Here is a 56,764-nt window from a genome sequence, read left to right as displayed (position 1 = left end):
CCGTAGGTCGGCCAGTTTTCGTTCTTGTTGCTGTCGCCGTTGCTTTGCTGCGAGTTGGCGTCCAGCTTGATCCAGTCGATCGCGAAGCGCTGGCCCACGTAAAAATTGCCGTTCACGGGAATGCCGGCGCGACGGTGCGGGGCTTGCTTGCAGCAGCCGTTGAAAGCCACCCAGCCCGGGCCTTCCAGCGGCGGGCCTATGAGCAGCGCGGGCCGCGTGCTGAGCGCCACGTTGCCGCCGGTTTGGGTGGTCTGCACAATGCCTTCGTTCGCGGATTTGACAGCGGCCGTGAGCTTGACTTCCGCGCCGGCGGTCACCACGCGGTGCGACAGGGTTTTGGGCAGCGGCTTGCCGGGCTCGAGCACCACGTCGATCCAGAAAAAGCCGGTTTGCGATGCGTCCACGCTGTCGGTGGCGGCACCGCCCAGCAGGGAGAACGTGCGGGCGACTTCATCGCCGGACACTGTCGCCAGCACCTTGCCGGAGGCGGCGTCCAGCACTTCGAGCGAGACCAGCTTGACGGGCACGGCCCGCGCGTTGGTCACCTGCAGTTCATAGTCGATGTGCACGCGGCCGTCGGCGCCGCGAAACGGCACAGGGCGCGAGGCGGCGCTGAGCAGGACGGGAGTGTGCTGGTCGTGCGCGCCGGCGAATTCCAGCTTGTCCAGGCCGGCCTTGGGGCCGGCCGCAAGGGCTTGAGCGCCGCCGGCAAGCATGAGCGGGGCCAGCAGGACCAGAAGAAAGTGCCGCATGCGATCCTCCTTGTGATTGGGCCGGGTCATCATAGCGCCAAGCCTGCGGGATGGCATCGGCCCGTGACGGCCTTGCGCAAAGCAAAAACCCCGCAAGGCCGGGGCGGCATTGCGGGGTTTTGGGTCGGGTGAAGGCCGGCTGCTCAGCGGCCGCCGTAATAAGGGGAAGGCTCGGGCTGGGCCGCGACGGGCGCAGGCGGCGGCTTGGGCCCGTAGGTGGCGCCGTCGTTGGTGCGCAGCACATTGCCCTCGACCGTCACGCGGCTGCCCACGCTGGGGGCACGCGCCACTTCCACGAGGCGCTGCGAGCCGTCTTCCATGCGCACGCCGACCTGGTAAACCGTTTCCTTGCGCACATGGCCTTCAATCGCGTTGCCGGCGAAACCGCCGCCCACCGCGCCCAGGATGGTGGCCGCGGTGCGGCCGCCGCCATGGCCGACCTGGTTGCCGAGCACCGCGCCCAGCACGCCACCGGCCACGGTGCCGATACCGACACCGGCGGGCTTGGTGGAGCGCTCAATGGGCGTGACCGACTCGATGGAGCCGCACACGTGGCAGACCGAGACCACGGGGACCGGCGCCGGGTAGGCGGGTGCGGGATAAGCGCCGGGCGCGGGCGAAACGCCGGCATAGCTTGGTGCGGGCGCAGGCTTGGGCGTGGGCTTGGCGACTTTTTTGGCGGGCACGGGCGCCGGTTTGGCGGGGGCAGCGGCGGGCTTTTCAGCCAGATCGTCGGCCGCGGTGGCGGCTGCGGGCGGCGTCACCGCGGGCACGGCCGGCTGCGGCGCCACCAGCGCCACGGGCGTGGCGGCGGCGGGCGGGTTGCGCATCTGGTAAATCATGGTGCCGCCCATGGCCAGGACGGCGACGCCCAGGATGCCGACGGCGGCCCACAAGGGCTTGCTGGCCGACGAAGCCTGCTGGCCGGGCTGGAGTGTTTCGGTGGATGTGTTCATGTCAATTCCCCTCTGGTGAAATCAAATCGCTGGCTTAACGTTGCCCAGTGCCTGTTCAACGTTCCGCATGCCGTGAAGGTAAACACGCTTTTGCAGGCAACGGTGTATTTATGTAAACGCGGCTTGTTTTCCGGCAAAGCTGCGGTAAACACGATTGAAAACGGCCGCCGCGCAGCCTAGAGATTGGGCGCGAGCAGGCGTTGCAACTCATCGGCCTTCAGCCCGCGCCGCTGCGCCAGGTCCTGCAGCTGGTCGTCGCCTATCTTGCCGACGTTGAAGTAAGTGCTTTGCGGGTGGCTCAGGTAAAAGCCGCTGACGCTGGCGGCCGGCGTCATGGCCAGGCTTTCGGTCAGCGCCATGCCGATGTCTTCGGCCTTGAGCAGCTCGAACATCTCTTTCTTCACGCTGTGGTCCGGGCAGGCCGGGTAGCCCGGCGCGGGGCGTATGCCCTGGTATTTTTCGGCGATCAGCGCTTCGCTGTCCAGCGATTCGGCGGGCACGTAGCCCCACAAGTCCTTGCGCACGCGCTGGTGCAGGCTTTCGGCGAAGGCCTCGGCCAGGCGGTCGGCCAGGGCCTTGAGCATGATGGACGAGTAGTCGTCGTGGTCGTCGAGGAAATACTTTTCCTTCTTCTCGGCGCCTATGCCGGCCGTCACGGCGAAAACGCCGATGTAGTCGGCAATGCCCTTGGGCGCGACGAAGTCTGCGAGGCACCGGCTGGGCCGCATCACGCCGTCGATCGCGGTTTTTTCGGTCTGCTGGCGCAGGCCGTACCAGGTCATGGCGACTTCGCTGCGCGTCTCGTCGGTGTAGATTTCGATGTCGTCGCCCACGCTGTTGGCGGGGTACAGCGCCATCACGCCGTTGGCGGTAAGCCAGCGGCCTTCCACCAGGCGCTTGAGCATGCGCTGCGCGTCGGCATACACACGCACGGCCTCGGTGCCCACGACCTCGTCTTTCAGGATGGCCGGGAAGGGGCCGGCCAGGTCCCAGGTCTGGAAGAAGGGGCCCCAGTCGATGTACTGCGCGAGTTCGGACAGATCGAAGTTCTTGAAGACACGACGGCCGATAAATTTGGGCACGGGCGGCGTGTAGCCGGCCCAGTCCATGGGCGTGGCATTGGCGCGCGCCTTGGCCAGCGGCCACATCGGCACCTGTTTTTTGTTGGCGTGCTGGGTGCGCACCTTGTCGTAGTCGGTGTACAGGTCTTCGATGTATTTGGCGGCCTGGTCGGACAGCAGGCTTTGCGCCACGCTGACGCTGCGCGACGCGTCCGGCACATAGACCACCGGGCCTTCGTAGTGCGGCGAAATCTTGACGGCCGTGTGCACGCGGCTGGTGGTGGCGCCGCCTATCAGCAGCGGGATTTTTTTGATGCGGAAGTGCTCGTCCTTCTGCATCTCGGCGGCGACGTATTGCATTTCTTCCAGGCTGGGCGTGATCAGGCCGGACAGCCCGACGATGTCGGCGCCCTCGACCTTGGCCCGCGCCAGGATTTCATGGCAGGGCACCATCACGCCCATGTTGACGACCTCGAAGTTGTTGCACTGCAGGACCACCGTGACGATGTTCTTGCCGATGTCGTGCACGTCGCCCTTGACGGTGGCGATGATGATCTTGCCCTTGGTCTTGACGTCGCCGCCGGCGGCTTCAAGCAGCAGTTTTTCCGCCTCGATGTAGGGCAGCAGGTGGGCCACGGCCTGCTTCATCACGCGCGCGCTCTTGACCACCTGGGGCAGGAACATCTTGCCCTGGCCGAACAGGTCGCCGACGATGTTCATGCCGTCCATCAGCGGGCCTTCGATGACGTGCAGCGGCCGGCCGCCTTCGGCCACGATCTGCTGGTAGACCTCTTCGGTGTCGGGCACGATGTGCTCGTTCATGCCGTGGACCAGCGCATGCGACAGGCGCTGGCGCACCGGCAGGGCGCGCCATTCGTTGCGCTTGCTGTCGTCCTTGGCGCCGCTCTTGGCGGTCTCGGCCACTTCAATCAGGCGTTCGCTGGGCGTGAGTTCGGCCTCACCGGGCTTGTAGACCGGCTCGCGGTTCAGCACCACGTCTTCCACGCGCTCGCGCAGCACCGGGTCCAGGTCGTCATAGACGCCGACCATGCCGGCGTTGACGATGCCCATGTCCATGCCGGCCTGGATCGCGTGGTAGAGGAACACAGTGTGGATGGCTTCGCGCACCGGGTCGTTGCCACGAAAGCTGAAGGACACGTTGGACACGCCGCCCGAGACCTTGGCGCCCGGCAGGTTCTGCTTGATCCAGCGCGTGGCGTTGATGAAGTCGACCGCGTAGTTGTTGTGCTCCTCGATGCCAGTGGCGATCGCGAAGATGTTGGGGTCGAAGATGATGTCTTCGGGCGGGAAGCCGAGCTCGTCGACCAGCACGCGGTAGGCGCGCTCGCAGATCTCGACCTTGCGCTCGTAGGTGTCGGCCTGGCCTTTTTCGTCGAAGGCCATGACCACGGCCGCCGCGCCGTAGCGCTTGAGCAGCTTGGCCTGCTGCTTGAAGGGCTCCAGGCCCTCCTTCATCGAGATCGAGTTGACGATGCCCTTGCCCTGGATGCAGCGCAGGCCGGCCTCGATGACGCTCCACTTGGAGCTGTCGATCATGATGGGCACGCGGGCGATGTCGGGTTCGCTGGCGATCAGGTTCAGGAAACGCACCATGGCGGCCTGGCTGTCCAGCATGGCCTCGTCCATGTTGATGTCGATGATCTGCGCGCCGTTTTCCACCTGCTGGCGGGCGACCGCCAGGGCCTGCTCGTATTCGCCGTTCAGGATCATGCGGGCGAAGGCCTTGGAGCCGGTGACGTTGGTGCGCTCGCCGATGTTGACGAACAGGGTGCCCGCGCCTATGGCCACCGGCTCCAGGCCGGACAGCTTCATGGGGGGGACGGAGACGGAATTTTCGGTTTCAGACACGGACTCACCTTGGGGCTAAGGTGAGCGTCGTTGCCGCAGGTAGCGCCTGTTGGGCTGCCCGTAACCCAAGCCTGACGGACGCTGGGGTCCGCTGCAACGCTCCTTGGGTTGCCGGTATTTTACCGGCTGAACGTGCGCTTGCGCCATTCCCGGCGCGAATGCCCCGGGAATGGCGTGTTTGCTTAATCCAGTTTGATCTTGGCCACTTTGATCAAACGGCCGTAATCAGCATGTTCTTTCATGACCATATAAGCAAAATCCGCCGAAGTCATGGGGCTGGGCGTGGCGCTCATGCGCGCGAATTTTTCGGCCGTGTCGGGCGTGTTGAGCGCGGCGGCAAACGCTTTTTGCAGCTGGTCCGTCGTGGCCTTGGGCAGGTTGGCAGGGCCGAAGATGCCGAACCAGGTGCTGATGTGGAAGCCCGGGAGCACGTCGTTGATGGTCGGGATTTCCGTGAAGCTGCTGGAGCGGTTGATGGTGGTGACACCGAAGGCCACCAGCTTGCCGGACTTGATGTTGGCGCTGGCCGAGGCCAGGTTGTCGAACATCAAATCGGTCTGCCCGGTCAGCAGGCCTGACTGCGCCAGGGCGGCGCCGCTGGAAGGCAGGTGCACCACGCTGATCCTGGCCAGGCTTTTGAACAGCTCGCCGGCGAGGTGGCCGGCGCTGCCGTTGCCGCCGGAGGCGTAGGTCAGGCGCCCGGGGTTCTTGCGCGCGTAGGCGATCAGGTCCTTGGTGTCCTTGATGCCCAGGCGCTTGGCGGTTTCGGCGTTCATGACCAGCACGTTGGGCACGCGCGCGACCAGCGTGATGGGCGTGAAGTCCTTCAGCGCGTCATAGGGCATGTTGGGGTAGAGCCAGGGATTGATGGCATGGGTGGCGACCGCGCCCATCACCAGCGTATGGCCGTCGGCCGGGGCCTTGGCGACCAGTGCCGCGCCCACGTTGCCGCCCGAGCCGGGCCGGTTGTCGACAATGACTTCGGTCTTGAGCAGGGGCCGCAGCTGGGCGGCCAGGATGTGGGCGGCGTTGTCCAGCGGGCCGCCGGCCGGGTAGGGAACGATGAGGGTGACGGGTTTTTGCGGCACCAGTTGTGCCTGGGCTGCCAGCGCAGCGGTGGCTACGGCAACTACCGCGGCGAGCTTGATGAATGAACGCACGTTCATGATTTCCTTTGTTATTGATGTTGATGTTCGGCCACAAGGCGGCCGCGGGACGCGGTGCCGGATGATGGAAAAACGGGCCTGACTATAGCCGCTAAACGTGACGCGGCGACGGGCACCTCATCGGTGCACGGCGTGCTTGAACACTTAGCGCTTAAGCGCTTTGCGCGGCCCACCTCACGGTTAAGCCGCTTGGCTTAACGGGAGTTCAAGCGGCTTCTTTGTAGAAACCGCCCTGGCGCGTGCGCGCGGCGACCGGCGCCACGGCATGGGCGATGGCGCCTATGTGGTCGGGTGTGGTGCCGCAGCAGCCGCCCACGATGTTGACAAGGCCTTCGTCGGCGAACTCGCGCAGCAGGCGCGAGGTGACGTCGGGCGTCTCGTCAAAGCCGGTGTCGCTCATGGGGTTGGGCAGGCCGGCATTCGGGTAGCAGCTGATGAAGGTGTCGCCGGCCACGCGGGCCAGTTCCTGGATGTAGGGGCGCATCAGGGTGGCGCCCAGCGCGCAGTTGAGGCCGATGGCCAGCGGCGCGGCATGGCGCACGCTGTGCCAGAAGGCGGTCACGGTCTGCCCGCTCAGGATGCGGCCCGAGGCGTCGGTCACGGTGCCGCTGATGATCAGGGGCAGGCGCTCGCCGGAATTGTCGAAGTACTCGTCGATGGCGAACAGCGCGGCCTTGGCATTGAGCGTGTCAAAAATCGTCTCGACCAGCAGCACGTCGCTGCCGCCCTTGACCAGGGCCTCGGTCTGTTCGTAATACGCTTTGCGTAGCTCTTCAAAGCTGGTGTTGCGCGCGCCGGGGTCGTTCACGTCGGGGCTGATGCTGGCCGTCTTGGGCGTGGGGCCGAGCGCGCCGACCACGAAGCGCGGCTTGTCGGGCGTGGAGAACTTGTCGCAGGCGGCGCGCGCGATGCGGGCCGACTCGTAATTCATCTCGACGGCCAGCTCGGCCATGTCGTAATCGGCCTGCGCCACCGTGGTCGCGCCGAAGGTGTTGGTTTCAATCATGTCGGCGCCGGCGGCCAGGTAGCCTTCATGGATGTCCTGGATCACGTCGGGGCGCGTGAGGCTCAGCAACTCGTTGTTGCCCTTGACGTCCTTGTGGAAGTCCTTGAAGCGTTCGCCGCGGTACTGGGCCTCGTTCAATTTGAAGCGCTGAATCATGGTGCCCATGGCGCCGTCGAGGATGGCGATGCGTTGTTCCAGGATGGCCGGCAGTTGCTGTCCGCGGGTGTAGATGATTGGCTTCATGCCCCGATTTTAAGATGGGCTACGTTTTGCGGCGGACTTTCCTCGACAATAGGGCTATTGCACTGAACATGAAAAATTTTCAACCCCAAGAAGCCTGGTCCTGGCTGCAGGCACATCCCGACGCCCTGTTCGTGGACGTGCGCATGGAAATCGAGTCGCTGTACGTCGGCCGCCCGCCGGGCGTGGTCAACGTGCCGTGGTACGAATACCCCGACCTGCAGCCCGACGCGCAGAAGTTCGCCGACGCCGTGGCGCGCGAGGCCGCCGGCAAGGCGCAGCCGGTGCTGCTGATCTGCCGCTCCGGCAAGCGCACGCTGGACGCCGGCAAGGCGCTGGAAGCGGCCGGCTTCAGCGACGTGCAGCATGTGGTGCACGGCTTCGAGGGCGAACTCGACGAGCAGTTCCAGCGCTCCACGCTCTCGGGCTGGCGCTTTGACGGCCTGCCCTGGGAGCAGATGTAGGCTTCGCCATCCCCGCGTCCGCGCAACAGGCTTCACCGCATCTTTCCTATTCCGACCTTGTCCTCACTCCCCGTCACTCCCCCTTCCTCCGCCTCCACCCCGCTGCACGTGCTGGCCGAGGTCTTCGGCTACGACAGCTTCCGGGGCCCGCAGGAAGCCATCGTGGACCACGTGGTGCGCGGCGGCGACGCGCTGGTGCTGATGCCCACGGGCGGCGGCAAGTCGCTGTGCTACCAGATCCCGGCCATCGTGCGGCAGCAGGCCGGCCGCGGCGTGACCATCGTGATCTCGCCGCTGATCGCGCTGATGCACGACCAGGTCGGCGCGCTGCACGAGGCCGGCGTGTCGGCGGCCTTCCTCAATTCAACGCAGAGCTTCGACGAAAGCAGCCAGCTCGAAAAGCAGCTGCTGCGCAACGAGCTGACGCTCCTCTACGCCGCGCCCGAACGCATCAACACGCCGCGCATGAAGGGCCTGCTGGCCTCGCTGCACGAGCGCGGGCTGCTGAGCCTGTTCGCCATCGACGAGGCGCATTGCGTGAGCCAGTGGGGCCACGACTTCCGGCCCGAATACCGCTCGCTGAGCCTGCTGCACGAGACTTTCCCCGACGTGCCGCGCATGGCGCTGACGGCCACGGCCGACGCGCTGACGCGCCAGGACATGATCGAGCGCCTCAAGCTGGAGGACGCGCGCCAGTTCGTCAGCAGCTTTGACCGCCCCAACATCCGCTACACCATCGTCGAAAAAACCGACCCGACGCGCCAGCTGCTGCGTTTCATTGAAACCGAGCACGAGGGCGAGGCCGGCATCGTCTACTGCCAGTCGCGCAAGCGCGTGGAAGAAATCGCCGGCATGCTGCAGGACGGGGGCCTGAAGGCGCTGGCCTACCACGCGGGGCTTGATTCCAGCCTGCGCCAGCAGCGCCAGGACCGCTTCCTGCGCGAGGACGGCATCGTCATGGTGGCGACCATCGCTTTCGGCATGGGCATCGACAAACCCGACGTGCGTTTCGTCGCCCACCTGGACATGCCCAAGAACATCGAGGGCTACTACCAGGAGACGGGCCGCGCCGGCCGCGACGGCCAGAGTGCCGACGCCTGGATGGTCTACGGCCTGCAGGACGTGGTGAACCAGCGCCGCATGATTGACACCAGCGAAGCCGCCAGCGAGGACTTCAAGCAGGTGATGCGCGGCAAGCTCGACGCGCTGCTGACGCTGGCCGAGGACACGCGCTGCCGCCGCGTCAGCCTGCTGGGCTACTTCGGCGAAGACAGCCAGCCCTGCGGCAACTGCGACAACTGCCTGAACCCTCCCGCCGTCTGGGACGCGACGGAGGCCGCGCGCAAGATGCTCAGCTGCATCTACCGCGTGCAGCAGGCCAGCGGCATCAGCTTCGGCGCCGGCCACATCATGGACATCCTGCGCGGCAAGGCCACCGAAAAAACGACGCAGTACGGGCATGACAAGCTCAGCACCTTCGGCATAGGCGCGGACCTGGCCGAGGCGCAGTGGCGCGGCGTGCTGCGCCAGCTGATCGCGCGCAACATGGTGCGCGTGGACGCCGAAGCCTTCAGCACGCTGCAGCTGATGCCCGACGCGCGCCAGGTGCTCAAGGGCGAAGTCAGCGTTGTGCTGCGCGAGCAGGCCGCGGCCGGCGCCAAGGCCGGCGGCCGCGGCAAGCGCGTGACCAAGACCTCGGTCAAGGGCCTGGCCGAAGCCGCGCTCAACGCCGGCGCGCTGGAACGCCTGGCGCGCCTGAAAGCCTGGCGCGCCGAAGTCGCTCGCGAGCACAACCTGCCGGCCTTCGTGATCTTTCACGACGCCACGCTGCGCGCCATCGCCGAACGGGCGCCGCAAAGCCTGAACGACCTGGACGGCATCAGCGGCATAGGCGTCAAGAAGCGCGAAGCCTACGGCGCCGAAGTCCTCAGGGTCTGCGCGGCGACGAGCTAGCAAGCTGCCTGCGGACGGCATCAGGGTTATCCCTTGCCCTTGCGTGACGGCCGCCTGAGTTTGGCGCATGTGTCTGTTCCAGGGGCATGAAGCGCCCGGTTTTGGGGCGACCAAATCCGCGCCCTTCGCGCAACCGGCAGCGCGATTTTTCTGATCAAGCGCCGAATCCATGCACAGCCGGCATACCTACTGATCCTTAAGCTCATGACGCATTTCTCGCAAGGGTTTATCCCGAGCGAATAGGCCTTTGCACCCCCTTGGGGCGCGCAACGCCTGGGTTAGCATTTCGACGCTGGCACGCATCGTGCTGCACCTCAAAAGTTTCACTGACTGGAGAATCCCGTGATCAAAATCGCAAAAAAACATGGACTTGCCACGCTGGCAGCCGCCGGCCTCACCCTTGCTGTGATGGCGCCCGCCCACGCCGGCAAGACACTGGACGCCATCAAGGCGCGAGGACAGGTCATTTGCGGCGTCAACGTCGGCCTGGCGGGGTTTTCCTCCGCTGACAGCAACGGCGCCTGGACCGGCCTTGACGTCGACGTCTGCAAGGCGGTCGCCGCCAGCGTGCTGGGCGACGGCAACAAGGTCAAGTGGGTTCCCCTGAACGCCCAGCAGCGCTTCACCGCCCTGCAGTCCGGCGAAGTCGACGTGCTCTCGCGCAACACCACTTTCTCGCTGACCCGCGACGCGTCGCTGGGCCTGCACATGACCGCCGTGACCTACTACGACGGCCAGGGTTTCATGGTTCCCGTGAAGAGCAAGGTCAAAAGCGCCAAGTCGCTGAAGAACGCCACGGTCTGCGTGCAGTCCGGCACCACGACCGAGAAGAACCTGACCGACTTCTCCAAGGCCAACAACCTGAACATGAAGCCCGTGGTGTTTGAAAAGCAGGAGGCCGTCAACGCCGCCTACTTCTCGGGCCGCTGCCAGGCTTACACGACCGACGCCTCGGGTCTGGCCTCGGTGCGCAACAAGGAAGCCAAGGTTCCCGCCGACCACCTGATCCTGCCCGAGCTGATCTCCAAGGAGCCGCTGGGCCCCATGGTGCGCCGCGGTGACGACGAGTGGTTCGCCATCGTCAAGTGGGTGGTCTACGGCCTCATCGAAGCCGAAGAGTACGGCGTGACCCAGGCCAACGTCGATGCCATGACCAAGGACAGCAAGGACCCCGTGGTCATGCGCCTGACCGGCAGCGGCGAAGACACCGGCAAGCTGCTGGGCCTGGAAAAGGATTGGCTGGTGCGCGCCGTCAAGTCCGTCGGCAACTACGGCGAGATCTTTGAGCGCAACGTCGGCCCCAAGACGCCTCTGGCGTTGCCGCGCGGCCAGAACAACCAGTGGAACAAGGGCGGCCAGATGTACGCCATGCCGGTGCGCTGACCTGAACGCCTGATTCCGATGCGCTAACGCAACGGGCCGCTCGCAACCAACCGTGGTCGAGCGGCCCGCTTTTTTTGGGTACCGCCTGTATGTCCGAGCACTCCCTGATTCCCCCGCGCCCGGCACCCGCCCTGCGCCGCAAGCATTTTTCCTGGCGCAGCAAGCAGGCGCGCGCCATCGTCTACCAGGTTGCCGCCGTCAGCCTGATCGTTTTCCTGATCTGGCTGCTGGTGAGCAACACCATGTCCAACATGAAGACCCGCGGCATCCAGAGCGGCTTCGATTTCCTGCTGCAGCCCGCCGGCTTCGACATCGGCGAAGGCTGGCTCAATTACGACTCCATTGACCCCTACTGGAAGGCTTTCCTGGTCGGGCTGGTCAACACGCTGCGCGTGGCGGTGGTCGGCATCGTGCTGACCTCCATCCTGGGCACCCTGCTGGGCGTGGGCCGCTTCTCCCGCAACGCCCTGGTGCGGGCGCTGTGCTACGGCTATGTGGAGACCTTCCGCAACATCCCGGTGCTGCTGCAGCTGCTGATGTGGTACCTGCTGTTCACCGAATACCTGCCCGCCGTGGACGCGGCCCTGCACATCGGCAAATGGGTTTACGTTAGCAAGAACGGCATCTCCTACCCCTCACCCGTATGGGGGCTGGGCCAGACGCTGGCGCTGGTGGGCGCCCTGGCCGGCGTTGCGGCCAGCGTGCTGTATGCACGCGTCGCGCGCAAGCAGTTCGACCTGACCGGCAAACCGCGACCGGTGTTCTGGTTGTCGCTGGCGCTGGTCGTGGGCGGCGCGCTCATCGGCTGGCTGGCCGGCGGCGCGCCCAACGAATGGAACATGCCGCTGCTGACCGAATCGCAGGTGGAAGGCGGCGGCGCGCTGTCGCCGGAATACCTCGCGGTGCTGCTGGGCCTGGTGCTGTACACCTCCGCCTTCGTGGCCGAGGTGGTGCGCGCCGGCATCGCCTCGGTGTCGCTGGGCCAGCATGAGGCCAGCGCCTCGCTGGGCCTGTCGCGCGGCCACTCGATGCGGCTGGTGGTGCTGCCGCAGGCGCTGCGGGTCATCATCCCCCCGCTGACCAACCAGTACCTCAACCTCACGAAGAACTCCTCACTGGCCGTGGCCGTGGGTTACCCGGACCTGGTCTCCATCGCCAACACCTCGCTGAACCAGACCGGCCGGGCCGTGGAGTGCATCGCCATCATCATGCTGATCTACCTGAGCACCTCGCTGGCGACGTCCAGCCTGATGAACTGGTTCAACAGCCGTGCCGCCATCAAGGAGCGTTGAGCGATGAGCAATAACAACAATACTTTTGTGCCGATCGCGGCGCGCCCGGCCCCCGTCAAGATGGAGGGTTTCTTGCCCTGGCTGCGCAACAACCTGTTTTCCAGCATCGGCAATACGGTGATTTCCCTCCTCGTGCTTGCCGTGCTGGTGTGGGCGGCCACGAATATCGCGCAGTGGGGCATCATCCACGCCGTCACCGCGGCGGACCCGGACGCCTGCCAGGCCGCGCGCGGCGTGGGCGCCTGCTGGGGCGTGATCCGCGAAAAAGGCCGCATCATCCTGCTGGGCCGCTACCCGCAAGCCGAGCACTGGCGCGCGGAACTGGCGACCGTGCTGCTGCTGGGCCTGGTGGTGGCCAGCTGCGTGCGCTGGTTCTGGAAACCCTGGCTGGTGCTGCTGTGGGCGGCCGTGCTGGCCGCCTTCTTCACGCTGATGAGCGGCGGCGTCTTCGGCCTGACCAAGGTGACGACCGACCAGTGGGGCGGCCTGCCGCTGACGGTGATGCTCACGGTGATCTCGATGACGATCGCCTTCCCGATCGCGGTGATGGTGGCGCTGGGACGCCGCGCCAACATGCCGGCCATACGCACGCTGTGTGTCATCTACGTCGAGCTGATACGCGGCGTGCCGCTGATCTCGGTGCTGTTCATGGCCAGTTTCATGTTCCCGCTGTTCATGCCCATCGGCAAGTCGCCCGACGTGCTGGTGCGCGTGATCGTCGGCATCACGCTGTTCGCCGCGGCCTACATGGCCGAGATCGTGCGCGGCGGCCTGCAGTCTCTCTCCAAGGGCCAGACGGAGGCGGCGGCCAGCCTGGGCCTGGGCTACTGGCAGACGCAGATCAAGATCGTGCTGCCGCAGGCGCTGGGAACCGTGGTGCCCAGCATCATGAACAACTTCATCTCGCTCTTCAAGGACACCTCGCTGGTGACCATCGTGTCGCTGTACGAGCTCACGGGCGCGCTGTCGCTGGCGGTGGGTTCGGACCCGAACTGGCGGCCCTTCAAGATCGAAGCCTATATCTTCATTGCCGCAATTTATTTCACCTGCTGCTTCGCGATGTCGCGCTACAGCCTGTGGATTGAACGCCGTCTCGCCGTGGGCAAAGCCCGTTGAACAGGAACAAGAACATGAGTGATCCCTCCATCCGCTTTGACAAGGTCAACAAATGGTATGGCAACAATTTCCACGTGCTGCGCGACATCGACCTTGAAGTGAAACAAGGCGAGCGCCTGGTGATCTGCGGGCCCTCGGGCTCGGGCAAGTCCACCCTGATCCGCTGCATCAACGCGCTGGAGGACTACCAGGAGGGCAAGCTCACCGTCGCGGGCTCATTGCTGGGCGACGACATCAAGGCCATCGATGCGGTGCGCCGCCAGGTCGGCATGGTGTTCCAGCAGTTCAACCTGTTTCCCCACCTCACGGTGCTGGAAAACCTGACACTCTCGCCGACCTGGGTGGCGGGCCTGTCGAAGAAGGACGCGATCGAGCGCGCCATGCACCAGCTCGAACGCGTGCGTATCGCCGAGCAGGCGCAAAAATACCCGCTGCAACTGTCGGGCGGCCAGCAGCAGCGCGTGGCGATTGCGCGCGCGCTGTGCCTCACGCCCAAGATCATGCTTTTCGACGAGCCCACCTCGGCGCTGGACCCGGAGATGATCAAGGAAGTGCTGGACGTGATGATGGAGCTGGCCAACCAGGGCATGACCATGCTGTGCGTGACGCACGAGATGGGCTTTGCCAAAGCGGTGGCCGACCGCGTGATCTTCATGGACCAGGGGCAGATCGTGGAAGAGAACGCGCCCGCCGAGTTCTTCAACCATCCGCAGACCGACCGGGCGCAGGATTTCCTGTCCAAGATTCTGGGGCACTAAACTCAAGCCATGTGCCAGCTTTTGGGAATGAATTCGGCCAAACCGGCGGACCTTCGGTTCTCGCTCACCGGGTTCGCCGCGCGCGGCGGCCTGACCGACCACCATGCCGACGGCTTCGGCATCGGCTTTTTTGAAGACAAGGCCTGCCGGCTGTTCGTCGACGCGCAACCGGCATCGAGTTCACCAGTCGCCGAGATGCTCAAGCACTACGCGATCAAGTCGCGCAACGTGGTCTCGCACATCCGCAAGGCCACGCAGGGCGACCCGATGCGGCTGGAAAACTGCCACCCCTTCACGCGTGAACTCTGGGGCCGCCACTGGCTGTTCGCCCACAACGGCGACCTGATCGATTACCAGCCCGAATCCGCCGGCAACTACCAGCCGGTGGGTACCACCGACAGCGAGCGGGCCTTCTGCGCGCTGATGGAAGAACTCAAGCGCATCAGCCCGCGCGAGCCGTGTTCGGCCGACATCGTGTTCGACACCTTGTGTTCCATGAGCGAGCGCACCGCAGAATTCGGCGTCTTCAACTATTTGCTGTCCAACGGCCAGTCGCTGTTTGCGCATTGCTCCACAAAGCTGTGGTACCTGGTGCGCGAATGGCCGTTTTCGAATGCCAGCCTGGTGGACGCCGACCTCAGCATGGACTTTGCGCAGACCAACAACCCGGAAGACCGCCTCTGCGTGGTTGCCACCCAGCCGCTGACGCGCAATGAGAACTGGCAGCAGATGCAGCCGGGGCAGTTGCTGTGGATGGAAGACGGCCGCATCGTGCGGCAGGCGCAGCTGGAAGTGAGCGAGGCGATCCGCAAAAAACACGAGGCCAGTCTGGCCTGCGTGTAACCCACCAAGAGACTACTGCAGGAAGCCCATGTTGCGCCCCTCGCGCACCTCGGGCTTGATGCGGTGCTCGGCTTCCAGTTGCGCGAGGAATTCCTCTGCGGAGAACTCGGCCGCCAGGATGTCGACCTGGCGCTTGACCGCCGCGAAATCCCCGGGGCACAACTGCGTGAGCTTGCCCAGGCGCTCGTGCAGGGTAGCGGTCAGCAGTGAAGCATCGCCGGCCAGTGCCTCAGCCACAAACATGCTTTCGCGCTGCTCGCGGGTCAGCGGCATGAATTTGATCTTGAAGGTGAAGCGGCGCAACGCCGCCTGGTCCAGGCTGTCGAACAGGTTGGTGGTGCAGATGAAGATGCCGTTGTGGCGCTCCATGCCCTGCAGCATTTCGTTGACCTCGGTCACCTCGTAGGTGCGCTGGGCGCCGCGCCTGTCCTGCAGGAAGCTGTCGGCTTCGTCGAGCAGCAGCACGGCTTTTTCGGCCTCGGCCTCGCGGAACATCGCGGCCATGTTCTGCTCGGTCTCGCCGACGTATTTGCTCATGAGGTCGCTGGCCTGCTTGATGATGAGCGGCAGGTCCAGCGCCTTGGCGATGTGTTCGGCCAGCGCCGTCTTGCCGGTTCCGGGCGGGCCGTAAAAACACAGGCTGCCGTGGCCGCGGCTTTTGAGCGCCTCGACGATGCGCGGCACTTCAAAACGCGACTCGACGTTGAGCATGGACAGGTCGTAGGTGGTGACGCTGCGCCGGCCCGCCGTCTCGGATTTGTTGCCCAGCGCGACGTCGGCGTTCTTGAGCTGCCGCTCTATCAGCGACTCCATCAGCAGCGGCCGGCCGCCGGCGAGGATGGCGTTCATGCCTTCGGCGTCCACCTGCACGTCGATGCTGTCTTCGGGCGCGCTGGCCAGCCGCGCAAAACGGACGGCCGTGCGTATCTGCGCGGGCGTGAGGCCCTTGCGCGCCGTGAGCTTGGCGACGAAGGCGTCGCTGACCTGCACGCCTTCCAGCGTCTTGCGCACCACGCCCTCGCGCGCACCGGGCGGCGGCGAACGTAACTCAAGGTGGTAGGCGAAGCGGCGGCGAAAAGCCGGGTCGATCTGCTCGATCCGGTTGGTGACCCACAGCGTGGGCACGGTATTGGATTCGAGGATCTGGTTGACCCAGGCCTTGCCGCTGACCGATCCGCTGGCCGGCACCGGCAACTGCTCGGAGCGCGCCATCAGCTGCGCGGCTTCGCTCGATATCGGCGGGAACACGTCTTCGACTTCATCGAACAGCAGGGCCGAGTGCGTGCTGCCCTTGAGGAAAACCTGCGCGATCTGCAGCGAGCGGTAACGGTCGCGCCCGCTCAGGGAGTTGCCGTCACGGTCGGCGTATTCGACTTCAAAGAGGTCCAGCCCGGCGGCCTGCGACACCACCTTGGCCAGCTCGGTCTTGCCGGTGCCGGGCGGGCCGTAAAGCAGCACATTGACGCCCTGCTCCTTGGTGGCCACGGCATTACGCAGCAGGGACACCAGCACCTGCGCGTCTTCCTGCACGAAGGCGAAGTCGGCCAGGCCCAGGCTGCTGTGCGCGGCGGGCCGGGTGAAGACGGCCATCAGCTCGTTCTGGTCGCGGTATTCGCGCATCAGCACGGGCGGCAGTTTTTCGCTGACCTTCATGAGGTCGGCAAGGTCGGTGATGTTGTGCTCGGAGATCAGGTTCTCGACCATGCCTATGCGTTCGAGCCGCGAGCCGGCGCGCAGCGCCTCGGCAACCTCGGGCGCCTTGACGCCGGCCACGTCGGCGATGGCGGCATAGGCTTCGGGCGCGTTGCTGACCTTGAACTCGACCAGCAGCGAGCGCAGGTCGCGCTGGTAGCGCGCCAGCGTGCCGTAGAGCAGCAGCGCGCGCTCGGCGCGGTTGAGCTGCAGCAGGTTGGCCAGCGCGTCGATGTTTTTCTCGACCAGTGTGGATTGTTTCTTGAGCGCCTGCGTGAGCCATTCGCCGGTGGCGGCCAGCACCGAGAGCAAATCCTTGGGCTGGTCCTTGGCGTGTTCGTCGAGGTAGAAGAACAGCGTGCCTTCTTCATACGGGCCGCGCCAGGCGCCGTGGCGCGCCATGAATTCGGCGTCGGTGAGGCCTTCATGGCCGCGCCAGAATTCGTTGTCCTTGCAGCGGCGCACCAGGAATTCGCGCAGGCGCTGCAATGCGGGCAGCGGCCAGACCAGGTGCCGGCCCGAGAGCGAAAGCAGGCTGTTGAGGTCGCGCCGCACGTTGAACTTGGCGCCTTGCCGGGCCGCCAGCGTGAGCACGAAATGCGAGCACATCATATCCAGCACCGGCGCTTCTTTGAGCCCGGGCGACAGCAGCCACTGCTGCTCGCTGACGGAACGCTTGCTCATGGACAAACCTCCCTGTTGCACGGGGGTGCAACGACACCGCTGGTTGACATGCTGGAACCTTGCTTCATCACATTGCTATGAGCGCCGGGGCGCCGAGGGGTTCAATGAGACTCCACCATAACGCAGCTTGAAGCATCATGGAAGACACTACTTGAAAGCGGCCGTTTGTAATGCGCCACAGGACCGGCCCCGAACGCGTGGAAAATGTCCCGGCACAATCTCATTCATCTCCCCCATCTCATCTATTGCCCCAGAGGAATTTCATGCTCAGCCTTACCGACATCGAACAGGCCGCCCAGCGCCTGCAGGGCCACTTGCTGGACACGCCTTGCGTGGAATCCAGGACACTGTCGCAGCTGACGGGCGCGCAAATCTTCCTGAAGTTCGAAAACCTCCAGTACACCGCTTCGTTCAAGGAGCGTGGCGCTTGTAACAAGCTTGCGCAACTGTCCGCCGACGAACGGCGCCGCGGGGTGATCGCGATGAGCGCGGGTAACCATGCCCAGGGTGTGGCTTACCACGCGCAGCGCCTGGGCCTGCGGGCGGTGATCGTGATGCCGCGCTTCACGCCGGGCGTGAAGATCGAACGCACGCGCGGTTTCGGCGCCGAGGTGGTGCTGCACGGCGACTCGCTGGACGAGTCGCGCGCCCACGCCCTGCTGCTGGCCGAGCGTGAAGGGCTGGTGTTTGTGCACCCCTACGACGACGAAGCCATCGTCGCGGGCCAGGGCACCGTGGGGCTGGAGATGCTGCACGCCGTGCCGGACCTGGACACCCTGGTGATTGCCGTGGGCGGCGGCGGCCTGATCGCGGGCACGGCCACGGCGGCCAAGGCCATCAAGCCCGGCATCGAGATCATCGGCGTGCAGACCTCGCGCTTCCCCGGCATGGTCAACGCCATCAAGGGCACCAAGCACCCGCAGGGCACGAGCACGATTGCCGAAGGCATCGCCGTCGGCACGCCGGGCCTGATCCCGCAGGCCATCATCGCCAAATTGGTGGACGACCTGGTGCTGGTGGACGAAGGCGACATCGAGCAGGCCATGGTCATGCTGCTCGAGATTGAAAAAACCCTGGTCGAAGGAGCCGGCGCGGCCGGGCTGGCGGCGCTGCTCAAGTACCCGGAGCGTTTTGCCGGCAAAAAGGTGGGCCTGATCCTCTGCGGCGGCAACATCGACCCGCTGCTGCTGGCCGCCATCATCGAGCGCGGCATGGTGCGCGCCGGCCGCCTGGCGCGCATCAAGGTCAGCGTGCGCGACATTCCCGGCTCACTGGCGAAAATCACCGCCACCGTGGCCGACGCCGGCGCCAACATCGACGAAGTGCATCACCAGCGCGCCTTCACCATGCTTTCGGTGCAGAACGTGGAAATCGAGCTGGTGATCCAGACGCGCGGGCGCGACCATATCCAGCAGGTGCTGGCCGCCGTCAATGCTGCCGGCTTCGAGGCCTCGGAACAGCACTGAGCGCGGCAACGGTGGCTTGGCGGCGGATCAGTTCCAGCCGATCACCTCAAAGCCTCGTTCGCTGAGGCAGCGCTGCACAAAGCTGCGGTAAGTGCTGTTGGGCTTGTCGTTGTGGAAGGCGCCCGACACGGCGCCGGCCGAGCCGCCCACGGCCGCCCCTCCCACGCCGGCGCGCAGCACACCTTCGCCGCCCCGCCCGGTGATCAGCGCCCCCACGGCCGAGGCCACGCCCCCGACGGCCGCACCTTCACCGGCGCGGCGGCCGACTTCGTTGCCGCTTTGCGTCGGGCTGAGCCCGGCGGCCGAGGCCCGCGACATGCAGGCATTGGCCTCGGCTTTTCCCTGGGCGTCGCCCACGCGGTTGAGCGTGGCGTTGGGGTACAGCACCGGCATGGCCGAGGCGCTGTTGGGCCCGCCGGTGGCGCAGGCCGACAGCAGCAGCAGTGCCGGCACGGCGGCCGATAGAAGTCGAAATGAGGCAGGGGATTTCATGCGTTCCTTTCACAAACAGGCATGGGGTAAAGGGTAACGCAACCGCCCACCGCGGCATGCGGGTAAAATCCGGCCAGACTTTCAAGCAATTCAGGAACCCCCCATGTCCAGTCCAGCCGACCACACCACCAATGCCGCCCATGACAGCGCCACGCCCGCCCAGGAGCAGGAAGCCGTTGACGCCATCGTTCCGATGATCCCCATTGTTTTGCCGGTCGTTGGCGGCGTGCTGATGTTCCTGCTGGCCTTTATCGCCATCTACATGGCCTGAGGCTTCCCGCCTCCACCCCGAAAGTCCGCACCTTGCGGACTTTTTTGTTTCCTGGCCCCATCTCCAGCTTCCGGCCCGTCCACCGCGTAATCGCCTGTGAACTGCGGCCAAAACGCCCTTCGCGGCATTCCCCATCTCCTTGTCACGGCTGCCGGAACCCCTGCATAGCCTATGCATAACCTCATGCAGGTTATGCATAACTTTTGGCGGTAACTGCAAGGTAACTCGGGACTATGTTCTTAAAATGAATTCTCTGGCCGACCCGTGGAAGACGAAAAAGCAGCCGCCAAACCGCTTTTTCTGAGCTTGCGCCGCAGCATCTTCAGCTTGCGGCTCCGCCCGCCGACCGGGACTTGTTGTTGCGTGTGAGTTGCCCCCCGGGCCAGCCCACAAGCCTTATTCCGACAAACGTCTCGATGTCACCACCGCCCCTGGTTGCCGCGCGACGTTTCCCGAAATAACGCTTTTTAACTTTGGAGTTTTTTCGATGAACCAACCCGTGATGCAAGGCCTCAAGCTCAACACCCCCAGCTACGTCAAGAACGCGAAACTGATCGCCTGGGTCGCCGACATGGTGGCCCTGTGCAAGCCCGACGACGTGTACTGGTGCGACGGCAGCGACGCCGAATACCAGCGCCTGTGCCAGCAGCTGGTCGACGCCGGCACCTTCAAAAAACTCAACGAAGCCAAGCGCCCCAACAGCTTCCTGGCACAGAGCGACCCCAGCGACGTCGCGCGCGTGGAAGACCGCACCTACATCTGCTCGGCGAAGAAGGAAGACGCCGGCCCGACCAACAACTGGATGGCGCCCGCCGAAATGCGCCAGACGCTGCAGCCCCTGTTTGACGGCTGCATGAAGGGCCGCACCATGTACGTGGTGCCTTTCAGCATGGGCCCGCTGGGCTCGCCCATCGCGCACATCGGCATCGAGCTGTCCGACAGCCCTTACGTGGCGGTCAACATGAAGATCATGACGCGCATGGGCCAGGCGGTGTTCGGCGTGCTGGGCGTGGACGGCGACTTCGTGCCCTGCGTGCACACCGTGGGTGCGCCGCTGGCCGAAGGCCAGCAGGACGTGAAGTGGCCCTGCAACAAGACCAAGTACATCGTGCACTACCCCGAGACGCGCGAAATCTGGTCTTACGGCTCGGGCTACGGCGGCAACGCGCTGCTGGGCAAGAAGTGCTTTGCGCTGCGCATCGCCTCCAACATGGGCCGCGACGAAGGCTGGCTGGCCGAGCACATGCTGATCCTCGGCGTGACCAACCCCGAAGGCAAGAAATACCACGTGGCCGCCGCCTTCCCGAGCGCCTGCGGCAAGACCAATTTCTCCATGCTGGTGCCGCCGGCCGGTTTTGACGGCTGGAAAGTCACCACCATCGGCGACGACATCGCCTGGATCAAGCCCAGCGCCGACGGCAAGCTCTACGCCATCAACCCCGAAGCGGGTTATTTCGGCGTGGCCCCCGGCACCAACTTCCACACCAACCCGAACTGCATGGCCAGCCTGGACAGGAACGTCATCTTCACCAACGTGGCCCTGACGGACGACGGCGACGTGTGGTGGGAAGGCATGGAAAAAGACACCGGCGGCCAGCCCGATCACTTGATCGACTGGCAAGGCAAGGACTGGACGCCGCAAATCGCCAAGGAAACCGGCGCCAAGGCCGCCCACCCCAATGCCCGCTTCACCGTGTCCGCCATCAACAACCCGGCGCTGGACGAGGCCTGGGACGACCCCAAGGGCGTGGCGATCGATGCCTTCATCTTCGGCGGCCGCCGCTCCACCACCGTGCCGCTGGTCACCGAGGCGCGCAACTGGGTCGAAGGCGTGTACATGGCCGCGACCATGGGCTCGGAAACCACGGCAGCGGCCACCGGCCAGGCCGGCGTGGTGCGCCGCGACCCCTTCGCCATGCTGCCCTTCATGGGCTACAACATGAGCGACTACTTCCAGCACTGGCTCAACGTGGGCAAAAAGCTGGAAGCCACGGGTGCCGTTATCCCGAAGATCTACACCACCAACTGGTTCCGCAAGGGCGACGACGGCAAGTTCGTCTGGCCCGGCTACGGCGAAAACATGCGCGTGCTCAAGTGGATGATCGACCGCATCGAAGGCACGGGCAAGGGCTCCGAGCACATCACCGGCATCAGCCCCGCCTACGAAGACCTGAACTGGACCGGCCTCAACTTCAGCGCGGAGCAGTTCAACACCGTGACCAGCATCGACAAGGCCGCCTGGCTGAAAGAGCTGGAACTGCACGCCGAACTGTTCAAGCAACTCGAACATCACCTGCCGAAAGAGCTGGGGGAGACCAAAGCCGCGATCGAGCGCCGCCTGGCTGCCTGACCGGCAACACCATGCGGGCGCGGCGCATGACCTGCGCCGCGCCTCATGCCCTGGGCAACCCGGCGCCGGGGCAAAAAAAAAGCCACCTGACAAGGTGGCTTTTTTGTGGCCGCCGCGAAAGGCAGCGTTAATCCGGCGAACCGCTTAGATGTAATAGCCGCGGTGATAAGCGCGCGCCAACGAAGGGATGCTGGAAGACGGAGGAAGCTCTGCCTTGAAGGAGGGAGCGGCAGGCACTGCCGCTTCAGCGTCGGCCGAGCGTTGCAGGGCCATTTGCAGGTCGGCCATCACGCGCGGGTCGCTCTTGGCGGCTTGCCAGAGGCGTTGGTCGGCGCGGGCTTCAGCCAGGCTGCGCGACCAGCCGTCGAGGCCGGCTTTCACGCGGGCGGCGACGTTGCGCGCGGTACCGGCAAAAATTGCCAGTGCGGCGAAGGCCACGGCCCACAAGGCAATCCACATCACCAGCAAATGGCCTTCGGTGACGCTGTCCATCACCTGGTAGGCCACCACCATGATGGCGGCCGCAACGGCGGACAGGAGCAGCGTGGCGAGGCCGCGCGTGCCGGAGAAGGCCTGACCGAGCTGGCGTACGGCACCAAAGGCCGACTCAGCACGGACAACGCCGGGGTGCTGTGTGGAATATTTGATATTGACGAAGCTGGTCATGGTGAACTCCCGTTGGTTAACTGTTACCGCTGATCCAATTTGTAGCGGGTAAGGGAATATTAGGGTTATCACTGATGTTATTCAACTTTATCTTTATGATGTGATTCATTCATAACAGTGATAACCTGCGTATTTCCCCTCCGACCATGGCCGCCGAAACCTTCAACCCCCTCAATTTCCGCACCCTGGACCTGAACCTGCTGCGCGTCTTCGACGAGGTCATGGCCGAGCGCAGCCTGACGCGGGCCGCGCGCAACCTGTCGCTGACGCAGCCGGCCGTCAGCAACGCGTTGCGCCGGCTGCGCGAAACCCTGGGCGACGAGCTGGTGCAGCGCAGCGGCCAGGGCATGGCGCCGACGCCGCGCGCGCTGGCCATCTGGCCCGCCGTGCGCGAGGCGCTGCGCCAGCTGCAGGAATCGCTGGTCCCCAATGAATTTGTGCCCGGCACCGCCAACACCACCTTTGTGCTGGCCATGGCCGATGCGACGGCGGCCGAGGTGATGCCCGGCCTGGTCGAGACGCTGGACCAGCAAGCCCCGGGCGTATCCATCCGCGTGGTCCCGCTCACCACGCGCGACCCACGCCGCCTGCTTGACGAAGAGACCTGCGACCTGGCCGTCGGCTACTTTCCCTCGCTGGTGGCCGATTTGACGGCGAGCGAGCAAAGCGGCGAGCCCCTGCCGTTTTCCAACCAGCGGCTCTATGACGGCGAATACGTCTGCGCGATGCGCAGGGACCACCCGCTGGCCACCGGCCCCTTCACGCTCAACAAGTTTTGCGCCGCGCGCCACATGCTGGTGAGTTTTTCGGGCCGGCCCTACGGCTTTATCGACGAATCCCTGGCCTCGCTGGGGCGCAAGCGGCACGTCGTGCTCACCGTCAACCAGTTTTTCACGGCCGGCCGCGTGGTGGCCAACTCCAACCTGCTGACGGTGCTGCCGCGCCACTTCGTGCGCGTGACCGGCATCGCCGAACAGCTGGTGCTGCGCCCCCTGCCCTTCGACGTGGCGCCGGTGCACGTGGACGCCGTGTGGCACCGCCGCTCCCAGCAGCGCAGCGCCCATATGTGGTTGCGGCAGGCGGTGCTGCGCGCCGCCGAAAAGGCGTTTTCCGTCTGAGCGCCTGCCGGCCAGCGCGAAGGCTAGATAAGGCCGGCGCGGATCGCGAAGGCGGTCAGCTGGGCGCTGTTGTGCATACCCAGCTTCAGCATCAGGTTGCGCCTGTGCGTGCGCACGGTTTCACGTTGCAGCAGCAAGCTGGCGGCAATCAGTTTGCTGGACGCGCCCTCCGCCACCGAGCACAGCACCTGCTTTTCGCGTTCGGTCAGCTTGCGCAGCTCGGCCAGCGCGTCGATCTGTGGCGGCCGGCGCAGCGCGGCAATGGATTCCGAAAAGTGCAGGTCGCCTTCGGCCAACGCGCGTATGGCGGCCACCAGCTCGTCCGCCCCGCCGCTTTTGTGCAATGCGCCCTGCGCCGGGCTGGCAAAAATACGTTCAATGTCGGCGCGCTCCTGGCTGCCGGTGATCAAGAGCACGCGCGTCGGGCTCTGCGCCGCCTGCAGGGCCAAGGCCACGGCCACGCCGTCCTCGGGCGGCAGCTGGAAGTCGACCACCGCCACATCGGGCGACAGTGCCAGCGCTTCGGCGATGGCACTGTCGCTGCCTGCCACTGATGCCACCACCTCGATGTCGTCACAGGACGCCATCAACGCAGAAAGCCCCGCACGGACCAGGTCATGGTCGTCGGCCAACAGCAGGCGTATGGGTGTTTGCGTCATGTCGTCCAGACAAGGGAATCAACTACGATCGGCGGGGGCCGGAGGAGCGCATAGCGGGCAGCGCGGGCTGTGCACCACCGGCATCACGCCAACCCAGACGGATTCTACGCACCATGACCTCTGCCCATCCTGTGCTGTTCGAGCAGGTCCAGACGCTGTACAAGCAGTCCACCAGCACCTTCCTTGGCACGCTGCTGGCGGGCACCGTCGCTGCCGTGGTATTGCAGCCTTCCGGCAATGCCGACCCGCTGGCCGGCCAGCTGCTTTGGGGCTGGCTGGGCGCCGTGGTGCTGCTCACGGCCAGCCGTTTTGTCATGGTGCGGCGCTTCTTCCGGCGGGTGTGGGCCGCGCCCGCCCAACAACTGGACATCCACAGCACGCGCCGCGCGGCGCGCGCCTTTGCCACCGGCTCCTTCATGTCGGGGTGCCTCTGGGGCATCCTGGGACTGATGGCGTTTGACCCGCAGGCCTACGTACCCACACTCTTTTTGGGTTTTCTGCTCGGCGGCATGGTCAGCGGCGCACTCGGTTCGCTCTCGGTGTACTACCCGGCCTTCATGGCCTATTCGATTCCTTCGGTGCTGCCGTTCGCCTTGCGCTGCATGACCGAAGGCCCGCGCGAGTTTGCCGGCTTCGGCCTGCTGACGCTGGTCTTTATGCTGGTGTGCCTGGGTTACGGGCGCGGCCTGAACCGCAGCCTGCGCAATTCCATCGAGCTGCGTTTTGAAAATGCCCAGCTGGTGCGCGACCTCGCCGCCGCGCGCGACCGGGCCGAACTGGCCAGCGCCGACAAGACTGCGCTGCTGGCCGCCGCCACGCATGACTTGCGCCAGCCCGCGTATGCGGCCGGCCTGTTCGCGTCAGGCCTCAAAGCCACGCTGGCCAAGGCTTTCGCGGGCAGCAGCCACCCCGCGGCCGTGCCGGCCCAGCGTATGGCCGGCCAGCTGGAAACCAGCGTCATGGCGTTCAACGGCCTGCTCGAAGGCCTGCTCGACCTGGCGCAACTCGATGCTGGCGCCACGGCGCTGGCGGCGTCGCCGCTGCCCGCCGGCGCGCTGCTCGATTCCGTCGCCGGGACGCTGGCCGCCACCGCCGCGCAGCGCAACATCCGGCTGCGCGTGCGCGCCCGCGCTGACCTGTGGGTCAACGCGCCGCCCGACGCGCTGCAGCGCATCGTGCTCAACCTCACCAGCAACGCGATCAAGTTCACCAGCGGTGGCGCGGTGCTGCTGTTTGCGCGGCTGCAGGCCGGCCAGGTGCACATCGGTGTCGTCGACACCGGCCCCGGCATTTCAGAGGCCCACCAGCAGCGCCTTTTCGACGCCTTTGTGCGGTTGCCGCAAGACCGGGAGCGGGCAGGGCTGGGCCTGGGCCTGGCCATCGTCAAGCGGCTGGCCGCGCAGATGGGCGCCCAGGTGGGACTGAAGTCCGCAGCCGGCCGCGGCAGCCTCTTCAGCGTCACCCTTCCTGCGTATGCAGGCGGAGCGCCCCGAACCGGGCTGCCGCAGACAGTAAATGACGCATCGGCCGGCGGCTTCGCCGGCTGGCAAGCCCTGGTGCTTGACGACGACCCGCTGGCGCTGGCCGCCACCACGCAAGCGGTGAGCGAGCTGGGCCTTACGGTGCAGCCGTTTGACAGCGCTGAAGCCGCCCTCGCATGGCTCGCGCAAGCAGGCAATGAAGCCAGCCAGCGACCCCTCCTGCTGGTCACCGACCTCCACCTGAACGACGCCGAAGACCGCGACGGCCTGACGGTGCTCGCTGCCTTTCGTGAGCAACTGCCCGGCCTGCGCGCGCTGGTCGTCACCGGCGAAACCGCGCCGGCCCAGCTGCAACGCATTGCCCACAGCGGCGTGCCCGTAGTGCGCAAGCCCTGCCAGCCGCAGGCGCTGCAATCGGCGCTGCGCGAGGTGCTAGCGGCAACCCGGGATGCGTAAATAGTTCCCGGGCCTGGAGCTGCCCGGCAGTGGTTCTTCGACCTCAATCGTGCCGCAGCCGAATCACTGTGCACGTCAATTGCTATTAATAACATAGCAATTCTGGTCCGGCCGCTGCCGCTCCAAAACGCCATCTAACCCCTTTGCGGTATTTACGGCGGTGCTGCGCCCGCCTTTAATCGCGTGGCACGTTTGCAGTCACGCTTTGTCTGAACCATGAACTTATCCCACCGCAGTCTCTGGAACCCCTCACTTGGCGCCTGGGTCGCTGTGTCTGAAATAACCCGGACGTGTGGCAAGCGCAGTGTCGGTGCCGTGACGCTGGCCCTGGCCTGCTCTTCGGTCGGGGCACAGGTAACTATTGACGGTGGCGCCAGCGAAACCATACCCGGCACCCAGAGCAACCCATGGAACATTGGTGCCCCCCTCACTGTCGGCAATTTCAACACCGGAACGTTGACCGTGTCGAACGGCGGCACGGTCAGCGACACCGTTGGGATCATGGGCTATAACTCCGGATCCACCGGCAATGCCACGGTGACCGGCGCGGGTTCCAGCTGGACCAACACCTCCGACCTCTTTGTCGGCGTGAGCGGCACCGGCACACTGAACGTGCAGGACGGTGGCGCGGTCAGCAATGCTTGGGGTTACCTCGGCTTGGACCCCGGTTCCACTGGTAATGCCACGGTGACCGGCGCGAACTCCACCTGGACCAACAGCGGCCTGCTCATTGTCGGCCGTAGCGGCACTGGCACACTGACCGTGCAGGACGGCGGCAAGGTCAGCAATAGCAGCAACGGCTACCTCGGCTTCAATGCCGGCAGCGTTGGCAATGCCGCTGTGACCGGCGCGGGCTCCGCCTGGACCAACAGCACCACCCTCGATGTGGGCCGCAGCGGCACCGGCAGGCTGACCATCGCGGACGGGGGACATGTATCTGTCGGCAACGGCACCGGCTTACTCAACGTTGCTTTGAACGGCGGCTCCATCGGCGTACTGAACATCGGTGCTGCGGTGGGCAGCGCAGCGCAGGCAGCAGGCACCGTGGCGGCGGGCGAGCTGCGCTTCGGCGCGGGCACCGGCAGCCTGAACTTCAACCACACCGACGCGGCTTATGTGTTTGGCACCCGGATCACGGGTGCCGGCGTGCTGAACCAGGTCGCGGGCACGACTATCCTCACGGGCGCAAACACCTACAGCGGCGGCACCACTGTCAACGGTGGCACCTTGCAGGGCACAACCACCAGCCTGCAGGGCAACATCACCAACAATGCGGCTGTGATCTTCAATCAGGCCGTCGGCGGCAGCTACGCCGGCGGGATGAGCGGTACCGGCACCTTGACCAAGAGCGGCACCGGCACCGTGACGCTATCTGGCGCGAACACCTACAGCGGCGGCACCACCATCTCTGCCGGCACCTTGCAGGTCGGCGACGGCGGCACCACCGGCACCCTCGGGACGAGTTCCGTCACCAACAACGGCTTGCTCAATTTCAACCGCAGCGACACCCTCACTGTTGCCAACGACATCCTGGGTACGGGCAACCTGGCCGTCGCCGGCGGCACCGTCATCCTGTCGGGCAACAACAGCTACGTCGGCACCACCACGGTGGCCGGCGGCGGCACCTTGCAGGTCGACAACGTCAGTGCGCTGGGAAGCACCACGGCCATCACCAACAACGGTTCGCTGGTCTTCAACGCCCTCGGCGTGACGACCGTGACCGCCAACGTGGCCGGCACGGGCAGCCTCACACAGGCAGGCACGGGAACAACTGTCTTCAATGGCGCCAGCACCTACAGCGGCGCAACCAGGCTCTCGGCCGGTACCCTGCAGGCGCTGAATTCCGCCGCCTTCTCGCAAAGCAGCGCCTTCACCGTGAATGCCCCCGCCACGCTCAACCTGAATAACTTTGACGAGAGCATCGGTTCCCTGGCGGGCGGCGGCAGCGTCAATGCAGGAGGAGGCAGGCTGACTACCGGCAGCGACAACACCAGCACCACCTTCAGCGGCGTCATCAGCGGCACCGGCGGCGGCGTGACCAAAACCGGTACCGGCACCTTTACTTTGTCGGGCGTGAACACCTATACCGGCGCGACCACCGTGAACGCCGGCAAGCTGTCGGTCAACGGCTCCACCAGCAACTCTGCCGTCACCGTCAACAACGGCGGCACGCTGGGCGGCAATGGCACGCTGGGTAACACCACCATCGCTTCAGGCGGCATCCTCGCGCCGGGCAATTCCATCGGCACGCTGACGGTCAACGGCAACCTGAGCTTTGCGGCGGGCTCAATCTACCGCGTTGAGGTCGATGCCGCGGGCGCGAATGACCGTATCAATGCCACAGGGACGGCAACGATTAACGGTGGCACGGTTGACGTGCAGGCCGGCGCAGGCACTTACCAGGCCAGCACGCAGTACACCATCCTCAATGCGGCGGGCGGGCGCACAGGCAACTTTGCCGGTGTCACTTCCAACCTGGCTTTCCTCACACCGACGTTGGGCTATGACGCCAACAACGTTTTCCTGACATTGGCCCGCAACGACATCAGCTTCAGCGCCTTGGCGGTCACACCCAACCAGATCGCCACCTCAACCGCTTTACAGAATGCGAACACCGGCGCAACAGGCGATATGAGCACCGTGCAAACCGCACTGGCAGGACTTTCAGCAGCGCAGGCAAGAGCTGCGTATGACTCGGCCAGCGGTGCCGGCATCGTTGCCTTGCGGCGTGCGGGTGCGGGCTTCGCAGCCAGCTTCAGCAGCCAGCTGCGGGGCAGATTGGGTGCGCAGGCCAATGCCACGTCCGGCTTTGCCAATTCATTCACCGGCCGGCCTGTGCTGCTTGCCGCCAACGACCATCTTTCGGATTTGATGGCGCCTGTTTCCGATTCAGCCCCACAGAAGTTCTCATTGGCGAGTGGTGCTTCTGCGTTTTCTTCTTCACCGGACGCCGCAAGCAAAGGCTTGTGGGTGCGCGGCTTCGGCGGGCATGGCAACACCCACGGCGACGGCAATGCGGCCGCCAGCGACCTGCGCAGTTCGGGCCTGAGCATTGGCTTTGATGCTGAAGTGAAGGACGCAATGCGCGTCGGCATGGCGGCCACCGGCGGCACGTCGCGGCTTTCCACCGACAACAACGAAAGCGGCAAGACGCGCAATTCAGCGCTTGCGGTTTACGGCAGCTACGCCACCGGCCCCTGGAACTTCAGCGGCTCAGCCAGCATGGGCTGGGGCAAGAACCACCTGGATCGCAACGTGGTCGTGGGCACTTTGAACCGCGTGGCGTCATCGGACTTTGACAGCAACACGCTGGCGGCCTATGTCGAAGCGAGCTATGCGATCGCGATGAATGGCTGGACGCTGCAACCGCTGGCTGGGCTTGCGCTCAGCAGAAACAAGTCCGACGGCTTTACTGAAACCGGCGCGGGCGCTTTGAATCTGCAAGTCGCAGAACAAACGATCAACTCATCCAAAGCGATGCTGGGCGCCAAGGCCTCCTTCGACGCAGGCCGCATCCGCTTTGAGCCCCGCGTTGTCTGGGCCCATGAGTTCGGCGACCTGAACACGCCGATGACGGCGCAGTTCCAGGGTGCGGCCACGGCCTCACCCTTTCAGGTTTCGGGTGCGGCACTGAAGCGGGACACGCTGATCCTCGGGCTGGGCGCCACCGGCAGTATCGGCAAGGGAATGGACCTCTTCGCCGACGTGCAGGCTGAGCACAACCCGGCCCAACGCAACCTGGCGATACTGGTGGGCGTACGCGGCCGATGGTAGGTTCGCCTGTGCGCAAGCTCTATTACAAATGACATGCACGTGTTGCGCGCGCGGCAACACATGGGCTAAGCTGGCGCCGCCCGTTCCGCGGACCGGGCCATAACAAGCATGCAACCCCGAGGGACCGCCGCCGTGACAACACGCCTGAACTTCCGCCTGCGCCCGCTGAGCGCATCCCTTGTCCTGGCCGGCCTGCTAATGGGGTCCGGCAGTGCGCAAAGCACCGACTGGAACGGCGGCGCCGGCGACTGGAGCACCGGCGCCAACTGGACCGGCGGCACCCCCAACGCCGCGACCGGCGCGCGCCTGACCAATACCAACGACCAGGTCACCCTGACCGCCCCGGGCGCGGCGCAAGCACTGGAAGTGCAGGGCAACGCCGAGGTCATCGTCGGTGGCGGCGGCTCCCTGGCCGTCACCGACATCATCAACCTGGGCACGACTGCCGGCGCCGGCGCCGCCAGGCTCACTATCCAGGGCGGCGGCACAGTGTCGGCCGCGCATCTTTTCGCGGGTGACGCGCCCCGGCAGGGCATTGTCACGGTCACCGGCGCTGGCTCCAGTTTGACGCTCGCGCCGCTCGGTGTGGGGCAGGCAGAGCGTTTTGAGATAGGCGGCAACGGCGCGGGCGAACTGCACATCGACGCAGGCGCGAACGTCACGGTGAACGGCACGCGCACCCTGCATGTGGGCGACACGGCCAACGGCACGCTCTTCATCGGCAGCGGCGCGGGCGCCGGCACGCTGACGGCCGACAGCGTGATCCTGGGCACGGCGGGCTCCTCCGTCCAGTTCAACCACACCGGCACCACGACATTTTCAGCGGCGGTTTCCGGCAACGGCTCGCTGAGCAAGGCCGGGGCCGGCACCACCATCCTCACCGGCGCCAACAGCTACACCGGCGGCACCACGGTCACAGCCGGCACGCTGCAAGGCGACAGCAGCAGCCTGCAAGGCAACATCAGCAACAACGCCGCCGTGACGTTCAACCAGACGGCCAACGGCACTTACGCGGGCCAGATCAGCGGCACCGGTTCGCTGTCCAAGACCGGCGCGGGCACTCTGGTGCTGACGGGCGCCCAGGCCTATTCCGGCGGCACCACCGTGACGGCCGGCACCTTGCAGGGCACCACCGCCAGCCTGCAAGGCAACATCAGCAACAACGCGGCCGTCACCTTTGACCAGACAGCCAGCGGCACTTACGCCGGCGCCATGAGCGGCACGGGCTCTCTCACCAAAACCGGCGCCGGCAAGCTGGTGCTCAGCGGCGTCAACAGCTACAGCGGCGCCACCGCCGTCAATGCCGGCACGCTGTCGGTCAACGGCAGCATCGCCAACTCGGCCGTCAGTGTGAACAACGGCGGCACGCTGGGCGGCAGCGGCACGGTGGGAAGCACCAGCATCGCGACGGGCGGCGTGCTGGCGCCGGGCAACTCCATCGGCACGCTGACGGTCAACGGCAACGTGAACTTCGCGGCCGGGTCCACCTACCGCGTGGAAGTCGACCCGGCCGGCAACAGCGACCACATCAACGCCACGGGCAGCGCCACACTCAACGGCGGCACGGTCGATGTGCAGGCCGGCGCCGGCAGCTATTCGCTGAGCACCCGCTACACCATCCTGAATGCGGCCGGCGGGCGGACCGGGGCTTTTGCCGGCGCCACGTCGAACCTGGCATTCCTGACGCCGTCGCTGGCCTATGACGCCAACAACGTCTTCCTGACCGTGGCGCGCAACAGCGTGAGTTACGCCAGCGTCGGCATCACGCCCAACCAGATCGCCACGGGGACGGCCCTGCAGAATGCGGTGGCCGGGGCCAGCGGCGACATGGGCACCGTGCTGGCCGCGGTCGACAGCCTGTCGGCGCCGCAGGCGCGCGCCGCCTTCGACGCGGCCAGCGGCGCCGGCATCGTGGAGCTACGCCGCGCCTCCGCCGGCTTTGCCGACAACTTCGGCAACCGCTTGCAGGCACGCCTGGCCGCGGTGCAAGGCCGCGGCATGGGCACATTGGCCAATTCCTTCAGCGACCGGCCGCTGCTGCTGGCCGCCAACGGCACGCTGCCCGGGCTGGTGGCGCCGGATGCCGACCGCGGCCTGTGGGTGCGCGGCTACGGCGGCTACGGCAACACCGACGGCGACGGCAATGCGGCCGCCAGCCGCCTGCGCAGCTCGGGCCTGGGCGTGGGCTTCGATGCGGAAGTCGAAGAGGGCTTGCGCCTGGGCGCGGCCGTGACCGGCGGAACGTCGCGCCTGTCCACCGACAACAATGAAAGCGGCAAGAGCCGCGACGCCGCCGTCGCCGTCTATGCCGGCTACACGACCGGCGCGTGGAACTTCAGCGGCTCGGCCGGCATGAGCTGGGGCAAGAACCACATGGACCGCAACATCGCCTTCGGCACAGTCAACCGGGTCGCCAGCGGCGACTTCGACAGCGACACGCTGTCGGCCTACGGCGAAGCCACTTACACCATCGCCCTGGACGGCTGGACGCTGCGGCCGCTGGCGGGCCTGTCGCTGAGCCGCAGCAAATCCGGCGGCTTCACCGAAACCGGCGCGGGCGCGCTCAACCTCCAGGTCGCCGGGCAAACCCTCAACTCCGGCAAATCCCTGCTGGGGGCGACGGCGATCTTTGACACGGGCCGCATCCGTTTTGAACCCAGGCTCGTCTGGGCGCATCAGTTCGGCGACCTCAACAAAACCATGACGGCGCAGCTTCAGGGCGCCGCCACGGCTTTCCCCTTTGAGATCGCCGGCGCGGCGCTCAAGCGCGACACGCTGGTGCTGGGCCTGGGCGCGACCGGCAGCATAGCCAAGGGCATGGACCTCTTTGCCGACGTGCAGGCCGAACACAATTCGGCCCAGCGCAACCTGGCCGTGCTGGTGGGGCTGCGCAGCCGCTGGTAGCCGCGTAGCGCGGGCGCCGCCAGAAGGGCTTTTCCACCTGTCAAAACCAGGCGCTCGCAGGCGCCCGATTGGACCGTGGCGTCGCGAACACTTCCAGCATTGCTACCCTCCTTCCGGCAATAAATGCCGCCACACCTGCCTGACCGGCTTGCGCGGGAATGCCGGCGTGCGCAAAAAAAAGACCTCAAGCCACGAAATGAATTCTTTCGTATTGCTATTTGCCGTTGGCGCATTCCCCAGTTGCCAAACGCCTTACTTGCAAAAAAATGTAACGTAAAGCAAAGTCAAACCCGTTGCCTTGGACTGCAAAGCGGGCTGTTGTGAGTGCCGAAATGACACCAACCCGCCTGGACCACAGGCAGCAGAAACAAATGCCCCGGGGTGTAGCCAGCTGAGCTTGTGCTAACCGAAACGCAATGTTCTCTGGCGGTGCAATTGTCGGAATCTGGACTTCCACAGGCGCAGCCAGAGCTTGATTCCGAGACAGAAAAATGGCTCCTGCATGAATTCGCGCCTTCACTTTTCACCGCATCCGCTCTACCGCGCACTCACCCTGGCCGGACTGACCCTGCTGGCCCCGGCCGCAAGCCACGCCCAGGCCACCGACTTCAGCACGGTGGCCGACCAGGACTGGCACAACGGGGCCAACTGGAGCGCCGGCATGCCCACGGCGGCCAGCGTTGCCCGGGTCCCGATCAACGAACAGGTCGACGTCACCGCGCCCGGCGCCCAAACGGGGACCTTGCAGATACAGGAGTCCGGTCAGGTCGTGGTCCATACCGGAGCCTCCCTTGCGGTGGGCACGCTCCAGATCGGCAGCATGCCCTCGGGAAACACGGCCACCCTGTTGATCGACGGCACGGTCAGCGCCACGCGCGGCAGTGTGGGCGAGGCGGCAGCCGCCGGCCTGATCATCGTTCAGGGGGCCGGTGCGAGGCTGGTCTTGGCGCCGGCCAGCCTGGCCGCGGGCGACCAGTTCGTGGTCGGCAAGAACGGCGAAGGCACCCTCAGCATCCGCTCGGGCGCCACCGTCATCGTCAACGGCTCGCGCACACTGCACGTGGGCGGCGCGGCCAACGGGACGCTGGACATCGGGAACACCAACCCCAGCGGCACCCTGGATGCCGACGTCGTGGTGCTTGGCACCCCCGGCTCCCGTGTCAGCTTCAGCCAGAACGACAGCACCGCTTATACGTTCTCCGCCGCGATCTCGGGCAGCGGCTGGGTCGACGTGACCGGTGCGAGCTCCGCCCCTACAGTCCTGACGGGCGCCAACAGCTATACCGGCGGCACCTTGGTCAGGACCAATGGCCAGCTGACCGGCACCACCACCAGTCTGCAGGGAAATATCACCAACGACGGTTTGCTGACGTTCGACCAGGGCGCCAACGGCAGCTATGCAGGGTCCCTCAGCGGCAACGGCTCCCTGATCAAGCAAGGCACCGGCACGGTAACGCTTTCCGGCACCAGCAGCCATACCGGCGGCACCATCATCACCAGCGGCGGCTTGCGCGGCACCACCGCCAGCCTGCAGGGCGTGATCACCAACCACGGCAGCCTGGAGTTTTCGCAGGCAGGCAACGGGACGTTCGCGGGCGCCATCAGCGGCGCCGGCCCGGTGCTGAAAAGCGGCGCCGGCAACGTCACCTTTTCGGGCACCAACAACTACAGCGGCAACACCGTGGTGAACGGCGGCACGCTGTCGGTCAACGGCAGGCTCGCCAACTCCACCGTGCAGGTGATGAACGGCGGCACGCTGGGCGGCACGGGCTCGGTGCGCAACGCCAACATCCAGGCCGGCGGCACACTGGCGCCCGGCAACTCCATCGGCACCCTGACCGTCAACGGCAACCTCACGTTCCAGGCCGGCTCCACCTACAGCGTTGAAGTCAACCCAGCGGGCGGCAATGACCGCACCAATGCGACCGGCACCCTGACCATCAACGGCGGCGCGGTGAGCGTGCTGGCCGGCGCGGGCACCTACTCGCTGGCCACACGCTACACCATCCTCAACGCCGCCGGCGGGCGCACCGGCGTCTTTGGCGGCGCGAGCACCAACCTGGCTTTTCTCACACCCTCGCTCACCTACGATGCCAACAACGTCTTCCTGACGCTGGCCCGCAATGGGGTGCCCTACAACGCCTTGCCCGGCACGACGCCCAACCAGCAGTCCGCCTCCGGCGCCCTGCAAAACGCCAGCGGCGGCGCGGCCGGGGACATGGCCACGGTGCTCGGCGCCGTCAACAGCCTGTCGGTGGCCCAGGCGCTCGCCGCGTTTGACGCCATCAGCGGGGCGAACCTGGTGGCCTTGCGCCGCGCCGGCCCGAGCTTCGCGGCCGCTTTCGGCGGCCAGCTGCAGTCGCGCGTGGGCCGGAACAGCCAGAGCACGGTCTGCGGCGGTGACGATGTTTCGCGCGGGGCGGCATTGGGCGGGCGCCTGCAGGCCGCCGGGGAAGGCTGCGGCTTCTGGCTGCGCGCTTACGGCGGCAGGCAAAACACCGACAGCGACGGCAACGCCATGGCGAGCCGCCTGGACAGCACCGGCATCAGCGCGGGTTACGACGCCGAAGTGAGCTCCGACCTGATGGTGGGCGGCGCCGTCACGGCAGGTACATCCAGGGTTGGTTTTGATGCTTATGACCAGGGCCGCTCCCGCAGCGGCGCACTGGCGATGTATGCCGGCTACACCGACGGCGCCTGGCGTGTGAACGGCCTGGTCAGCCTGGCCTTTCACAGCAACCATATGGACCGCGGCATCGCCTTCGGGCCCATCGCCCGCATCGCTTCGTCGGACTTCAACGGCAGCACCGCCTCGGCGTATGGGGAGGTGAGCTACGACATCGAGATGCCCGGCTGGACACTGCAGCCCATGGCGGCGCTGTCGCTGAGCCGCAACCGCACCGACGGTTTTACCGAACAGGGCGCGGGCGCGCTCAATTTGGTCGTCTCGGCGCAAAACGTGCGTTCGGCGAAGTCTTTGCTGGGGCTGAAAGCGGGCTTTGAGGTCGGCGGGCTGCGCGTGGAGCCCAGGCTGGTGTGGATGCATGAGTTCGGCAACTACAACGCGCCCATGACGGCGCAGCTGCAGGGCGCCGGCGCGCCTTATCCGTTCCAGGTCTCGGGCGTGGCGCTCAATGCCAACACCCTGGTCGCCGGCGTGGGCGTTTCCGGCCGCATCCATGACACGCTCGATCTCTTCGCCGACCTCCAGGCCGAACACAACGCGCGCCAGCGCAACCTGGCCTTGCTGATGGGCGTGCGGGGAAAGTGGTGAACCGGCGCTATGGTTCCTACGCCACCCGCTTCCCCTCCTTCCTCTCTTGCCCGTCTTCCCGCCCCCCGTACCCACGCCATGCCTACCCCCACACCGCCCTACAAGAGCATGCCTCCCGTTCCCCGCAAAACCGCCGGCAGCAGCGGATCCAGCCGGTACGACACCATTGTTTTCCTGCTCCTGCTTTGCCTGCTGGTGGTCGCGGGGAGTGGCGTCGCGCGGTACCTCTACGTTGACCGGCCGGCAGCCAGGGCGCAGAAGGAATCGCAGTTGCTGATGCAGCGGCTGGTGGAGGAGAACCAGAAGAACCAGCGGCAACTCGAGTTGCGGCTGGCCGAAGCGAAAGCCCAGACCGAAGCACTGCGCGCCAACATGGAACTGATGAAGGCGGAAAGCCAGCAGGCCAGGGCTGTGGCCGAGCCGGCTCCGGAACCCGCCGCCAAGCCGCCCGCGCCGGACAACACCCGCAACGCCCAGGCGGCGGAGCGTCAGCGGCTGGAACGGGTCCGGGCCGTGGCCGAGCTGCTGGAATCGCTCACACCGAAACTGCAGGTCAGGTTCGATCCAAAGGTGATCTGGATGGACCACAGCGTCACCTTCGCCTTTTCCCTCACCAACGCAGGCCGCCGCGCGATTCGCGTCGCGCAGCCGCGCATCGCCTTGAAATTGCACCCACTGCCCAACATGCCGCCGTCCGGGCTGAAATCCAGCGACGTGCGGATCGAGGTTTGTCCCGCGGGGCCGATAGCGCCCGGAGAAACCCTCAATTGCAGCGGCGTCCTGCGCGCGGAAGCTTCTTTCACGGGCGTGGGGCACATCTCGTTCCAGGCCCTCATATCGTCACGCACCGATCTCCCAGGCGCCGGCGAAACCCTGAAGGCCTTGCGCGCGGCCCACAAGGACGCCGACCTGGAAAGCCGCATGGCCAGGGATGTGCCCGTCAGCGGGGATCTCTGGCGGTAAACCGGCTTGGGGGGCGAGAAGATGGCCCGGCGATGGGCATGACTGGCGGCGGTTGCGGACAGGGGCACAAATTTTGCGTGCAGCCCTGCATCCGAATCGTATGCAGGAGTACTTCATGTTCCAGACAGTCCCCAAGGCCGCGGGCCAATTTCCCCGGCGCACCCTGCTCAAGGCGCTCGCCGGCGGCGCGGCCTCCCTCGCCCTGCCCGCCTTCGCGGCCTGGCCCGACAAGCCCATCAAGATCGTCGTGACCTTCCCGGCCGGCGGCGCCAGCGACATCGTCGCACGCGTGATGGCCGAGCAGCTCGGCAAGAAGCTGGGCCAGGCGGTGGTGGTGGACAACCGCCCCGGCGCGGGTGGCAGCGTGGGCGGGCTGGTGGTGGCGCAGGCGCCGGCCGACGGCTACACGCTGATGCTGAGCAATTCGACACCGGTGTCGATCGGCCCTTTCGCGCTGGAAAAGCAGCCTTACGACCCGGTCGAGGGCTTTACCCACATTGCGCTGATCGGCAACGCGCCCTGCGTGGTGATGGCCAACCCGCAGGCGCCCATCAAGACGATGACCGACGTGGAGGCGCAGGCGCGCAAGCTGGGCCGGCTCGATTTCGGCTCCGGCGGGCCGGCGTCCATAGGCCACATTTACGGCGAGTTGATGAAAAAAGCCATGGGCGTGAACCTGCAACACATCCCTTACCGCGGCGGCGCGCCCATGACGACCGACCTGATCGCCGGCGTGATTCCGGTGGGGATTGATGTGCTGACGGCGTTTGTGCCTTACTTCAAGAGCGGGCAGCTGGTTCCGCTGGCGGTGACCTCGGCGGCGCGCTCGCCGCTGGTGCCGGACGTGCCCAGCGTGGTGGAGTTCGGCTACCGCAAGCTGGTGCTGGACAACTTCTTCGGCCTGAGCGGGCCGGCGCACATGCCGGCCGACGTGGTGGCGCGGCTGAACGCCGCGTGCAACGAGATCCTCGCCACGGCGGAGGTCAAAAAGAAGATGCTGGAACTGGGCATTACCACCCAGGCCATGAGCCCGGCGGCGTTCACCGGCTTTGTGAGGGAGCAGGTGGCGGTGCTGGCGCCCGCCGTGAAGGGCGCGGGTGTGAAGCTTTGAAAAAGCTTTGAGAGGGTGCCCCGCCTGCTGGCGGAGCGGGGTTCAGCGAACCACGCTGAGGTAGGCGCGGGCGGCGTCGCGCAGTTCCTGCGCTTGATGCGGGTTGCGGCCGGCACCGGCTTCGGCGCGTTCCATCAGGCTGTGGGCAACGCCGTGGATCGGGGCCACGCGGGTGGCGGAAGGCAGGAAACGGGCGATTTGGGAGAGCAGGGTGTACATGTCGAAATCACCCTGTAGCGGGTGAAAAGTTGCGATGAATCAAGAATAAGGGTTTTCCCTAGGGTTTCAAGCCTAAGACCGGTCAAAACCCATGCAAAACATGCATAGTTTGATCCGCCAGCCCGCATAGCCGGGGTTTAAGGGGAGGAAATCACACCCGGGGAGCGGCTATGCTGCCTGCATGTCCGACCCCTCTCCCGCACCGACAACGGCTTTGAGGCCCGCTTCGCTGCCGGGCGAAGAACTGCTGCGGCAGATAGCCGCCAACATCGACGCCATGCTCTGGTCCTGGGACCCGGCAGGCGAACGCATCAGCTACACCAACCCGGCTTTCGAGATTTTCTGGGGCCTGTCGGCCGACAAGCTGGCGGGCAAGCCCTGGCAATGGCTGGAGCAGGTCGACCCGGCGGACCGCGAGCGGGTGCGGCAGCTGCAAGTGGCCACCCTCAAGCGCACCGAGGAATACCGGGTGCGCCGGCCGGGCGGCGACATCGCGCGCCTGAGCCAGCGGGCGCTGCCCATCCACAGCCCCTCGGGGCAATTGCTGCGCATCATCCACCTGGCCACCAACATCACCTGGCAGCTCGACACCTCCAAGCAGCTGCGCGTGGAAATCGGCCGGCGCACCGATTCGGAAGCCAAGTACCGCGCGGTGGTCGAAAACGTCAGCGAGGGCATCCTGGTGACGGCCGCCGGGCGCATCCTGTATGCCAACCCGAAAGCGCTGAAGCTGACCGCGCTGGACGAGGAAACCGCCAGGTCGCGGCCTTTCATCGATTTCATCCACCCCGACGACCGCGAGCGGGTGATAGTCAACCACCGCAAGCGCCTGCGCGGCGAGACGGCCGAAAACCACTACCAGTTCCGCGTGCAGCACAGCCAGAGCGGCACACGCTGGCTGGAGATCAGCGCGGTGATGTTCGAGTGGGAGGGCAAGCCCGCCACGCTGAATTTCCTGACCGACGTGACGCTCAAGCGCCAGGCCGAGGACGAGATGCTCAAGGCGCTGGCGCACGAGCGCGAGCTGTCGGAACTCAAGTCGCGCTTCGTGGCCGTCACTTCGCACGAATTCCGCACGCCGCTGGCCGCCATCCTGTCGTCGGTGGAGTTGCTGGACACCTACGGCGCGAGCTTCCCGGCCGACGAGCGCCGGGAGCTGCTGGGGCAGATCAAGACCGCCGTGGCGCGCATGAACGGCATGGTCGAGCAGGTGTTGCTGACCAGCCGCCTGGAACTCGGCAAGTTCAGCTTCCAGGCCGCGCCGCTGGTGGTGCCCGACTGGCTGGTGCAGGTGATGGCCGAGCTGGAGCACAGCAACCCGCAGGCCGCGCGCGTGTCCCTCACCTGCGACGGGCTGGACGCGCCGCGCACGGCGGACCAGCAACTGCTGCGGCACATGGTGGTCAACCTGCTGGGCAACGCCCTCAAGTATTCAGACCCGGACACACCGGTGCGCTTTGCCGTCAGCGGCGTGGGCGGGCAGATACACCTGCGCATCAGCGACCAGGGAATCGGCATCCCGGAAGCCGACCTGCCGCGGCTGTTCGGCAGCTTTCACCGCGGCACCAACGTCGGCAACATCTCGGGCACCGGCATAGGCTTGCACATCGTCAAGGAGTGCGTGGACCTGCACCAGGGCGAGATCGAAGTCAGCAGCCGGCCGGGCCAAGGCACGACCTTCACGGTGCGGCTACCGGCGCCGCTGGCCTGACACACCGGGCCCTAGGCCCTAATCGGCCAGTTCAAACTGCGGGTTCCACGCCACTTCCCAGAGGTGGCCGTCCAGGTCCTGGAAATAGCCGGCATAGCCGCCGTAGAAGGTCGCGCCTGCCGGCTTGATGATTGCGGCGCCGGCTTTCGCCGCCTCGGCCATCACGGCGTCCACCTCTTGCCGCGAGGCCACGTTGTGCGCCAGCGAAAAGCCCGGCGCCCCGCGCTGCGAGGGTGGCAGGCCGGTGTCGTGCGCCAGGCTGGCGCGCGGCCACAGGGCCAGCTTGAGGCCCGGCTGCAGGTCGATGAAGACCACGGCGCCGTGCTCGAACTCTTTACCGACGATGCCGGGCGTCGCCAGTCCCATGCCGTCACGGTAAAAGGCCAGCGAACGCTCCAGGTCGTCAACGCCCAGTGTGATCAAGGTAATGCGGGGTTTCATGAAGGTTTCCTCCAGTGATAAGTCAATGGCGTATCTTCCCGCACAATCGGCGGGTGAACATCCAGCTCCTGTCCGACCTGCACCTCGAAAGCAACCCGAACTTCACGGCCACCCCCCTGCCCGGCGCCGACCTGCTGGTGCTGGCCGGCGACATCGGCTCTTACCAGCAAGGTTCCTTGCTGGCTGAACGGGACATCGCCGATTTCGGCCTGGCGCGGTTTTCGCCATTGCCCGTGGCGCAAGGCGGCGCGGGCTGGCCGGTGCCGGTGCTCTTCCTGCCGGGCAACCACGAGTACGACGGCCTGGACTTCAACGAGACCCATGCGCGCCTGCGCGAGACCTGCGAACGGCTGGGCATGGTCTGGCTGGAACAGGAAAGCGTGGTGCTGCAAGGCGTGCGCTTTGTGGGCAGCACACTGTGGACCGATTTCGACGCACTCAGCGGCGGCCAGGCCCAGGACGTGGACATCACACTGGGCGAACAGCTGAAGGCGCGCGAGAAAGCCTTTCGCGCGGCCAACTTCTACCTGAGCAAAAACCATTCATTCAGGGACGGGCAGCCGCTGCTGGCGGCCGACGTGCGCGAGCAGGGCCTGAAAAGCCAGGCCTGGCTGCGGCAGGCCCTGGCCGTGCCCTTTGACGGCCCCACGGTGGCCGTGACGCATTTCGCGCCCAGCCTGCTGAGCGCCGACCCGCGCTACGGCCTGGCGCCGGGCACGGCGGGTTTTTGCAATGCGCTCGATGATTTGTTGCCGCTGGCCGACGTCTGGCTGCACGGCCACTTGCACTGCGCGATCGACTACACCAGCCGCGGCTGCCGCGTCGTGGCCAACCCGCTGGGCTATGCGCGCAAGGGCGAGCAAGAGGGTTTCCTGCCCGGGCTGCTGATCAACATCGGCGATTCAAACCAATAGCACTCCTATTGAAGCGCGGCCTGTGCGCAAGTGCTCACTAAAGTCATAGCGCCGTGACCCTCAACACGGCAACGCTTTCTTTTTGAACTTCCCGCGCGCCGCGCAACCCAACCAGCATCGATGATGCGGCGGCGCGCAGCGATCCATGATCAGCCAAAGCGACAAACACTTTGTTCCAATTGTGGGTTTGCGCGCTGTCCGGCTTGCATGTATCTTGCATGAAGGGTTCATGCAAGACCTCTTGCACCGGACCCGCATTGGGAGAGCACCATGAAAAGCAATATGACCTATCTCGGCGCCTGGCTTGTCGCCGCCGCCCTGGCATTTGCGCTGGCGTTCGCGGCGCCCAACGAGTCCAGCGTGATGGGCCGCCTGCCCGCCTTCATGGCGCAAACCCTGCTGCGCCAGCCGGTCACCGTGCCCGAGGGCCTGCCCTCCGACCGCACGCTCGCCCTCATCACCTTCCAGCGCGGCCAGCACGCGCAGGTCGAGAGCTGGATCCAGGGCATGAATTTGAGGAACGACCCGTCCATCACCTGGATGCGCATGCCGGTGCTCAACGACCCCGGCACGCTGACGGGCCGCAGCGCGGTCGAAGACAAGCTGCTGCAGCGCTACCCCGCCGACACCGAACGCGCCAAGCTGGTGCCGGTGTTCACCGACCGCGCCAGCTTCATGCGCTCCGCCGGCCTCGATGCCGCAGGCCAGGTGTACGCCGTGGTGGTCAACCGCCAGGGCGACGTGCTGGCCCGCGTCGAAGGGCAGTTTGACGCCGACAAGGCGCAAACGCTGCGCGAAACTCTGCTGCAGCAGAGTTTCTAGACGGGCCCCCACGGTCGCTCACTTCGAGCCTGCGGCGGCTCCCTGCCCCTTGAACTGAGAAGGGGCCCGCTGCGCCTGCGGTCTGGCAAAGCCAGTCCCGCGGCCCCGGCTGGTATTAAACGGCTCGCTTCGCATCGCACCGGGGCGTAGCGCTCACAGTGTCTCTGCACCTAGGGTGAAATAGAAGGTGGTGCCGTGCCCGGGCTGGGACTCGGCCCATACCTTGCCGCCGTGGCGCGTGATGATGCGGTGCACCGTGGCCAGGCCTATGCCGGTGCCGGCGAATTCCGAGAGTGAGTGCAGGCGCTGGAAAGCGCCGAAGAGTTTTTCGACGTAGGCCATGTCGAAGCCCGCGCCCTGGTCGCGCACGAAGTACACCGTTTCGCCGTCCTTGCCGGTTTCATGGCCGAAGCTGATGTCGGTGCAGGCCTGCCGGGCGCTGAACTTCCAGGCGTTGCCCAGCAGGTTGTCGAGCACCTGCTTGAGCAGCCGCGGGTCGCCCTGGCCCGCCAGGCCGGGCTCGACGTGCAGGTTAGCCGCGCGGTCGGGCTCGCGCTCGCGGTAGCCGGCCAGCAGGGCCTGGGCCAGGGCGCTGAGGTCGACGCGCTCCCAGCGCAGGCTGGAGCGCGACACCTGCGCCAGCGTGAGCATGGCGTCGATCAGCTCGCCCATTTGCGAAACCCCCGCGCGTATGCGCGCCAGGTAATGCCGGCTGCGCTCGGTCAGCGGGCTGGTCTCGGCCCTGGCCATGGCGCGCTCGAGAAGGTCGCTGAAACCGTCGACGGCGCTGAGCGGGCTGCGCAGGTCGTGCGACACCGAATAGGAAAACGCCTCGAGCTCCTTGTTGGCGAATTCGAGCTGCGCGGTGCGCTGCTGCACCCGCTCCTCGAGGCTGGCATTGAGCCGCAGAATCTCCTCGCGCGCGCGTTTGCGTTCACGGATGTCGGTGTTGGTGCCCAGCACGCCGTTGACCCGGCCCTGCTCGTCGCGCACCACCGTCCAGCGGGCTTCTATGCACACCACCGAGCCATCGCGCGCGCGCTGCTCCATCTCGCCGCTCCAGTCGCCTTCGCTGGCCAACGTGCGGGCCATGCCGTCGATCAGCACCTGCGGGTCGCTGTACATCAGGTCTTCCATGGTCTTGCCGAGCACTTCCGCAGCCGTCCAGCCGTAGAGGCGCTCGGCGCCCTTGTTCCAGAAGCGTATGGTGCGGTCCAGGTTGCGGACCATGATGGCGTCCTGCGCCCGGTCCAGCAGCGAGGCCTGCTCGCGTATCTTGATGACGGCCTGGCGCTCGGCTTCCTGGCTGCGCCGGCGCTCCAGCCGCACGCGCAGGCCGATGACGCCGAAGGCCAGGTTGTCGGCAAGCTCCTGCAGCAGCCTGACTTCGTCGGCGCCGAAATCCTGCGCCTCGCCCGAGTACAGGCACAGCACGCCGAAGCTGCGCGGCCCGTCGCGCAGCGGCAGGCAGATGGCGCTCAGGTAGCCGCGGCGCAGGGCATCCACGTTCCAGTAGAAACGGCTGTCTATCAAGCCGATGTCGCCGGTCTGCTGGGGCTGCCCGGTGCGCACGGCCAGGCCCGCCGGGCCCTGGCCGGTGATGTCGTCGTCGCGCCAGCTCAGGCGGATCGCCGCGAGGTAGCCGTCGTCGTCGCCGGCATGGGCCATGGGCTGGATGCTTCGCCCCGCGTCGTTCTGCGCGTAGCCCACCCAGGCCATGCGGTAACCGCCCGCGTCGAGGGCCACGCGGCACACTTCGGCCAGCAGTGCGGTTTCCTCGTCCATGCGGTTGATGGCGATGCAGGAGCGGCTGAGCATCTGCAGCGCGCGGTTGGTGCTGGCCAGCGCCAGCTCGGCGAGCTTGCGTTCGGTGACGTCGCGCGCGGTGCCGACCACGCGCTCCAGCACGCCGGAGGCATTGAACACGGGATAGGCATGGTCGCGTATCCACCGCGTCTTGCCGTCCTTGGAGAGGATGCGGTATTCGATGTCCGACATCTCCCCGGCGCGGTTGCGCTGCCTGGCGAGCGCGAGCGCTTCCCGGTACTCGGGCAGCGCGGCCTCGCCGTACGACGTCGGGTCGGCGTACAGGCTTTCGCGGCTGCGGCCCCAGATCTTTTCGTAGCCGGGGCTGATGTAGAGCAGCCGGTCGGCGCGGGGATCGACGTTGTAGAAAACGTCGTCGATGTTTTCGGCCAGCTCGCGAAAACGCGCCTGGCTGCTGACCAGGGCCGCTTCGGCGCGCGCGCGCGCCAGCGCGATGCCGGCCAGCCGCGCCGCGGTGGCGATCAGTTCCAGCTCCCCGGGCAGCGGCCTGCACGGGTAGGCGCGGTAGATCGCGAAGGTCGCGAGCACCTCGCCGTTGGTCGACACCACCGGCATGGACCAGCAGGCGCGCAGGCCGTGCTCCAGCATCAGCTCACGATAGTCCCGCATCAACGGGTCGGTCTCCACGTCTTCCACCACCACCAGCTCGTTGCGAAACGCGGCGGCTCCGCAGGCGCCCACGCCCTCGCCGATCCGCACGCCTTCGAGGGCCTCGTTGTAGCCGGCGGGCAGGCTGGGCGCCACGCCCAGCTGCAGTTTGCCGTCCTCGACGAGCAGGATGGAGCAAATGCTCTCCGGCGAACTCTCTTCGCTCAGGCGCACGATGGCTTGCAGCGATTGCGCCAGGGGCGCGCCGCCAGCGATCAGCGCCAGCACCTGCTCCTGCGCACGGGCCAGGTTTTCGGCGGCCTTCATGGCGGTGATGTCGTTGAACACGGTGATGCCGCCTATCAGCACGCCGGCGGCGTCGCGCAGCGGCCTGGCGCTGATGCGCAGCACACGGTCTTCCACGCCGGGACGGCGGATGACCAGGTCGCAGTTGTCGATGTTGATGCCGCGGGTGGCCCGCGACAGGGGCCGGTCCTCCGCGGCATAAGGCGTCTTGCCGTCCAGCATCAGCAGCTCGTGGCCGCGGCGCCAGTCCTCCACCCGCATGCCGGGAGCCGGCACGGCGGAATACAGCGCCCGCGCGGCCGCGTTGAACAGCAGGAAGCGGCCTTTGGTGTCGGCGGCGATCACGCCCTCGTTCATGCTGTTGAGGATGAGGTCCAGCAGCGCGCGCTCCTTGTCGACGCGGCCCAGCACGGCGTCCAGTTCCCGCTGCCGGGCCTGCAGCGACTCGGCCATGCGGTTGAAGGACAAGCCGATCTCGCCGAGTTCGCCCTGGTACAACGGGCCCATGATGACGCGCGCGCCCAGGTTGCCCTGGGCCACCTCGTTGGCCTCTTTGAGGATCGCATGGGCGGGGTTGACGATCAGCCGGTTGCCCATCCACCAGGCGCAGGCCACGCCGAACATCGCCACCACCAGCAATACCAGCAGTTCAACAATCAGGTCTTCGCGGCTGGGCGCGGTGATCAGCGCGTTCGGGACACTGATCGCCACGAACAGGCCCTCGCGCCCGCCGCCCGACACAGGCGCCACACCATAGACCTGCGCGGTTCCCCCGGCGTCGGCCGCGTGCAGCACACCCTGCCGGCGCTCCCGGGCGGCCTGCTGGATGACAGGGTCCGGGTGCGGTTTCCCCACCCAGGCCGGCTCGGGGGGCGAAACAGCCAGCACCGTGCCGTCACGGTCCATCACGGCCAGCCTGGCGCCGGGCACGGCCGGCGCGTCCGCCAGCGAATCCGCCAGGCCGTCCAGGCTCAGCACCGCGAAGGCGACGCCGCTGATGTTCCCCGCATCGTTGCGCACCGGCACCGCAAAACCGATGCCGGGCCGCCCGCTGGCGCGGCCTATGGCATAGCGCCCCACGGCAAAGCGCTGGCCCGCCATGACCTGCTGGAAGAAAGGCCGCTGGTCGGCCTTCAGATTGGCAATGGCGTCCAGCGCGTCGCACAGCATGGTGCCGTCCGGCGCGGCCAGGCCCAGGTTGGTGAATTCGGGGTGTTCCTTGTGCAGGTTTTTCAGGTGCTGGCCGCACAGGCCGGGCGCGGGGTTCTTGATGTGCGGCCCGCTGGCGAGGCCGTTGAGCAGCTCGTGGACCATGTCCACCGAGCGCTGCTGGCGGGCCGACAGCATCAGGACTTCCGACAGCAGATCGGACTGCGCCAGCCGCAGCGCGGCCCTGTGGCCCTGCTCCGCCGAATAGACAAGCAGGCCGAAGACGGGGAGCAGCGCGAGCAGCACCAGCAAAACCAGACGGGTACGCAGCCCCAGCCATCCCAGCATCCCTGTTACCTTGTGCCTTTCAGCGCCATGCCGCGCCGCCGTGCGTCCCGCATCGCCCTTGCAGTGTGCGCACCTGCCCGCCTTTTGTAAATGGGATTAGCCCCCGGCCCGAGGGCATGGCGCGCATCAAGCCTGGTACGAATGGCGGTGCGGCAAGCCAAAGCGGCCGCGCGTCAGGGCACCAGCGACTGCGCGGCCGACTGCTTGAGCGCCGCGGTCAGCGCGTCCAGCACCTCGGACTCCAGGTTCCAGCAGTGCCAGTAGAGCTGTATCGGCAAGGTATAGGCGGGCGCCACGTTGGCGAGCTGGCCCTGGTCGATCAGGCCCTGCGCCAGCAGCCGCGGCACCACGCTGACGCCCCAGCCCGCCAGCACGGCGCGCACCTGTCCCTCCGAGGAGGGCACAAAGAGCTGGTTGAGCGTGACGCGCTTGAGGCCGAAGGCCTTGCCGACGAACTCGCTTTGCATGTCGTCCTTGCGGTTGAAGGCCACAAAGGGGACTTCGCGGAAATTGTGGGCCGTCAGCACCGGATCGGTGCCCGTGGCGGCCCCCTTGCCGAGCCGCTCGCGCGCAAAGGCGGGCGCGGCCACGGCGACGTATTCCATCGCGCCCAGTGTCACGACCTTGCAGCCGCGCAAGGCCTGCTTGAGCGTCGTGACGCAGCCCAGCACCTGGCCTTCGCGCAGCCATTCGTGGGTGAAGTCCTGGTCGTCGGTGATGATTTCCATGGGCAAGCCCTGCTGCGCCAGGTCCGTCAGGGCCTGCATGGCCCAGGTGGCGATGCTGTCGGCGTTGATGGCGATGGAAATGCGCTCTTCCTCGCGCGCGCCGCCCAGCGAGCTGGGCGCCAGCTCCTTGAGGTCGCGCTCCAGGTCGGCGCGCAGCAGGCGCAGCATCTTGGTGTGTTTCAGCAACAGCTGGCCGGCCGAGGTGGGCTTGAGCGGGCGGCTGCGCACGATCAGCACGGTGCCGACCTGGGCCTCCAGCGCCCTCAGGCGCTGCGAAACCGCCGACTGGGTGATGGACAGGCGCTGCGCCGCGCGCTCAAAACCGCCTTCTTCCACGATGGCCGCGAGGCATTCGAGCGCATCAGGATCAAAAGTACTCATCCCGCTTCCCTTTTCTCTATTAGCTGTTCTGATGTTTTCACTGAGAGTTTAATTTTTCTATTAATTGAAAGCAACATCCCGCACACTTGGACGCAGTAAAGGGGTCAGCCATGAAAGTTGTAGTTTTGGGCGCGGGCATCATCGGCGTGAGCACCGCCTGGCATCTGCTCGAGCGCGGCCATGAGGTCACGGTGGTGGACCGCCAGCCCGACGCGGCGCTGGAAACCAGTTTCGGCAACGCGGCGCAGATTTCCGTCAGCTATTGCGAGCCCTGGGCCAACAAGGACGCGCCGCTCAAGGCCCTCAAGTGGATGTTCCGGGACGACGCGCCGCTGCTGTTCCGCCCGCAACTGCCTTTCGGCGAAGGCTGGCAGCAGTGGCGCTGGGGCCTGCAGTTCCTGGCGCAGTGCAACGACGCCGCCTTCGAGCGCAACGTGCAGCAGCTGGTGGCGCTGGGCGCCTACAGCCACGCCGCGCTCAAGGACGTCGTGAGCGCCACCGGCATCGAATACAACCGGCTTGAGCGCGGCATCGCGCACTATTTCACCGACCAGAAGACGTTCGACACCGCTGGCGAGGCCGCGGCCCTGATGCGCAAATTCGGCGTGGCGCGCCGCGTGGTGAGCACCGCCGAACTGCTGGCCATCGAGCCGGCCTTCAAATCGTTCGCGCACCGCATCGTGGGCGGCACCTATACCGCCAGCGACGAAAGCGGCGACGCCCGCGTCTTCACCCAGGCGCTGGCCCAGCGCTGCGCCGACCGCGGCGCCCGCTTCCTTTACGGCCATGACATTGAACGGCTGGAAAAAGCGGGCGGTGCGATCCATTCCGTCGCCGTGCGGCCGCGCACCATACGCGGCAAAAATGAAGAGCTGGTCCAGCTCAAAGCCGACGAAATCGTGGTGGCCTGCGGCTCCTACACGGCGCCGTTGCTGCGCACGGTGGGTGTCGACCTGCCCATCTACCCCGGCAAGGGCTACAGCGCGACCTTCAAGCTGCTCAAGCCGGAACTCGCGCCTTTTGTCAGCACCATCGACGACGAAGTCAAATGCGCGATGAGCCGGCTCGGCGACCATCTGCGCGTGGCCGGCACCATCGAGGTCGGCGGCTACGACCTCTCGCTGGACACGCCGCTGGCCAAGGCCCGCTGCAAGATGCTGGCCGAGCGCATCGAGGAGGTGCTGCCGGGCGTCTGCGACACCCGCCTTGAAGAACAAGGCGGCACGCCGCATTTCTGGGCCGGCCTGCGCCCCGCCACGCCCACCAACATCCCCTACATCGGCAAGACCAGAATCGGCCGGCTGTGGGTCAATGCCGGCCACGGCACGCTGGGCTGGACGCACGGCGCGGGTTCCGGCAAGGCGATGGCCGAACTCATCAGTGGTGAAGTGCCGGCCATGGATTTCGGCTTCTACGGCCAGGACCGGGCCGGCGAGCGGCTGCAAACCAAAGCCGCCTGATTCCGGCTTCCTGAAAGTCAGGCGGCGTGCTGCGCCAGTGTGCGCTGCGCGTGCTCGCGCAAGGCCACGCGCAACTCGGCCGGTTCCTGGATGTCGAAGGAAAACGACAGGCGCATCAGCTGCCGCGCGAACCAGCCCAGGTGGTCGGTCTGGCTGTGCAGCAGCACACCCTCCTCGCTGGGCTGGAACACGCCGACGCTGTCGGGCAATTCCATCTGCGCGGTCTGCAGGTCGGTGTGGAGCAGCAGCCGCACCGTATTGCTGCGCGGCATGGTGGCCAGCCCCAGCGCCAGGTGCTGCACGGCGTCGAAATCGGCCGGCGGCGTGAACACCACGTTGAGCGCCTTCACTTCCCGCACCCGGTCCAGCCGGAATGAGCGCAGCGCGCCGCGCAGGTGACACCAGCCCGCCGCATACCAGCGGCCGCGGCGAAACACCAGGCCGTAGGCGTCGAACTCGCGCTCGGTGACCTCGCCCTCGGCCGACTGGTAGGCCATGTGCACGCGCTGCCAGCCGTGCGCGGCGGCGCTCAGGGCCAGCAAGGCGGTGTTGTCGCCGGGCGCGTCGGCATGGCGCAGGTCCAGCGTCACCGTCTCGCCCAGTCCGCGTATGCGGTTTTTCAGGTTGTGCGGCATCACGCGCTCGAGCTTGGCCTGCGCGCTCTGCGCGGCGGGCGCGGCCTCGGCCAGCCCCAGGCTGCGCGCGGCCAGCAGGCCTATGGACAGCGCCAGCGCCTCATCGTCGGTGAACATCATGGGCGGCAGCTTGAAACCGGCGATCAGGCTGTAGTAGCCATAACGGCCGCGCTCGGCCACCACCGGGATGCCCAGGTCTTCGAGCTTGGCGATGTAGCGGCGCAAGGTGCGGCCGTCCACCTCCAGCCGCCGCGCCAGTTCGGCGCCGCTCATGCGCCCGTGGGATTGCAGCAGCTCCAGCACGGTCAGTACACGGGTGGTCGGTGAATACATGGCGAAAAGTCTAGTCTTTAATCAGGGCCGAAATAGCCCTATTACATTTTTAGACTCATTTTTCACCGGCCCAGCCGGACCATTTACGGGGAATCCCCGGGCATCCATTCCAGGCGCCAAAAGCGCTTTTCAACACCATGAGCACCACCACCCTGAGCCAATCCCCGGAAACCGCCCAACTCAGCGACGGGCGCCACGACTTCAACTTCATCACCGGCCGCTGGCTGGTCGGCAACACACGGCTCAAGAAGCGCCTGGCCGGCTGCACCGACTGGGAGCGCTTCGAGGCCGTGCAGGACGGCGCGCTGCTGCTGGACGGGCTGGGCAATATGAACGACCTGGTCGCCGACGGCAACCGGTGCATAGGCATGGCGCTGCGCTTTTTCAGCCCGCAGACCCGGCTCTGGAGCATTTATTGGGTCAGCCACAGCGACGGCCTGATGCAGCCGCCGGTGGTCGGCGCGTTCGCAAACGGCACAGGCCGCTTCGAGGGCAACGACACGCACGAGGGCCGGCCGGTGCGCGTGCGCTTTACCTGGTCGGGCATCACGCCGCGCAGCGCGCGCTGGGAGCAGGCCTTTTCCGAGGACGGCGGCCGCAACTGGGAAACCAACTGGGTGATGGAGCTGACCCGCCCGGCCTACTCCGCAGCGTAAGACCAGGAGATCCGCCCCATGGACCCCTTCGCGCACCTGTGGCTGTTCTTCCTGATGGTGCTGGGCATCATCATCCTGCCCGGCATGGACATGGCGTTTGTCATGGCCAGCTCGCTGACCGGCGGGCGCCGCGCCGGCCTGTTCGCGGTGGGCGGCATCGTGGCCGGCGGTGTCTGCCACGTCGTGGCCGGGGCCCTGGGGCTGGGCATTTTGCTACAGCTGGTGCCGGGCATGGTCAACATGATGCTGCTGGCCGGCAGCCTCTACATTGCCTGGATAGGCTGGTCGCTCACACGCAGCACCTCCGTGTTTGGTGGCTTGCCGGAGGTGCAAGCGCAGTCACCGTGGCGGACTTTCAGGCAGGCGGCGCTGACCTGCCTGCTCAATCCCAAGGCCTACCTCTTCATGCTGGCGATTTTTCCGCAGTTCCTGCGGCTCGAATACGGCTCGTTGTGGGTACAGGCGCTGGCGCTGGGCCTGATCATCGCGCTGACCCAGACCGGCATCTACGGCGCGCTGGCACTGGCCGCCGCCGGCGCGTGCCAATGGCTGGCCGACCGGCCGGGCGCCAGCGTGGGGATGGCGCGGACGGTCGGTGGCGTGCTCATCGCATGCGCCGCCTTCACTGCCTGGCAGGGCTGGCGGCAGTTCTAGCCTGGCTTGCGGCCCGCCGGCCAGGCCGGGCCTTTCAATTCCACCGTGTTGCCTTCGGGATCATTGAGGTAGATCGAAGGCCCTTCGCCTTCGGCGCCATAGCGCGACTCCGCCTTGCCCGCGTCAACGCCATGGGCCGCCAGGTGCCGGTGAATGGCTTCCGCGTCAAAAGGCTCCACACGAAAGCACACATGGTCGACGTTGCGGCCTTCCTTGCCGGGCGCCGCGCCGCCGGCCAGCCCCAGCTTGCCGTCCACCGGCACCAGATCGACCAGCGAGCGCCCGGCGCGCAGCTGCACCAGGCCGATTTCGTCCTGCCGGCGCTCGACGGTGCAGCCCAGCGCCTCTGTATAAAACTTCATCATTGCGCCCAGGTTCACCACCCTGAGGACGATGTGGTCGATGTCGCGGATATGGATCATGGGAAAGCGCCCCTAAGCGTTTGTGGGTGAATTCATTCTGGCACGCGGGCCCCGACCCCGCGCAAGCAAAGGGCGGCGCCTGCCGCTACCATGGCCGCCATGACGACCAAGCCCCACTTCCTTTTCCTCACCACCTCCACGCGCGAACCCGGCGCGCTGGGCAACACCGAATGGCTCGCGCAGCAGGCCGCCGCCGCACTGCCGGCCGGCACGCCCCAGGCCTGGCAGCATTTGTCGCGCATGCAAATGCCGCTGTTCGTGGACCAGCGCCACACCACGGGCCAGTACCCCATGCCCGGGGGCGACATGAAAACCCTGCTGGACGCGACCATGGCCGCCACCGACATCGTGTTCGTGGCCCCGGTCTACTGGTACAGCATCCCGGCGCCGCTGAAAATTTACCTGGACCACTGGAGCGCCTGGATGCGCGTGCCCGGCCTGCCCTTCAAGGACGAGATGGCCAAAAAGACGCTGTGGCTGATCACCACCAGCGGCGACCGCGCCAAGGCGCAGCCCATGGTCGATTCGATCCGGCTGTGCGCGCAGTTCATGGCCATGAACTACGGCGGCGAGTTGTGGGGCCAAGGCGGGCCGCCCGATGCGGTCAAGGCCGACGCGGCGGCGGTGGCGCAGGCTGCCACTTTCCTGGCGGCCTGAAAGCCCTGGAAAGCCGCCTTGAAGTGGCTTTCTCCTACAGGCCCTGATTTGCCGGGCTGACAGGGCCGGCGCGATGGGGCGCGCAAAGTCCTGGCATGAACCCCAAGAACACTCCCCTGAACAGCGACAAGCAAGCGGCGGCTAGCAAAGGCATGCCAGCCAAAGAGCCGCGCGAGCAGCGCTCACGCCCCGGGGAAGCGAATACGCCCAAAGACGACTCCGTGGAAGCCAGCCTTGAGTTGCCGCACGAGCGCGACCAGGCGGTGGACATGACGAACGCCAAGCCCAACCCCGTCGTCGAGCAGGCAGGCCGCGACGTGAAACGCGGCGTCAAGGACACCAGCAAAAGCGTGGAAATGGACCGCGCCTACAAAAAGCTCTGAAGAGCCCCGCCCTGCGAGAAATCTCAGGGCGCGCGGTGAGAAGTTTCGGGCGTGGTGCGGGCGGCGGCATTGCCCTGCACGGCGATGCGCTCGCTCGTCCAGCGCAACAGGTCCAGCCACATCTGGCGCATCTCGGCATCGAGCGGCGTGCGCATGGAGTTGGGCAACTCGATTGTGACGACCGGCACGCCTTTGTGGATGCCGCCGTAATTGCCCAGCGAACCCGGGAAGATGCCGACCTGGTCCAGGTACAGCCGCCCCAGCCGGGACGGCGGCACCGACGGCCCGTCGAAGTCGAGCACACCGTAAGGCGCGTGGATGCTGACGATGAGCTGGGGCTTGAAGCTTTGCATCTGCTCGTGCAGGAAGCGTGATTCGGGTTCGGACAGCGGCTTGGGCCCCGGCCAGCGGCGCGGATCCTTGCCTGTGCGTTTTTCCCAGTAGATTTTGGCGTCGCGCTCCCAGTTGGGCGTGGGGAAATTGCGGTTCAGGTCCACGCCGTGCGCATTGACGCGGCGCGGCGGCCTGGACAGAACGCCGTCGGGATTGAGCACCGGCACAAAACGCCAGTGGATCACCTGGGGTGGGTCCTGCGGCGGCTGCGCGGCCAGTTTGATCCAGTGCAGGGCCACCGCGCCGGAGGACAGCTCGTCGCCGTGGATAGCGCCCAGCACCAGCACACGCAAGGTGGCGTTTTCCGGCTTGATGTCTCGCACCCAGAGCACCTGCCCGTTGACCGAGCGCCCACCTGAGGGCTGCAGCTGCGCCGCGTCGCACAATTCGCGCTTGACGTTCGGCAGTTTGGCGGAAAACTCGACACAAGGTGAGGCGGCTTGGGCGCCTGACGCTATTAAATACGTAGCTGACAGGCAGAGGGCAAAACGGCGGAACGTCATGCCAGCCAGTTTAACCGCCGCTGCCACGGCCTCTGTGTTCATGGGCTCTGAACCCTGCCGCCGGCGCGTCTGCAGCGCATCAGTTAAATTAGCCTTCTATGCCGACCCCCGCCAACCCTCGCAAAGCGAGCAGTCCCGCCTTTTCGCAGCGGGAATTCCGGGCGTCGCTGGCGATGTTCGCCACCGGTGTCACCATCGTCACCGCGCGCACGCCAGCCGGCGTGCTGGTGGGCCTGACCGCCAACTCCTTCAATTCGGTGTCGCTGCAGCCGCCGCTGGTGCTCTGGAGCCTAGCGCAGGCGGCCGGCTCCATGCCCGCGCTGAGCACCGGCTCGCACTACGCCATCAACATCCTCGCGGCCGACCAGAAGGCGCTGGCCGAACAGTTCGCCAGCGGGCGCGCGGATCGCTGGGACGGCGTGGCCCACACCGAGGGCGCCAGCGGCGCGCCGCTGCTGGACGGCGCGGCCGCCCACTTCGAATGCTTCAACCGCAGCCGCTATGAAGAAGGCGACCACGTGATTTTCGTGGGCGAGGTCGAGCGCTGCGGCCACCGCGCGGGCGCCTCGCCGCTGCTGTTCCACGGCGGCAGGTTTTACACCGAGCATCCGCTGTAACGAACGCAAGGCGCCTGCCTTTGGCGCCACAGCGTCCCCGCCCGAGCTTCCAGATTCTTCACCCATGACACGCAAAACCCATCTCGACACCCTCGCCATGTCCCTGCTGCTGGGCTGCTGCCTGTTCTGGGGCCTGCAGCAGGTGCTGATCAAGGCCACCATCAGCGAAATCCCGCCCATGTTCCAGGCTTCGCTGCGCCTGGTCGGCGCCACCGCCCTGCTGTGGCTCTGGTGCCTGTGGCGCAAGATCCCGCTGTTTCGCCGCGACGGCTCACTCAAGGCCGGGCTGCTGGCGGGCGCCCTCTTCGGCGCGGAATTCGCCTGCATTTACGTGGGCCTGCAATACACCAGCGCCTCGCGCCTCACGGTGTTTTTATATACCTCGCCTTTCTGGGTCGCGCTGCTGGTGCCGCTGTGGGTCAAGTCCGAACGGCTGCGCGGCCTGCAATGGGTGGGCCTGCTGTGCGCGTTTGCCGCCGTGGTGTTCGCGTTGCGCGAAGGCTTCACCGGCGACCACGCCTCGACCGCGCACGGCGACCTGCTGGCGCTGGCCGCCGGCATGCTGTGGGGCCTGACCACGGTGGTGATACGCGCCACCAAACTCACCAGCATCTCCCCCGAAAAATTGCTGTTCTACCAGCTGGCCGTGAGCGCGGCCGTGTTCCCCTTGCTGTCGCTCTACCTGGGCGAGCAATGGTCCTGGCACTTCAGTCCCTTTGCCGTCACCTCGCTCGCGCTGCAAACCGTCATAGGCGCGTTTGCCAGCTATCTGGCCTGGATGTGGATGCTGGGGCGCTACCCGGCCACCAAGATTTCGGTGTTTGTGTTTTTCACGCCGCTGTTCGCGCTGCTGTTCGGCGCGCTGTGGCTGAAAGAAAGCGTGACCACCGGCCTGCTGGTGGCGCTGGCCACCGTGGCGGCCGGCATCGTGCTGGTCAACCGGAAGCCGGCTGGCGCATAATTTTCCGGCATGACGCCCCACAAACGCATCCCCGGCCACCGATTCCTCCACTCCCCCGGCCCCACGCGGGTGCCCGATGAGGTCATGGATGCGATGCGAAGGCAGCCCATGGACCTGGCCGACCCCCGGCTCGACGGCGTCATCCAGGCCTGTGAAACCGGGCTCAAGGCGCTGCTGCAAACCTCCAGCGCTGACGTATTCCTGTACGCCTGCAACGGCCACGGCGTCTGGGAGGCCGTGATCGCCAACCTGCTGTCGCCTGGCCAGCAGGTGCTGATTGCCGGCACCGGTCACTTCTCCGAATCCTGGGCCATACAAGCCGAAGCCATGGGCGCGCAGGTGCTGCGCACACCGTGGCGCGAGGGCTACCCGATCGACGTGCCGGCGATTGAAGCCGCCCTGCGCGCCGACACCGCGCAGACCATCGTGGCCGTGTTTGTCGTCCACACCGACACCGCCAGCGGCATGACCAGCGACCCGGGCCTGGTACGGCAGGCGCTGGAAGCCGCGGCCCACCCCGCGCTACTGGTGGTGGACGTGGTCGCGTCACTGGGCGCGGCGCCTTTTTCCATGGATGCGCTGGGCGCCAACGTGGTGCTGGGCGCCTCGCAAAAAGGCCTGATGGTGCCGCCCGGCCTGGCCTTTGTTGCCGCGGACGCCGCCGCGATGAAGGTGGCTGCGGCCAATCCCTCACCGCGCTTTTACTGGGACTGGGCACGGCGGCAAAGCCCGCTGAGCTACCGCAAGTTCTGCGGCACGCCGCCGCAAACCCTGCTCTACGGCCTGCAGGCCGCGCTGGGCCTGATCTTTCATGAAGGCGTGGAGGATGTCATCGCGCGCCACCGGTTGATCGCCGATGCGGTGCATGCCGCCGTCGAGGGCTGGAGCGAGGGCGGCGCGCTGTCGCTGTTTGTGCGTGAGCCGGCGGCGCGTTCTGTCTCCGTCACCACGGTGTCCGTCAGCGCCGGCATTGACCCCGAAGCCTTGCGCTCGGTTGCGCGCGAGCAGTTCCAGGTTGCGATTGCGGGTGGACTGGGCCCGCTGGCGGGGCGCACGTTTCGCATCGGCCACCTGGGCGACATGAACCCGGCCATGATCCTCGGCTGCCTGGCCGGCGTGGAAGCTGCGATGCGGGTGCAGGGCATTCCCATCGGCAGCGGCGGCGTGCAGCATGCCGTCGCGGCCCTGGCAATCAAGCGCTGACTCCGGAACAGGTTCTCTCTTCTCTAGAGCTGCTCACAAAACCCAGCGAAGCGGTCCTGGCTAGGCGCGTCGCCGCAGACAGTGCTGAAGGCACGGCAAGGCGGCGCAACAACGCCTGGAGGGTTTTTGAGCGGCTCCTACTGCGAGGCGGTGATGCCGCCGTCGAGGTACAGCACCTGTCCGGTCACAAAGCGCGACGCAGGCGCCGCAAAAAACACCGCCGCACCGGCCAC

Annotated in this window: 46 protein-coding genes and 1 riboswitch (1 of these 47 only partly in view); of the genes, 28 read left to right on the top strand and 18 right to left on the bottom strand. The window is 66.3% G+C overall.

Features of this window, described 5'->3' with window-relative positions; genetic code table 11:
- The 5 genes from ACLV8F_RS04335 to ACLV8F_RS04315 all read right to left on the bottom strand — a co-directional run.
- Positions 1 to 752, bottom strand: a 752-nt coding sequence (locus tag ACLV8F_RS04335; RefSeq protein ID WP_411883016.1) for a hypothetical protein, incomplete at its 3' end; no start/stop codon positions are given.
- Between the two features lie 143 nt (positions 753 to 895).
- Positions 896 to 1,708, bottom strand: coding sequence for a glycine zipper 2TM domain-containing protein (locus ACLV8F_RS04330; RefSeq protein ID WP_411883015.1), 813 nt, complete (start codon positions 1,706 to 1,708; stop codon positions 896 to 898).
- 176 nt (positions 1,709 to 1,884) lie between these two features.
- The gene (metH, locus tag ACLV8F_RS04325) at positions 1,885 to 4,602 is read right to left on the bottom strand and encodes a methionine synthase (RefSeq protein ID WP_411883020.1); all 2,718 of its coding nucleotides are present in this window, start codon (positions 4,600 to 4,602) and stop codon (positions 1,885 to 1,887) included.
- 51 nt (positions 4,603 to 4,653) lie between these two features.
- Positions 4,654 to 4,749: riboswitch (S-adenosyl-L-homocysteine riboswitch) on the bottom strand.
- A 71-nt stretch (positions 4,750 to 4,820) separates the two neighbouring features.
- Entirely contained in the window at positions 4,821 to 5,804 is a 984-nt protein-coding gene (locus tag ACLV8F_RS04320; protein ID WP_411883014.1) for a Bug family tripartite tricarboxylate transporter substrate binding protein, read from the bottom strand.
- Between the two features lie 205 nt (positions 5,805 to 6,009).
- The gene (locus ACLV8F_RS04315; RefSeq protein ID WP_411883013.1) at positions 6,010 to 7,053 is read right to left on the bottom strand and encodes a homocysteine S-methyltransferase family protein; all 1,044 of its coding nucleotides are present in this window, start codon (positions 7,051 to 7,053) and stop codon (positions 6,010 to 6,012) included.
- Between the two features lie 68 nt (positions 7,054 to 7,121).
- Between ACLV8F_RS04315 and ACLV8F_RS04310 the strand changes: the two genes are divergently transcribed.
- The 7 genes from ACLV8F_RS04310 (at position 7,122) to ACLV8F_RS04280 (ending at position 14,859) form a co-directional block, all read left to right on the top strand.
- On the top strand, positions 7,122 to 7,514 hold the full coding sequence (locus ACLV8F_RS04310) for a rhodanese-like domain-containing protein (protein ID WP_411883012.1): 393 nt from the start codon (positions 7,122 to 7,124) through the stop codon (positions 7,512 to 7,514).
- Positions 7,515 to 7,571: 57 nt separating this feature from the next.
- Entirely contained in the window at positions 7,572 to 9,467 is a 1,896-nt protein-coding gene (gene recQ / locus ACLV8F_RS04305; RefSeq protein WP_411883011.1) for a DNA helicase RecQ, read from the top strand.
- A gap of 408 nt (positions 9,468 to 9,875) precedes the next feature.
- Positions 9,876 to 10,850: an amino acid ABC transporter substrate-binding protein gene (locus ACLV8F_RS04300; RefSeq protein WP_411883019.1), complete on the top strand. Its 975-nt coding sequence runs from the start codon at positions 9,876 to 9,878 to the stop codon at positions 10,848 to 10,850.
- 89 nt (positions 10,851 to 10,939) lie between these two features.
- Positions 10,940 to 12,142 carry an amino acid ABC transporter permease gene (locus ACLV8F_RS04295; protein ID WP_411883010.1) on the top strand — a complete coding sequence of 401 codons (1,203 nt, stop codon included), beginning with the start codon at positions 10,940 to 10,942 and terminating at the stop codon, positions 12,140 to 12,142.
- A 3-nt stretch (positions 12,143 to 12,145) separates the two neighbouring features.
- Entirely contained in the window at positions 12,146 to 13,258 is a 1,113-nt protein-coding gene (locus tag ACLV8F_RS04290) for an amino acid ABC transporter permease (protein ID WP_411883009.1), read from the top strand.
- 14 nt (positions 13,259 to 13,272) lie between these two features.
- Entirely contained in the window at positions 13,273 to 14,016 is a 744-nt protein-coding gene (locus ACLV8F_RS04285) for an amino acid ABC transporter ATP-binding protein (RefSeq protein WP_411883008.1), read from the top strand.
- 9 nt (positions 14,017 to 14,025) lie between these two features.
- Positions 14,026 to 14,859, top strand: a complete 834-nt coding sequence (locus ACLV8F_RS04280) for a class II glutamine amidotransferase (RefSeq protein ID WP_411883007.1) — start codon at positions 14,026 to 14,028, stop codon at positions 14,857 to 14,859.
- A gap of 12 nt (positions 14,860 to 14,871) precedes the next feature.
- On the opposite strand, the gene ACLV8F_RS04275 is transcribed toward ACLV8F_RS04280, so the two are convergent.
- Positions 14,872 to 17,235 carry an ATP-binding protein gene (locus ACLV8F_RS04275; RefSeq protein ID WP_411883006.1) on the bottom strand — a complete coding sequence of 788 codons (2,364 nt, stop codon included), beginning with the start codon at positions 17,233 to 17,235 and terminating at the stop codon, positions 14,872 to 14,874.
- A gap of 263 nt (positions 17,236 to 17,498) precedes the next feature.
- On the opposite strand from ACLV8F_RS04275, the gene ACLV8F_RS04270 reads away from it, so the two are divergent.
- A complete protein-coding gene (locus ACLV8F_RS04270; protein ID WP_411883005.1) occupies positions 17,499 to 18,701 on the top strand; it encodes a threonine ammonia-lyase in 1,203 nt (400 codons plus the stop codon).
- Between the two features lie 27 nt (positions 18,702 to 18,728).
- Here the strand turns inward: ACLV8F_RS04270 and ACLV8F_RS04265 are convergent, their stop codons facing one another.
- Positions 18,729 to 19,193: a glycine zipper family protein gene (locus tag ACLV8F_RS04265; RefSeq protein WP_411883004.1), complete on the bottom strand. Its 465-nt coding sequence runs from the start codon at positions 19,191 to 19,193 to the stop codon at positions 18,729 to 18,731.
- 103 nt (positions 19,194 to 19,296) lie between these two features.
- On the opposite strand from ACLV8F_RS04265, the gene ACLV8F_RS04260 reads away from it, so the two are divergent.
- Together ACLV8F_RS04260 and ACLV8F_RS04255 are read left to right on the top strand one after the other, a co-directional pair.
- Positions 19,297 to 19,464, top strand: coding sequence for a hypothetical protein (locus tag ACLV8F_RS04260; protein ID WP_411880102.1), 168 nt, complete (start codon positions 19,297 to 19,299; stop codon positions 19,462 to 19,464).
- A 487-nt stretch (positions 19,465 to 19,951) separates the two neighbouring features.
- Positions 19,952 to 21,814, top strand: coding sequence for a phosphoenolpyruvate carboxykinase (GTP) (locus ACLV8F_RS04255; RefSeq protein ID WP_411883003.1), 1,863 nt, complete (start codon positions 19,952 to 19,954; stop codon positions 21,812 to 21,814).
- A 144-nt stretch (positions 21,815 to 21,958) separates the two neighbouring features.
- Here the strand turns inward: ACLV8F_RS04255 and ACLV8F_RS04250 are convergent, their stop codons facing one another.
- Positions 21,959 to 22,480 (bottom strand): hypothetical protein, encoded by a 522-nt coding sequence (locus tag ACLV8F_RS04250; RefSeq protein ID WP_411883002.1) that lies wholly within the window; start codon positions 22,478 to 22,480, stop codon positions 21,959 to 21,961.
- Positions 22,481 to 22,626: 146 nt separating this feature from the next.
- Here ACLV8F_RS04250 and ACLV8F_RS04245 point away from each other — a divergent pair, with 146 nt between their 5' ends.
- Positions 22,627 to 23,598: a LysR family transcriptional regulator gene (locus tag ACLV8F_RS04245; protein ID WP_411883001.1), complete on the top strand. Its 972-nt coding sequence runs from the start codon at positions 22,627 to 22,629 to the stop codon at positions 23,596 to 23,598.
- Positions 23,599 to 23,621: 23 nt separating this feature from the next.
- On the opposite strand, the gene ACLV8F_RS04240 is transcribed toward ACLV8F_RS04245, so the two are convergent.
- Positions 23,622 to 24,257, bottom strand: a complete 636-nt coding sequence (locus ACLV8F_RS04240; protein WP_411883000.1) for a response regulator — start codon at positions 24,255 to 24,257, stop codon at positions 23,622 to 23,624.
- A 113-nt stretch (positions 24,258 to 24,370) separates the two neighbouring features.
- Between ACLV8F_RS04240 and ACLV8F_RS04235 the strand changes: the two genes are divergently transcribed.
- The 6 genes from ACLV8F_RS04235 to ACLV8F_RS04210 all read left to right on the top strand — a co-directional run bounded on the left by ACLV8F_RS04235 (position 24,371) and on the right by ACLV8F_RS04210 (position 38,220).
- Complete coding sequence (locus tag ACLV8F_RS04235; RefSeq protein WP_411882999.1) at positions 24,371 to 26,194, top strand: hybrid sensor histidine kinase/response regulator; 1,824 nt, start codon at positions 24,371 to 24,373, stop codon at positions 26,192 to 26,194.
- 216 nt (positions 26,195 to 26,410) lie between these two features.
- Entirely contained in the window at positions 26,411 to 29,968 is a 3,558-nt protein-coding gene (locus ACLV8F_RS04230) for an autotransporter domain-containing protein (protein ID WP_411882998.1), read from the top strand.
- A gap of 132 nt (positions 29,969 to 30,100) precedes the next feature.
- Positions 30,101 to 32,872: an autotransporter domain-containing protein gene (locus tag ACLV8F_RS04225; protein WP_411882997.1), complete on the top strand. Its 2,772-nt coding sequence runs from the start codon at positions 30,101 to 30,103 to the stop codon at positions 32,870 to 32,872.
- A 502-nt stretch (positions 32,873 to 33,374) separates the two neighbouring features.
- Positions 33,375 to 36,146, top strand: a complete 2,772-nt coding sequence (locus ACLV8F_RS04220; protein WP_411882996.1) for an autotransporter domain-containing protein — start codon at positions 33,375 to 33,377, stop codon at positions 36,144 to 36,146.
- Positions 36,147 to 36,254: 108 nt separating this feature from the next.
- Entirely contained in the window at positions 36,255 to 37,109 is an 855-nt protein-coding gene (locus ACLV8F_RS04215; RefSeq protein ID WP_411882995.1) for a hypothetical protein, read from the top strand.
- A 115-nt stretch (positions 37,110 to 37,224) separates the two neighbouring features.
- Entirely contained in the window at positions 37,225 to 38,220 is a 996-nt protein-coding gene (locus ACLV8F_RS04210) for a Bug family tripartite tricarboxylate transporter substrate binding protein (RefSeq protein ID WP_411882994.1), read from the top strand.
- A gap of 42 nt (positions 38,221 to 38,262) precedes the next feature.
- Here the strand turns inward: ACLV8F_RS04210 and ACLV8F_RS04205 are convergent, their stop codons facing one another.
- A complete protein-coding gene (locus tag ACLV8F_RS04205; protein WP_411882993.1) occupies positions 38,263 to 38,439 on the bottom strand; it encodes a hypothetical protein in 177 nt (58 codons plus the stop codon).
- Positions 38,440 to 38,620: 181 nt separating this feature from the next.
- Between ACLV8F_RS04205 and ACLV8F_RS04200 the strand changes: the two genes are divergently transcribed.
- Positions 38,621 to 40,150, top strand: coding sequence for an ATP-binding protein (locus tag ACLV8F_RS04200; RefSeq protein ID WP_411882992.1), 1,530 nt, complete (start codon positions 38,621 to 38,623; stop codon positions 40,148 to 40,150).
- Positions 40,151 to 40,168: 18 nt separating this feature from the next.
- On the opposite strand, the gene ACLV8F_RS04195 is transcribed toward ACLV8F_RS04200, so the two are convergent.
- Entirely contained in the window at positions 40,169 to 40,591 is a 423-nt protein-coding gene (locus tag ACLV8F_RS04195; protein WP_411882991.1) for a VOC family protein, read from the bottom strand.
- Positions 40,592 to 40,644: 53 nt separating this feature from the next.
- Here ACLV8F_RS04195 and ACLV8F_RS04190 point away from each other — a divergent pair, with 53 nt between their 5' ends.
- Positions 40,645 to 41,505, top strand: coding sequence for a metallophosphoesterase (locus ACLV8F_RS04190; protein WP_411882990.1), 861 nt, complete (start codon positions 40,645 to 40,647; stop codon positions 41,503 to 41,505).
- 43 nt (positions 41,506 to 41,548) lie between these two features.
- Here ACLV8F_RS04190 and ACLV8F_RS04185 read toward each other — a convergent pair whose 3' ends face one another.
- A complete protein-coding gene (locus tag ACLV8F_RS04185) occupies positions 41,549 to 41,725 on the bottom strand; it encodes a hypothetical protein (protein ID WP_411882989.1) in 177 nt (58 codons plus the stop codon).
- A 50-nt stretch (positions 41,726 to 41,775) separates the two neighbouring features.
- Here ACLV8F_RS04185 and ACLV8F_RS04180 point away from each other — a divergent pair, with 50 nt between their 5' ends.
- Positions 41,776 to 42,327, top strand: a complete 552-nt coding sequence (locus tag ACLV8F_RS04180) for a hypothetical protein (RefSeq protein ID WP_411882988.1) — start codon at positions 41,776 to 41,778, stop codon at positions 42,325 to 42,327.
- Between the two features lie 153 nt (positions 42,328 to 42,480).
- Here ACLV8F_RS04180 and ACLV8F_RS04175 read toward each other — a convergent pair whose 3' ends face one another.
- Both ACLV8F_RS04175 and ACLV8F_RS04170 read right to left on the bottom strand, forming a co-directional pair.
- On the bottom strand, positions 42,481 to 46,545 hold the full coding sequence (locus tag ACLV8F_RS04175) for a PAS domain S-box protein (RefSeq protein WP_411882987.1): 4,065 nt from the start codon (positions 46,543 to 46,545) through the stop codon (positions 42,481 to 42,483).
- Positions 46,546 to 46,718: 173 nt separating this feature from the next.
- Entirely contained in the window at positions 46,719 to 47,654 is a 936-nt protein-coding gene (locus tag ACLV8F_RS04170) for a LysR family transcriptional regulator ArgP (RefSeq protein WP_411882986.1), read from the bottom strand.
- 110 nt (positions 47,655 to 47,764) lie between these two features.
- Between ACLV8F_RS04170 and ACLV8F_RS04165 the strand changes: the two genes are divergently transcribed.
- Positions 47,765 to 49,114: a D-amino acid dehydrogenase gene (locus ACLV8F_RS04165; protein WP_411882985.1), complete on the top strand. Its 1,350-nt coding sequence runs from the start codon at positions 47,765 to 47,767 to the stop codon at positions 49,112 to 49,114.
- Positions 49,115 to 49,131: 17 nt separating this feature from the next.
- On the opposite strand, the gene ACLV8F_RS04160 is transcribed toward ACLV8F_RS04165, so the two are convergent.
- Positions 49,132 to 50,082 (bottom strand): helix-turn-helix transcriptional regulator, encoded by a 951-nt coding sequence (locus tag ACLV8F_RS04160; RefSeq protein WP_411882984.1) that lies wholly within the window; start codon positions 50,080 to 50,082, stop codon positions 49,132 to 49,134.
- Positions 50,083 to 50,219: 137 nt separating this feature from the next.
- On the opposite strand from ACLV8F_RS04160, the gene ACLV8F_RS04155 reads away from it, so the two are divergent.
- Positions 50,220 to 50,738 carry a hypothetical protein gene (locus ACLV8F_RS04155; protein ID WP_411882983.1) on the top strand — a complete coding sequence of 173 codons (519 nt, stop codon included), beginning with the start codon at positions 50,220 to 50,222 and terminating at the stop codon, positions 50,736 to 50,738.
- 18 nt (positions 50,739 to 50,756) lie between these two features.
- A complete protein-coding gene (locus ACLV8F_RS04150) occupies positions 50,757 to 51,392 on the top strand; it encodes a LysE family translocator (protein ID WP_411882982.1) in 636 nt (211 codons plus the stop codon).
- On the opposite strand, the gene ACLV8F_RS04145 is transcribed toward ACLV8F_RS04150, so the two are convergent.
- The gene (locus ACLV8F_RS04145) at positions 51,389 to 51,814 is read right to left on the bottom strand and encodes a VOC family protein (RefSeq protein ID WP_411882981.1); all 426 of its coding nucleotides are present in this window, start codon (positions 51,812 to 51,814) and stop codon (positions 51,389 to 51,391) included. The two genes, ACLV8F_RS04150 and ACLV8F_RS04145, sit on opposite strands and share 4 nt — an antisense overlap.
- A 99-nt stretch (positions 51,815 to 51,913) precedes the next feature.
- On the opposite strand from ACLV8F_RS04145, the gene ACLV8F_RS04140 reads away from it, so the two are divergent.
- Both ACLV8F_RS04140 and ACLV8F_RS04135 read left to right on the top strand, forming a co-directional pair.
- The gene (locus tag ACLV8F_RS04140; protein ID WP_411882980.1) at positions 51,914 to 52,471 is read left to right on the top strand and encodes a flavodoxin family protein; all 558 of its coding nucleotides are present in this window, start codon (positions 51,914 to 51,916) and stop codon (positions 52,469 to 52,471) included.
- A 152-nt stretch (positions 52,472 to 52,623) separates the two neighbouring features.
- On the top strand, positions 52,624 to 52,854 hold the full coding sequence (locus ACLV8F_RS04135; protein WP_411882979.1) for a hypothetical protein: 231 nt from the start codon (positions 52,624 to 52,626) through the stop codon (positions 52,852 to 52,854).
- Between the two features lie 23 nt (positions 52,855 to 52,877).
- Here ACLV8F_RS04135 and ACLV8F_RS04130 read toward each other — a convergent pair whose 3' ends face one another.
- The gene (locus ACLV8F_RS04130; RefSeq protein ID WP_411882978.1) at positions 52,878 to 53,792 is read right to left on the bottom strand and encodes a M14 family zinc carboxypeptidase; all 915 of its coding nucleotides are present in this window, start codon (positions 53,790 to 53,792) and stop codon (positions 52,878 to 52,880) included.
- A 56-nt stretch (positions 53,793 to 53,848) separates the two neighbouring features.
- Between ACLV8F_RS04130 and ACLV8F_RS04125 the strand changes: the two genes are divergently transcribed.
- From ACLV8F_RS04125 to ACLV8F_RS04115, 3 genes are all read left to right on the top strand, one after another.
- A complete protein-coding gene (locus ACLV8F_RS04125) occupies positions 53,849 to 54,367 on the top strand; it encodes a flavin reductase family protein (protein WP_411882977.1) in 519 nt (172 codons plus the stop codon).
- A 64-nt stretch (positions 54,368 to 54,431) separates the two neighbouring features.
- Positions 54,432 to 55,328, top strand: coding sequence for a DMT family transporter (locus tag ACLV8F_RS04120; RefSeq protein ID WP_411882976.1), 897 nt, complete (start codon positions 54,432 to 54,434; stop codon positions 55,326 to 55,328).
- A gap of 9 nt (positions 55,329 to 55,337) precedes the next feature.
- On the top strand, positions 55,338 to 56,531 hold the full coding sequence (locus ACLV8F_RS04115) for a pyridoxal-phosphate-dependent aminotransferase family protein (RefSeq protein ID WP_411882975.1): 1,194 nt from the start codon (positions 55,338 to 55,340) through the stop codon (positions 56,529 to 56,531).
- A 137-nt stretch (positions 56,532 to 56,668) separates the two neighbouring features.
- Here ACLV8F_RS04115 and ACLV8F_RS04110 read toward each other — a convergent pair whose 3' ends face one another.
- Positions 56,669 to 56,764, bottom strand: the 3' portion of a protein-coding gene (locus ACLV8F_RS04110; protein WP_411882974.1) for an SDR family NAD(P)-dependent oxidoreductase. It continues 717 nt past the right edge of the window; 96 of the gene's 813 nt are visible here — the last part of the coding sequence; its start codon lies off the right edge, out of view — the gene reads right to left on this strand; its stop codon occupies positions 56,669 to 56,671.

Source organism: Polaromonas sp. YR568 (assembly GCF_943369675.1).
GTDB lineage: Bacteria > Pseudomonadota > Gammaproteobacteria > Burkholderiales > Burkholderiaceae_C > Polaromonas.
This window is presented reverse-complemented; position numbering and strand designations above follow the sequence as displayed.

Excerpts from the sequence above, each read along its gene's own strand:
- ACLV8F_RS04330 (WP_411883015.1), bottom strand. The coding sequence starts at position 1,708 with ATGAACACATCCACCGAAACACTCCAGCCCGGCCAGCAGGCTTCGTCG.
- metH (WP_411883020.1), bottom strand. The coding sequence starts at position 4,602 with ATGAAGCTGTCCGGCCTGGAGCCGGTGGCCATAGGCGCGGGCACCCTG.
- ACLV8F_RS04320 (WP_411883014.1), bottom strand. The coding sequence starts at position 5,804 with ATGAACGTGCGTTCATTCATCAAGCTCGCCGCGGTAGTTGCCGTAGCC.
- ACLV8F_RS04315 (WP_411883013.1), bottom strand. The coding sequence starts at position 7,053 with ATGAAGCCAATCATCTACACCCGCGGACAGCAACTGCCGGCCATCCTG.
- ACLV8F_RS04310 (WP_411883012.1), top strand. The coding sequence starts at position 7,122 with ATGAAAAATTTTCAACCCCAAGAAGCCTGGTCCTGGCTGCAGGCACAT.
- ACLV8F_RS04300 (WP_411883019.1), top strand. The coding sequence starts at position 9,876 with ATGGCGCCCGCCCACGCCGGCAAGACACTGGACGCCATCAAGGCGCGA.
- ACLV8F_RS04295 (WP_411883010.1), top strand. The coding sequence starts at position 10,940 with ATGTCCGAGCACTCCCTGATTCCCCCGCGCCCGGCACCCGCCCTGCGC.
- ACLV8F_RS04290 (WP_411883009.1), top strand. The coding sequence starts at position 12,146 with ATGAGCAATAACAACAATACTTTTGTGCCGATCGCGGCGCGCCCGGCC.
- ACLV8F_RS04285 (WP_411883008.1), top strand. The coding sequence starts at position 13,273 with ATGAGTGATCCCTCCATCCGCTTTGACAAGGTCAACAAATGGTATGGC.
- ACLV8F_RS04280 (WP_411883007.1), top strand. The coding sequence starts at position 14,026 with ATGTGCCAGCTTTTGGGAATGAATTCGGCCAAACCGGCGGACCTTCGG.
- ACLV8F_RS04275 (WP_411883006.1), bottom strand. The coding sequence starts at position 17,235 with ATGAGCAAGCGTTCCGTCAGCGAGCAGCAGTGGCTGCTGTCGCCCGGG.
- ACLV8F_RS04270 (WP_411883005.1), top strand. The coding sequence starts at position 17,499 with ATGCTCAGCCTTACCGACATCGAACAGGCCGCCCAGCGCCTGCAGGGC.
- ACLV8F_RS04265 (WP_411883004.1), bottom strand. The coding sequence starts at position 19,193 with ATGAAATCCCCTGCCTCATTTCGACTTCTATCGGCCGCCGTGCCGGCA.
- ACLV8F_RS04260 (WP_411880102.1), top strand. The coding sequence starts at position 19,297 with ATGTCCAGTCCAGCCGACCACACCACCAATGCCGCCCATGACAGCGCC.
- ACLV8F_RS04255 (WP_411883003.1), top strand. The coding sequence starts at position 19,952 with ATGAACCAACCCGTGATGCAAGGCCTCAAGCTCAACACCCCCAGCTAC.
- ACLV8F_RS04250 (WP_411883002.1), bottom strand. The coding sequence starts at position 22,480 with ATGACCAGCTTCGTCAATATCAAATATTCCACACAGCACCCCGGCGTT.
- ACLV8F_RS04245 (WP_411883001.1), top strand. The coding sequence starts at position 22,627 with ATGGCCGCCGAAACCTTCAACCCCCTCAATTTCCGCACCCTGGACCTG.
- ACLV8F_RS04240 (WP_411883000.1), bottom strand. The coding sequence starts at position 24,257 with ATGACGCAAACACCCATACGCCTGCTGTTGGCCGACGACCATGACCTG.
- ACLV8F_RS04235 (WP_411882999.1), top strand. The coding sequence starts at position 24,371 with ATGACCTCTGCCCATCCTGTGCTGTTCGAGCAGGTCCAGACGCTGTAC.
- ACLV8F_RS04230 (WP_411882998.1), top strand. The coding sequence starts at position 26,411 with ATGAACTTATCCCACCGCAGTCTCTGGAACCCCTCACTTGGCGCCTGG.
- ACLV8F_RS04220 (WP_411882996.1), top strand. The coding sequence starts at position 33,375 with ATGAATTCGCGCCTTCACTTTTCACCGCATCCGCTCTACCGCGCACTC.
- ACLV8F_RS04215 (WP_411882995.1), top strand. The coding sequence starts at position 36,255 with ATGCCTCCCGTTCCCCGCAAAACCGCCGGCAGCAGCGGATCCAGCCGG.
- ACLV8F_RS04210 (WP_411882994.1), top strand. The coding sequence starts at position 37,225 with ATGTTCCAGACAGTCCCCAAGGCCGCGGGCCAATTTCCCCGGCGCACC.
- ACLV8F_RS04205 (WP_411882993.1), bottom strand. The coding sequence starts at position 38,439 with ATGTACACCCTGCTCTCCCAAATCGCCCGTTTCCTGCCTTCCGCCACC.
- ACLV8F_RS04200 (WP_411882992.1), top strand. The coding sequence starts at position 38,621 with ATGTCCGACCCCTCTCCCGCACCGACAACGGCTTTGAGGCCCGCTTCG.
- ACLV8F_RS04195 (WP_411882991.1), bottom strand. The coding sequence starts at position 40,591 with ATGAAACCCCGCATTACCTTGATCACACTGGGCGTTGACGACCTGGAG.
- ACLV8F_RS04185 (WP_411882989.1), bottom strand. The coding sequence starts at position 41,725 with ATGCAAGATACATGCAAGCCGGACAGCGCGCAAACCCACAATTGGAAC.
- ACLV8F_RS04180 (WP_411882988.1), top strand. The coding sequence starts at position 41,776 with ATGAAAAGCAATATGACCTATCTCGGCGCCTGGCTTGTCGCCGCCGCC.
- ACLV8F_RS04175 (WP_411882987.1), bottom strand. The coding sequence starts at position 46,545 with ATGCTGGGATGGCTGGGGCTGCGTACCCGTCTGGTTTTGCTGGTGCTG.
- ACLV8F_RS04170 (WP_411882986.1), bottom strand. The coding sequence starts at position 47,654 with ATGAGTACTTTTGATCCTGATGCGCTCGAATGCCTCGCGGCCATCGTG.
- ACLV8F_RS04165 (WP_411882985.1), top strand. The coding sequence starts at position 47,765 with ATGAAAGTTGTAGTTTTGGGCGCGGGCATCATCGGCGTGAGCACCGCC.
- ACLV8F_RS04160 (WP_411882984.1), bottom strand. The coding sequence starts at position 50,082 with ATGTATTCACCGACCACCCGTGTACTGACCGTGCTGGAGCTGCTGCAA.
- ACLV8F_RS04155 (WP_411882983.1), top strand. The coding sequence starts at position 50,220 with ATGAGCACCACCACCCTGAGCCAATCCCCGGAAACCGCCCAACTCAGC.
- ACLV8F_RS04150 (WP_411882982.1), top strand. The coding sequence starts at position 50,757 with ATGGACCCCTTCGCGCACCTGTGGCTGTTCTTCCTGATGGTGCTGGGC.
- ACLV8F_RS04145 (WP_411882981.1), bottom strand. The coding sequence starts at position 51,814 with ATGATCCATATCCGCGACATCGACCACATCGTCCTCAGGGTGGTGAAC.
- ACLV8F_RS04140 (WP_411882980.1), top strand. The coding sequence starts at position 51,914 with ATGACGACCAAGCCCCACTTCCTTTTCCTCACCACCTCCACGCGCGAA.
- ACLV8F_RS04135 (WP_411882979.1), top strand. The coding sequence starts at position 52,624 with ATGCCAGCCAAAGAGCCGCGCGAGCAGCGCTCACGCCCCGGGGAAGCG.
- ACLV8F_RS04130 (WP_411882978.1), bottom strand. The coding sequence starts at position 53,792 with ATGAACACAGAGGCCGTGGCAGCGGCGGTTAAACTGGCTGGCATGACG.
- ACLV8F_RS04125 (WP_411882977.1), top strand. The coding sequence starts at position 53,849 with ATGCCGACCCCCGCCAACCCTCGCAAAGCGAGCAGTCCCGCCTTTTCG.
- ACLV8F_RS04120 (WP_411882976.1), top strand. The coding sequence starts at position 54,432 with ATGACACGCAAAACCCATCTCGACACCCTCGCCATGTCCCTGCTGCTG.
- ACLV8F_RS04115 (WP_411882975.1), top strand. The coding sequence starts at position 55,338 with ATGACGCCCCACAAACGCATCCCCGGCCACCGATTCCTCCACTCCCCC.